This is a genomic window from Ruminococcus sp. (genome assembly GCF_016287535.1).
Classification (GTDB): Bacteria; Bacillota; Clostridia; order Oscillospirales; family Ruminococcaceae; genus Ruminococcus.
Genome location: NZ_JAEFAJ010000018.1, coordinates 1 through 54986 on the forward strand (window position 1 = coordinate 1; position 54986 = coordinate 54986).

The 54986-nt window shown below is 46.0% G+C and carries 52 protein-coding genes and 1 rRNA gene; 26 read left to right on the plus strand and 27 right to left on the minus strand.

Annotation, left to right across the window (positions count from 1 at the left end):
- The 4 genes from rplQ to QZZ36_RS08025 form a co-directional block, all read left to right on the plus strand.
- Positions 1 to 297, plus strand: a 297-nt coding sequence (gene rplQ / locus QZZ36_RS08010) for a 50S ribosomal protein L17 (protein WP_295079659.1), incomplete at its 5' end; no start/stop codon positions are given.
- Between the two features lie 165 nt (positions 298 to 462).
- Positions 463 to 1020, plus strand: coding sequence for a hypothetical protein (locus QZZ36_RS08015; protein WP_295079662.1), 558 nt, complete (start codon positions 463 to 465; stop codon positions 1018 to 1020).
- Between the two features lie 182 nt (positions 1021 to 1202).
- Positions 1203 to 1742: a preprotein translocase subunit YajC gene (gene yajC, locus QZZ36_RS08020; RefSeq protein WP_295079665.1), complete on the plus strand. Its 540-nt coding sequence runs from the start codon at positions 1203 to 1205 to the stop codon at positions 1740 to 1742.
- A gap of 51 nt (positions 1743 to 1793) precedes the next feature.
- Positions 1794 to 2195, plus strand: coding sequence for a TIGR04086 family membrane protein (locus QZZ36_RS08025; RefSeq protein ID WP_295079667.1), 402 nt, complete (start codon positions 1794 to 1796; stop codon positions 2193 to 2195).
- Here the strand turns inward: QZZ36_RS08025 and QZZ36_RS08030 are convergent.
- The 7 genes from QZZ36_RS08030 to QZZ36_RS08060 form a co-directional block, all read right to left on the minus strand.
- A complete protein-coding gene (locus tag QZZ36_RS08030) occupies positions 2189 to 3904 on the minus strand; it encodes a trypsin-like peptidase domain-containing protein (protein ID WP_295079670.1) in 1716 nt (571 codons plus the stop codon). The two genes, QZZ36_RS08025 and QZZ36_RS08030, sit on opposite strands and share 7 nt — an antisense overlap.
- A gap of 3 nt (positions 3905 to 3907) precedes the next feature.
- Entirely contained in the window at positions 3908 to 5374 is a 1467-nt protein-coding gene (locus QZZ36_RS08035; protein WP_295079673.1) for a HAMP domain-containing sensor histidine kinase, read from the minus strand.
- Positions 5375 to 5438: 64 nt separating this feature from the next.
- Complete coding sequence (locus tag QZZ36_RS08040; protein ID WP_295079676.1) at positions 5439 to 6146, minus strand: response regulator transcription factor; 708 nt, start codon at positions 6144 to 6146, stop codon at positions 5439 to 5441.
- A gap of 218 nt (positions 6147 to 6364) precedes the next feature.
- Complete coding sequence (locus QZZ36_RS08045) at positions 6365 to 7048, minus strand: sporulation initiation factor Spo0A C-terminal domain-containing protein (protein WP_295079679.1); 684 nt, start codon at positions 7046 to 7048, stop codon at positions 6365 to 6367.
- A gap of 46 nt (positions 7049 to 7094) precedes the next feature.
- Positions 7095 to 8036, minus strand: coding sequence for a Tim44-like domain-containing protein (locus QZZ36_RS08050; RefSeq protein ID WP_295079682.1), 942 nt, complete (start codon positions 8034 to 8036; stop codon positions 7095 to 7097).
- Between the two features lie 138 nt (positions 8037 to 8174).
- Positions 8175 to 9341, minus strand: coding sequence for a sporulation protein YqfD (locus QZZ36_RS08055; RefSeq protein ID WP_295079685.1), 1167 nt, complete (start codon positions 9339 to 9341; stop codon positions 8175 to 8177).
- Positions 9283 to 9600: a YabP/YqfC family sporulation protein gene (locus tag QZZ36_RS08060; protein WP_295079688.1), complete on the minus strand. Its 318-nt coding sequence runs from the start codon at positions 9598 to 9600 to the stop codon at positions 9283 to 9285. The genes QZZ36_RS08055 and QZZ36_RS08060 overlap by 59 nt, the downstream gene beginning before the upstream one ends.
- A gap of 58 nt (positions 9601 to 9658) precedes the next feature.
- Between QZZ36_RS08060 and QZZ36_RS08065 the strand changes: the two genes are divergently transcribed.
- The 3 genes from QZZ36_RS08065 (at position 9659) to groL (ending at position 12992) form a co-directional block, all read left to right on the plus strand.
- Entirely contained in the window at positions 9659 to 10777 is a 1119-nt protein-coding gene (locus QZZ36_RS08065; RefSeq protein WP_295079690.1) for a hypothetical protein, read from the plus strand.
- 161 nt (positions 10778 to 10938) lie between these two features.
- On the plus strand, positions 10939 to 11211 hold the full coding sequence (locus QZZ36_RS08070; protein ID WP_164163433.1) for a co-chaperone GroES: 273 nt from the start codon (positions 10939 to 10941) through the stop codon (positions 11209 to 11211).
- A 158-nt stretch (positions 11212 to 11369) separates the two neighbouring features.
- Positions 11370 to 12992 (plus strand): chaperonin GroEL, encoded by a 1623-nt coding sequence (groL, locus tag QZZ36_RS08075; protein ID WP_295079695.1) that lies wholly within the window; start codon positions 11370 to 11372, stop codon positions 12990 to 12992.
- Between the two features lie 214 nt (positions 12993 to 13206).
- On the opposite strand, the gene QZZ36_RS08080 is transcribed toward groL, so the two are convergent.
- The 19 genes from QZZ36_RS08080 to QZZ36_RS08170 form a co-directional block, all read right to left on the minus strand.
- Entirely contained in the window at positions 13207 to 13827 is a 621-nt protein-coding gene (locus QZZ36_RS08080) for a hypothetical protein (RefSeq protein ID WP_295079698.1), read from the minus strand.
- Between the two features lie 14 nt (positions 13828 to 13841).
- Complete coding sequence (gene purD, locus QZZ36_RS08085; RefSeq protein ID WP_295079701.1) at positions 13842 to 15128, minus strand: phosphoribosylamine--glycine ligase; 1287 nt, start codon at positions 15126 to 15128, stop codon at positions 13842 to 13844.
- Positions 15129 to 15155: 27 nt separating this feature from the next.
- A complete protein-coding gene (locus QZZ36_RS08090) occupies positions 15156 to 16148 on the minus strand; it encodes a hypothetical protein (RefSeq protein WP_295079704.1) in 993 nt (330 codons plus the stop codon).
- A 45-nt stretch (positions 16149 to 16193) separates the two neighbouring features.
- On the minus strand, positions 16194 to 16709 hold the full coding sequence (locus tag QZZ36_RS08095; RefSeq protein ID WP_295079707.1) for a hypothetical protein: 516 nt from the start codon (positions 16707 to 16709) through the stop codon (positions 16194 to 16196).
- A 161-nt stretch (positions 16710 to 16870) separates the two neighbouring features.
- Positions 16871 to 17443 carry a hypothetical protein gene (locus QZZ36_RS08100; RefSeq protein ID WP_295079710.1) on the minus strand — a complete coding sequence of 191 codons (573 nt, stop codon included), beginning with the start codon at positions 17441 to 17443 and terminating at the stop codon, positions 16871 to 16873.
- 62 nt (positions 17444 to 17505) lie between these two features.
- A complete protein-coding gene (locus QZZ36_RS08105; RefSeq protein ID WP_295079713.1) occupies positions 17506 to 18687 on the minus strand; it encodes a phosphoribosylaminoimidazolecarboxamide formyltransferase in 1182 nt (393 codons plus the stop codon).
- 33 nt (positions 18688 to 18720) lie between these two features.
- Positions 18721 to 19203, minus strand: coding sequence for an HAD family hydrolase (locus QZZ36_RS08110; RefSeq protein WP_295079716.1), 483 nt, complete (start codon positions 19201 to 19203; stop codon positions 18721 to 18723).
- Between the two features lie 26 nt (positions 19204 to 19229).
- Positions 19230 to 19943: an IMP cyclohydrolase gene (locus tag QZZ36_RS08115; protein ID WP_295079719.1), complete on the minus strand. Its 714-nt coding sequence runs from the start codon at positions 19941 to 19943 to the stop codon at positions 19230 to 19232.
- 31 nt (positions 19944 to 19974) lie between these two features.
- Positions 19975 to 20538, minus strand: a complete 564-nt coding sequence (locus QZZ36_RS08120; protein ID WP_295079722.1) for a putative ABC transporter permease — start codon at positions 20536 to 20538, stop codon at positions 19975 to 19977.
- 16 nt (positions 20539 to 20554) lie between these two features.
- The gene (locus QZZ36_RS08125) at positions 20555 to 21175 is read right to left on the minus strand and encodes a putative ABC transporter permease (RefSeq protein WP_295079725.1); all 621 of its coding nucleotides are present in this window, start codon (positions 21173 to 21175) and stop codon (positions 20555 to 20557) included.
- A gap of 3 nt (positions 21176 to 21178) precedes the next feature.
- The gene (purN, locus tag QZZ36_RS08130) at positions 21179 to 21802 is read right to left on the minus strand and encodes a phosphoribosylglycinamide formyltransferase (RefSeq protein ID WP_295079728.1); all 624 of its coding nucleotides are present in this window, start codon (positions 21800 to 21802) and stop codon (positions 21179 to 21181) included.
- Positions 21803 to 21864: 62 nt separating this feature from the next.
- Positions 21865 to 22746, minus strand: coding sequence for an expansin EXLX1 family cellulose-binding protein (locus QZZ36_RS08135; RefSeq protein WP_295079733.1), 882 nt, complete (start codon positions 22744 to 22746; stop codon positions 21865 to 21867).
- A gap of 128 nt (positions 22747 to 22874) precedes the next feature.
- The gene (purM, locus tag QZZ36_RS08140; RefSeq protein WP_295079736.1) at positions 22875 to 23912 is read right to left on the minus strand and encodes a phosphoribosylformylglycinamidine cyclo-ligase; all 1038 of its coding nucleotides are present in this window, start codon (positions 23910 to 23912) and stop codon (positions 22875 to 22877) included.
- Positions 23913 to 24021: 109 nt separating this feature from the next.
- Positions 24022 to 25446, minus strand: coding sequence for an amidophosphoribosyltransferase (locus QZZ36_RS08145; protein WP_295079739.1), 1425 nt, complete (start codon positions 25444 to 25446; stop codon positions 24022 to 24024).
- Positions 25447 to 25449: 3 nt separating this feature from the next.
- Complete coding sequence (gene purC / locus QZZ36_RS08150) at positions 25450 to 26169, minus strand: phosphoribosylaminoimidazolesuccinocarboxamide synthase (RefSeq protein WP_295079742.1); 720 nt, start codon at positions 26167 to 26169, stop codon at positions 25450 to 25452.
- A gap of 96 nt (positions 26170 to 26265) precedes the next feature.
- The gene (locus tag QZZ36_RS08155) at positions 26266 to 26922 is read right to left on the minus strand and encodes a DUF4272 domain-containing protein (RefSeq protein ID WP_295079745.1); all 657 of its coding nucleotides are present in this window, start codon (positions 26920 to 26922) and stop codon (positions 26266 to 26268) included.
- Positions 26923 to 26961: 39 nt separating this feature from the next.
- Complete coding sequence (purE, locus tag QZZ36_RS08160; protein WP_295079748.1) at positions 26962 to 27462, minus strand: 5-(carboxyamino)imidazole ribonucleotide mutase; 501 nt, start codon at positions 27460 to 27462, stop codon at positions 26962 to 26964.
- 96 nt (positions 27463 to 27558) lie between these two features.
- Positions 27559 to 28617, minus strand: a complete 1059-nt coding sequence (locus QZZ36_RS08165) for a WG repeat-containing protein (protein ID WP_295079750.1) — start codon at positions 28615 to 28617, stop codon at positions 27559 to 27561.
- Positions 28618 to 28638: 21 nt separating this feature from the next.
- A complete protein-coding gene (locus QZZ36_RS08170; RefSeq protein ID WP_295079753.1) occupies positions 28639 to 29658 on the minus strand; it encodes a glycosyltransferase family 2 protein in 1020 nt (339 codons plus the stop codon).
- A 555-nt stretch (positions 29659 to 30213) separates the two neighbouring features.
- Here QZZ36_RS08170 and QZZ36_RS08175 point away from each other — a divergent pair.
- The 12 genes from QZZ36_RS08175 to QZZ36_RS08230 all read left to right on the plus strand — a co-directional run bounded on the left by QZZ36_RS08175 (position 30214) and on the right by QZZ36_RS08230 (position 46776).
- Complete coding sequence (locus tag QZZ36_RS08175) at positions 30214 to 32790, plus strand: hypothetical protein (RefSeq protein ID WP_295079756.1); 2577 nt, start codon at positions 30214 to 30216, stop codon at positions 32788 to 32790.
- Between the two features lie 36 nt (positions 32791 to 32826).
- Positions 32827 to 33912 (plus strand): tetratricopeptide repeat protein, encoded by a 1086-nt coding sequence (locus QZZ36_RS08180; protein ID WP_295079759.1) that lies wholly within the window; start codon positions 32827 to 32829, stop codon positions 33910 to 33912.
- Between the two features lie 88 nt (positions 33913 to 34000).
- Positions 34001 to 34153, plus strand: a complete 153-nt coding sequence (locus tag QZZ36_RS08185; RefSeq protein ID WP_295079762.1) for a hypothetical protein — start codon at positions 34001 to 34003, stop codon at positions 34151 to 34153.
- A 344-nt stretch (positions 34154 to 34497) separates the two neighbouring features.
- A complete protein-coding gene (locus QZZ36_RS08190) occupies positions 34498 to 35553 on the plus strand; it encodes a LacI family DNA-binding transcriptional regulator (RefSeq protein ID WP_295079765.1) in 1056 nt (351 codons plus the stop codon).
- Positions 35543 to 36082 carry a DUF5662 family protein gene (locus tag QZZ36_RS08195; RefSeq protein WP_295079768.1) on the plus strand — a complete coding sequence of 180 codons (540 nt, stop codon included), beginning with the start codon at positions 35543 to 35545 and terminating at the stop codon, positions 36080 to 36082. The genes QZZ36_RS08190 and QZZ36_RS08195 overlap by 11 nt, the downstream gene beginning before the upstream one ends.
- 125 nt (positions 36083 to 36207) lie before the next feature.
- Positions 36208 to 38031, plus strand: a complete 1824-nt coding sequence (gene uvrC / locus QZZ36_RS08200) for an excinuclease ABC subunit UvrC (protein WP_295079772.1) — start codon at positions 36208 to 36210, stop codon at positions 38029 to 38031.
- Positions 38032 to 38558: 527 nt separating this feature from the next.
- A complete protein-coding gene (locus QZZ36_RS08205) occupies positions 38559 to 39758 on the plus strand; it encodes a type II secretion system F family protein (protein WP_295079775.1) in 1200 nt (399 codons plus the stop codon).
- A gap of 18 nt (positions 39759 to 39776) precedes the next feature.
- The gene (gene pilM, locus QZZ36_RS08210) at positions 39777 to 41369 is read left to right on the plus strand and encodes a pilus assembly protein PilM (RefSeq protein ID WP_295079778.1); all 1593 of its coding nucleotides are present in this window, start codon (positions 39777 to 39779) and stop codon (positions 41367 to 41369) included.
- On the plus strand, positions 41366 to 42157 hold the full coding sequence (locus QZZ36_RS08215; protein WP_295079781.1) for a hypothetical protein: 792 nt from the start codon (positions 41366 to 41368) through the stop codon (positions 42155 to 42157). The genes pilM and QZZ36_RS08215 overlap by 4 nt, the downstream gene beginning before the upstream one ends.
- 84 nt (positions 42158 to 42241) lie before the next feature.
- On the plus strand, positions 42242 to 45175 hold the full coding sequence (locus QZZ36_RS08220; RefSeq protein ID WP_295079783.1) for a polymer-forming cytoskeletal protein: 2934 nt from the start codon (positions 42242 to 42244) through the stop codon (positions 45173 to 45175).
- An 18-nt stretch (positions 45176 to 45193) separates the two neighbouring features.
- On the plus strand, positions 45194 to 45688 hold the full coding sequence (locus QZZ36_RS08225) for a prepilin-type N-terminal cleavage/methylation domain-containing protein (protein ID WP_295079786.1): 495 nt from the start codon (positions 45194 to 45196) through the stop codon (positions 45686 to 45688).
- A gap of 14 nt (positions 45689 to 45702) precedes the next feature.
- The gene (locus tag QZZ36_RS08230; RefSeq protein ID WP_295079789.1) at positions 45703 to 46776 is read left to right on the plus strand and encodes a type II secretion system protein; all 1074 of its coding nucleotides are present in this window, start codon (positions 45703 to 45705) and stop codon (positions 46774 to 46776) included.
- A gap of 61 nt (positions 46777 to 46837) precedes the next feature.
- On the opposite strand, the gene QZZ36_RS08235 is transcribed toward QZZ36_RS08230, so the two are convergent.
- Positions 46838 to 47710: an A24 family peptidase gene (locus tag QZZ36_RS08235; RefSeq protein ID WP_295079792.1), complete on the minus strand. Its 873-nt coding sequence runs from the start codon at positions 47708 to 47710 to the stop codon at positions 46838 to 46840.
- A 137-nt stretch (positions 47711 to 47847) separates the two neighbouring features.
- Here QZZ36_RS08235 and QZZ36_RS08240 point away from each other — a divergent pair, with 137 nt between their 5' ends.
- The 7 genes from QZZ36_RS08240 to QZZ36_RS08270 form a co-directional block, all read left to right on the plus strand.
- Complete coding sequence (locus tag QZZ36_RS08240; RefSeq protein WP_295079794.1) at positions 47848 to 49530, plus strand: type II/IV secretion system protein; 1683 nt, start codon at positions 47848 to 47850, stop codon at positions 49528 to 49530.
- A 24-nt stretch (positions 49531 to 49554) separates the two neighbouring features.
- Positions 49555 to 50658 (plus strand): type IV pilus twitching motility protein PilT, encoded by a 1104-nt coding sequence (locus QZZ36_RS08245; protein WP_295079798.1) that lies wholly within the window; start codon positions 49555 to 49557, stop codon positions 50656 to 50658.
- A gap of 683 nt (positions 50659 to 51341) precedes the next feature.
- A complete protein-coding gene (locus QZZ36_RS08250; protein WP_295079801.1) occupies positions 51342 to 51854 on the plus strand; it encodes a prepilin-type N-terminal cleavage/methylation domain-containing protein in 513 nt (170 codons plus the stop codon).
- A 284-nt stretch (positions 51855 to 52138) separates the two neighbouring features.
- Entirely contained in the window at positions 52139 to 52660 is a 522-nt protein-coding gene (locus QZZ36_RS08255) for a type II secretion system protein (protein ID WP_295079804.1), read from the plus strand.
- Between the two features lie 268 nt (positions 52661 to 52928).
- Positions 52929 to 53441 (plus strand): type II secretion system protein, encoded by a 513-nt coding sequence (locus QZZ36_RS08260; RefSeq protein ID WP_295079807.1) that lies wholly within the window; start codon positions 52929 to 52931, stop codon positions 53439 to 53441.
- A gap of 187 nt (positions 53442 to 53628) precedes the next feature.
- The gene (locus tag QZZ36_RS08265; RefSeq protein ID WP_295079811.1) at positions 53629 to 54189 is read left to right on the plus strand and encodes a type II secretion system protein; all 561 of its coding nucleotides are present in this window, start codon (positions 53629 to 53631) and stop codon (positions 54187 to 54189) included.
- Positions 54190 to 54637: 448 nt separating this feature from the next.
- Positions 54638 to 54986, plus strand: a 16S ribosomal RNA gene (locus QZZ36_RS08270); the annotation flags it as partial.

Sequence of the window (54986 nt, forward strand, 5' to 3'; positions counted from 1 at the left end):
GCTATGCTCAGAGGCATGGTAACTTTCCTGCTTGAGAACGGTCAGATCGAAACTACCGTAACAAGAGCAAAGGAAGTTCGTGCAGTTGCAGAAAAAATGATCACTATCGGTAAAAATGATGATCTGCACTCCAAGCGTCAGGTATTCTCATACATCACAAAGGAGTCCGTTGCTAAGAAGCTTATCGACGAGATCGCTCCCAAGTATGCAGAGAGAAACGGTGGTTACACACAGATCGTTAAGATCGGTCCCCGCCACGGTGACGCTGCTGAAATGGCTATCATCAAGCTCGTTTGATCGAATAAAATAAGTATAAAGGCCGTTCCCGTCAGGGGACGGCTTTTTATTTATAGCTGATTGTGAATAAATGACAAAAACACAGTTAGAGTGTTTACAAACACACAAATATATGATATAATATAAAAAAGTACTTTAGATTAGATTTTTTAGGTGGGGATATATATGAAAAGAACATTAACAGAGAAAAAGGTGCTAAAGAAGCTCGGAATACCTGATTTTAGACATATGACAAAAGATAAAGTAATTAAGTTCGCTTCCATGTTGCCATATATGGATAGAGAGGTTGCTAAAGCTGCGTTGCAACAGTTTCCAGAATTTAAAGATATGGCTTGTAGCATTATTTTTCAGTTTAAAGAAGCAATGGATAAAACAATTGAACATAACAACAAAAGTCAAGATGAATTTTATTTGACGTGTAATACCATTATAAATACTCTTCAAAAAGAACTCGAAAAGGATAATATCACGTCAGATGAAAGAGAGAAAATTGTAGATAAAATGATAATAGTGGCAAAGATGAAAGGGGAGAAAGATACCGAAAATAAAAAGTTTTTACAAAGAATGGCGCTTGGAGTTGCTGGAATTGCTGCATTTTTTGGCTTGGCGGCCACTTCTTTATTAGGAGGAAGTTCGCAAACAAGTATTAATGAAGATAATATGATTGACGATGAAGAGGATAATGATAATAAAAATAGTGAAGATGATGATATAGATGTATAATATTTATATGCGAGCTGTTCCCGAAAAGGGAACGGCTTTTTCATTTTTAATAAGTTACCCCCGTTATCTGAGAAAGCCCATAAAAAAAGCGGAAAATCGAAGAAAAGTACTTGCAAAACAAAAGGATATGTGTTATAATAACCATTGTATGAAATAAAACCAATCCAGACAGGAGTAATATTATGAAGATAAGAAAGTTAATGAGCATTATTACGGCAGCTGCTTCAACAGCTGCTATGGCAGGATATACCACCCTGACAGCCTTCGCAGAGGAAGCTCAGTCTGCTTCCGACGGAGCAGCTGCACAGCAGCCGGCAACTCCCGGAATGGGCAGCACGCTGTTTATGCTTGTGGCTATGTTCGCCGTTCTTTACTTTGTGGCTATCAGACCGCAGAAAAAGCGTGACAGAGAGCTCAAGGAAATGCAGGAGAGCTTACAGGTAGGCGATGAAGTCGTTACAGGCGGCGGTATCGTTGGTATCATCGTAAGCGTCGGCGAGGATACAGTAGTTATCGAGACCGGCGGCGCAAAGCACAAGCTCAGGATCAAGAACTGGGCTATCACAGAGAATGTAACAGCTGCAGAGCGACTGAAGGAAGCTAAGGCAGCACGTAAAACATCTTCTGCTTCTTCAGAAAGCACTGTTGAATCCGCAGCAGTTGTTGATGACGACGCTGAGGAAAAGAAGTCAAAAAAGAAAAATCAGGACGAGGAAGAATAAAAAAATATATCTCCGCATAGAATTTACAAGAATTCCATGCGGAGGTTTTTTATGCGCAGATACAGACGCAGTATATGGACAAACGGTTCGCTCAGCGCCGTTGCGGCGCTGAGCTGCGGATTCATATGTACGGCGGCGGCAGCGTTCCTGCTCAGTGCCCTGCTGTTCTATGTCATGGGTGATATGAAGCTGGTCAGGGGCTTTGCAGGCACGGCACTCGGCTTCGGCGCGTACACAGGAGCCTACATATACGGCAAGCACCGCCGCCGAAGGGGACTGTTCAGCGGTTCGCTTTGCGGAGTAATAATGTATGCTGTACTGAGTATATGCGGAGCAGTTTTTACCGGAGTTCCTTCAGATATAAAAAAGCTCCTCCTGCTCACCTTAACAGGTGCGGCAGGAGGAGTTGCGGGCGTAAACTCAAAACGCCCGAAAAAACTTATGGATCAGTAATTGCCGGAGGTATCCTCCATCAGCTTGAACTCTATCTCATAGTAGCTTACTTCACCGTTCTTGTCAATGCTTGCGCAGGTTGCGGGGACCTTGTCTCCTGCTTCGTACTGACTGCTTATAGTTTCGTATAGCTCATCGTATGTGGATATGGATTTGCCGTTTATGGCAACGATGAAATCGCCGCTTTTAAGGGCAGTGTTTGCGATATCGCAGTCCTTGTCAAGCGAGTCGATGTATATTCCCTTGAAGTCCTCAGGAAGCTTTTGACCCATGCGCTCCTCGATGGCTTCTTTTTTTGCTTCATTTCCCATATCAAGAAGGTGTATACCGATCCTGAACCTGCCTGAAATGAAGCCGTTCTTTATAAGCTCCTCGATAACGGGAGCAGCTTCGTTTATTGTAATGGCAAAGCCGAGACCCTCAAGGTCGCTGCTGACGTATTTTGAAGAAGTTATGCCTATTACCTGACCGTACATATTAACGAGAGCGCCGCCGGAGTTTCCGGGACTTATCTCTGCGTTTGTCTGTAAGCACTTCATTTCAAAACCGGTCGAATCGCTTCTTATTTTACGGTCAACTGCTGAGATAATGCCGTCAGTGACCGTACCCGAAAGATTAGCCGGATTTCCGATAGCTATTACGGTTTCACCCACGACTGCCTCGTCGGAATCTCCCAGAACAGCAGGGGTAAGGTCAGGAGCATTTACCTTAATAACGGCGATATCGGTCTTGGTATCTCTGCCGATGAGTTTAGCGTCATAGAAGTCGCCGTCTATCGTTTCGATCCTGTGGTAGCCCTCGGCTTCGAGTACATGGGCATTTGTAGCGATATATCCGTCCTCGTTGAGAACGATACCTGAGCCTGTCCCCACAGCTTTTTTAGCCGCATAGCCTGAGTAGTCGGCGTAGGTATATATCTTTACTATAGACGGTTTAACAAGCGCGGCAGCTCCCTCAGGAGTATACTTTCCGTTTCCGTCCTTGAAGTTTTCAAGATCGGTGGCGCCTTCGGGCTTTGATTCCTTATAGAGAATGACCTGATTCTGTCTGCCTATCTTGTTGATAATGTTCTTGCTGTTGATAAGATCGAAGCAGATACCGAATACAGAAATAAAAGCTGACAGAGCAACAAGTATTGCAAACAGCAGGAGTATATGTCTTTCACTTTTAGAGCGTTGCTTTGACTGTATTTCGTTTTCCGCATCCTGACCTGCCTTAGCGCGGTCGAGCTCTTCAAAGCCGATGGGTTCATACATAAAGCGATCGTATACAGGTCTGCGGGGCTGATCGCTGTAGCCGCCCGTCTGCTGCCCGAAGCCGTTGTTCTGCGGCTGATGATAGCCCTGCTGTCCGAAGCCGTTGTTCTGGGGCTGGTGGTAGCCCTGCTGTCCGAAGCCATTGTTCTGCGGCTGATGATAGCCCTGCTGTCCGAAGCCGTTGTTCTGGGGCTGGTGGTAGCCCTGCTGTCCGAAGCCGTTATTCTGGGGCTGGTGGTAGCCCTGTTGTCCGAAGCCGTTATTCTGCGGCTGGCGGTAGTCCTGCTGTCCGTAGCTGTAATCCGGTATCCGGTCGGCATGGACGCCGGTCGTGCCGGCGTTACCGCTGCTTTGAGCGGTATTGTCCGGTTCCTTTTCATGCTTTGGCACATATGGCTCATCCGAGCCTTTATCTTCAGATGTGTCCTGATAGATATTATCCTTATCGTCCATTTATTATCCTTTCTTTTTCGGCTGTTTCTCCGGAAGCTGAATGAGAAACTCCGTATATTCTCCGTACACGCTTTTAACAACTATATGACCGTGATGGAGATGTATTATCTTTCTTGAAATAGCGAGACCGAGACCAAGTCCTGTAGTGTCCTTGCCTCTTGAAGAATCGGTCTTGTAGAAACGGTCGAATACCTGCTGTATCTCATCGTTTTTCAGACCTTCGCCGGTATTCCTTATGCCTATGGTACATGAACCGTTTACGGAACGCTCAAAGCTGAAAGAGAGGATACCTCCCTCGTTCACGAATTTTACGGCATTTTCCACAAGGTTGTATATTACCTGCTGTATGAGGTCGGGATCCACTTCCGCGGTCATACGGTCGCTTCCGAGACCTTCAACGTCAAGGTGCTTGTCCTCTATCTTTTTCTCGAACATGAGAACGGTCTGTATAACGATATCAGTAAGGTTTACGTCGCGGAAATTGGGTCTGAGGGTACCTGTCTCAAAGCGTGACATATTCAGCATTGACGAGATAAGTATACGCAGTCTCTTAATCTCTTTTGAGACCAGTACAAGATACCCGTTCTGTCTTGCCTTGGGGATAGTACCGTCGAGTATGCCGTCAACAAAGCCGCCGATTGTGGTGATAGGAGTTCTCAGCTCGTGGGAAACATTTGCGATGAAGGTCTTGCTCGTTTCCTCGCTCTTGGCAACGTCTGCGGCGACAGTATTTACGAACTCGGCTATCTCCGGAGTGGTATACGGCACATTAGTGGGGATAGTCTCGGAGAAATCGCGTTTTGCGTACTGTTCGCTGACACGTCTGAACTCGTTTTCATATGCCGAGAGTTTCTTGATCCTGCGGTTAAGTACGAATATCTGTATGAAAATGTTAAGCAGGCAGAACATCGTGTAGAATGCCGCCAGTTTTATCGCAAATGAATTCACGTCATTTGAGTTGGTATAGAATTTAGCATACATACGGTCGGGTATGAGTTCGTTCTTACCTGTCAGGAAGAAGCAGGTAGCATAGAGCATATACGGTTCGTTTACGGATATGCTTTTTGTCTCCATCGCTCTGTAGTCCTTCTGAATAAGCCTTTCCCGTTCAGCTTCCGAGATCTTTTCGCTGTTTTTTACGACCTTCTTTGGCTTCTCCTCATAATCCGCGTCTGAGAGGACGCAGTTGCCGTTTTCGTCGTAAATATATATCATCAGGTGATATTTGCTTGAGAATTTCTTATGCAGGTTTTTTATGGTCGTTGAACGGGTATTCATATTTTCCGCATAGCAGTCCTGCATACAGCTTGTGAAAAGGTCGCCTATCTTCTGGAGCTCTTCGAGCCTGTTTGACTTATATACTGACGAACTGATGGTTATAGCGACTATACCCAGTATGATATTTATTGAAAAGATAATTATAACAAGGAATATGAACAGCTTGTCATAAGAGCTCTTTCTGCCTTTCAATAGTATCACCTCAATACAAAATAAGGGGACAAAAGTCCCCTTGATGTTCTGGAGTTATATGAGCTTATTCCTCTTCGTCTGCCTCGAATTTATATCCGACGCCCCATACAGTCTTGAGAGCCCACTTGTCGGAAACTCCCTCAAGCTTTTCACGCAGACGCTTGATATGTACGTCGATGGTACGGGAATCGCCGTAGTATTCAAAGCCCCAGACTTCGTCGAGGAGCTGATCTCTGGTGTATACTCTGTTAGGATTGGAAGCAAGGTAGTAAAGCAGTTCGAGCTCCTTGGGAGGAGTGTCGATATTCTTGCCGTTTACCTTGAGTTCATAGCTGTCCATATTGACAGAGAGTCTGTCATAGTGGACTTCCTTCTGTTCCGGTTCAGCCATACCTGTTCCGACGCGGCGTGTAACTGCGTTGATACGGGCAATGACTTCCTTTGCGTCAAATGGCTTTACGATATAGTCATCGGCGCCGAGCTCAAGACCGATTACCTTGTCAATGGTTTCCCCCTTTGCCGTTATCATGATGATCGGGACGTTGGAGATCTTTCTGATCTCACGGCAGACCTGCCAGCCGTCTTTTCCGGGCAGCATGATGTCGAGCAGCACCATATCCGGGCTTAATGCCTTGAACTTTACAACAGCGTCGTCGCCGTCATGGCAGAGGAGGACGCTGTATCCGTCTTTTTCAAGATAGAGCCTGAGAAGGTCGCAGATGTTTTTATCATCGTCTACTATAAGGACCTTTGGATTTTTTTCGTTAGCCATTTTTAATACCTTCCTTCCGTATTCAACATATACTTCCCCTTATTTTGCGCCATTCGCAAAGAAAGTATTTGACACAATACAGGCATATCCGCCTGCTTATAAGATATTAAGTTAATTATAACTCAGTTTTACAAAAATGTCAATCAAAAATCACTATTTTTTGAATTAGTGTTATAATTTTAAGTTATTTTTTACAAAAAAAGGGTACAAAAAATGTGCTAACGGCGAGTAAACCCATCGCATACTGCACAAATAAGCTCGGTGTTATTTGGTCTATCTGACAGTCTGCCCTCAGTAAGCCGTGATATTGCTCCGTTTTGAGCGGCATGGTCGCCGAGGTTCCGCACAGCTCTTTCAACCTGTGCGGCATTTACCGAGAGCTTTCCGGCAGTTTCTTCGTATATTCCCATGATACCGCCCCACAGTCTTTCTGGTGATTCAAGGCAGAGCACCGAGATATCGGCAAGGCAGCCGAAGCCTTTCAGCTTGCGCGGCATACCTGTTCCTTCGAGGAAGATCTCCATTTGTGAAAGCAGAGTATTCCTGCTGCCGGCGCGGATAAGGATACTTTTGCACAGACTGACTAAAGAGCAGGGCAGTGAAAAGGTAAGAGCGGCGCCTTGCCGTCTGAATTCGTTATGGTCTGAGACGGAAGAGGAGTAAAGCCCTGCAAAAGCGGTCATACCGCTGTCGGCTGCGTCCTTCAGAAGACTGAGTATTTTTTCGTCAGGGAAGAAGGCAAAAACAAGGATACAGGTGTATTTTTTCGCGGACAGCGCCCTGTGTATCGAAGCTATGCTGCCGCGGCAGCAGTCGGCGGCTATTCCCATACTGACAAATCTCCGCAGTATCAGCTTGCCGAGTCCGGGCGAGCAGTCGCATATAAGAAGTCTTTCTTTCATATATCCCCCTAAATATCAAGGCTTCCGCAGTCCGGAAGCCTTGATGTCATTGTCTTGTTCGCTGGGAGAGTGCCTTTATATTGGATACAGCCCAGTCGAATTCGTCTGTTGTGAGTACCGAGCCGCAGTATTCACATACCGCAGACTGGTTCATATTCACGTTTGCGCCGCAGTACGGGCAGACATGGCTCGTCATGCCTGTTGAGCGTGATGTGACTACACCGTTTTTGCGGACAAGCGTCCATTCATATGTCATGAATTTCTCTGCTGTCCTGCTTCCGCGGACGATATTGCCTGTAGCGTCGTCCACTACGTAATCCACTATCCTTGTTTCGAGCTTGACTATCATTTCGTCAAAGCCGGCGTCCTGGATCCAGCCGAGTACCTCTGTTTTCAGTACCGCTATCCTCTCAACCATATTGGTCTGGCGGTTCTGGCGGTATCTGCTGAGCTGATTATCCATCTGCGCGAAGTAGGTATCCGTGAGGTACGGTCTCAGAGGAGACAGGTCCTTGTTCTGCCATGCGTTCTGGAACTGCACGTAGAGATTGGATACCTTGTCCCTGAACTGTTCCTCGCTGAATGAGGGATCAACACTGAGGTATTCTTTTACCGGACGCAGATCTCTTGCAGGCAGCCTCGGATTATATGGCGTATTCAGTATTTGTCTGTTGCGCGGTGAGAAGTATGCTACTAAAAGGACAATAGCTGTGATAATGATAATTATGAATATTATCCCGCAGGCATCGCCGTCATCTGAGTAGCCTCCGCCGCTGTATCCGCCTCCGCTGTCACTGTCCCAGCCGCCGCTGTCCCAGCTGTCGCCTCCGCTGTCCCAGCCACCACTGTCACCGAAATCGGAATCGCCGGAAAAGTCGCCGAAGTCCGCACGCCGCGGTGAAGCGCCGGCAGGGAGAGGCTTTGCAGGAAAAAAGACAAGTCCGAAAACAACTGCCAAAAGTGGCAATAATCTTAATAATCGCTTCATTTTTCACTACCCCCGATCAAATACTGATTACATTATATCACAAACTGTTGAAAAATGCAACAGTTGCAGAAAAATCGGCAGATATACACTTATTCTGTTACATGGTGAGGGACCTGTCCGGTACATACTGTACCAAGGTCACTTTATGAATATTTCCTGCTGCCGGCATATGCTGCCCTCCAGTCTGTAGGAGACATTCAGGGTAAGTGAATCATCGTTTGCCGTAGCTGTTATGTCTCTGCTGATCACACTGATGCCGCTGCCGAGGAAGTTCTTTTCGTAGGTATCCACCCTTTCCATAAGCTTTTCCCTGAGCTCGTCGGCGGTATAGACCTTTTCAGTACGGGCTGTTTCGCTGATCTCAGTCCGTTTTATACTTATCGGCAGCTTTTTCCCGAATAATACGAGGGGATTTTCAGAGTACGCCGAGGAATAGTCCCGGTATTTACTGACGCTGAAATACAATGGGATATCAATGCTGAAAAGCCGGAGGGTACGTTTGGTATCGCTCCTGCCTGTGGGAGAATACTCGTTGCTTCGGAAAGCTGCGGAGAAGCTGACATTTTCGCTGTATATACCGCGTATTTCGCCCATAGCGTGGTATACAGAGATATGTCTGTTTTCTGATTCGTAAACTCCGCTGATAAGGAGAGTACCCTCCTGAACGTAATCGCCGACAGCGTGTACTGCATTGCCGGAGCGTACAAGCACAGAGGTTATTTCGGCGTCATGGCTCGACACGATATTGCAGGGGACTCTTCCTTTTGTTTTTTCCGGCTTTGGAGCTTCCTCGCGTATCTGTACGACGACACGGCTGCCGGTACGGTGCATACCTGCCCACGCGACGCCATCTATCATGAAAGGCAGCCTGCTTTCACAGCTGTGCAGGTCTATTCTGAACAGCGGAGTACCTGTTCTGATATCGAGTTCTGCAAGGGCAGCGAGTATCACCTGATCACTCACAGTTGTATTTCCCTGTATTTCTATAGTTTCGATCACACCTGAGAAGCAGACGGCAGTAAAAACAGCGAGTATCATACCAACAAGCAGACCTATCCTTTTTCTGTAGCGGGAAAGCCTTTCAAAAACGCTGTCATACGCGGCTGTTTTCAGTATGATACCGTACTCCTCGGCGACAAGGCGGAGCTTTTTGATATCGCGGCGCATCACATCTCCGTGAAGGACGTTGCTGCGGCAGTATTGTCCGCGGCACTCTATCCTGTTTTCGTGCATAGCGTTCATGAATTTATTCAGTTCTCTGCCCTGCGCGTCTATTCTCATGCATCTTCTTATCCTCAGACTCATATTTTTTCTTCCTTTCCTCAAATTCTATCTGGTCTATGGAGCCGCGCACCACAAGTCCGCCTGTTCTGAAATCGTAGGCTCTGAGTCCGCTGCCGCGGATATTGACATATATGCCTCCTGACAGGAATCTCATGAACACTTCATTGCATTCCTCTATCCTTCGGCAGTTTTCTATAATCAGCTCATTTCTGCCGGATATATGCATACTTGTATCAAGGTAAAATGATTGCCGTGTCAGCTCCGTGAGCCATTCAAACATAAGTGTCACTCCCGTATATTTTTTCACTTCCAATAATATGATTTATGGGGTGATGATTATGAGAAAATATGCCGCAAGAGCGGCTGCAGCAGTGAAAATATGCATTACAGCAGCAGTCCTTGCCTTCTGCATTTTTGACACTGCGGCAGTTTCCGAAGCTGTGGGGAGCAGTATCCGTCGCTGTATGAATGTCGTCATACCATCGCTGTTTGCGATGATAACGGTCTCCGCTCTGATCGTAACGAGCGGTATAACAGAAATTCTGCCTGACTGGCTCGGCAAGCCCGTCAGGCTGCTGTTCGGTATGGATAAGAATGAGTTCGCGGTATTCATATTCAGTATGTTTGCAGGTTATCCTGTCGGCATGAAAATGCTGTCAGAGGAGAGTGCTTCAGGACGGATACCGAAAAAGCGGGCTGAACTGCTTTCCGGACTGTGCTTCGGAGCGGGTCCTGCGTTCATATACGGCTGCATATCATCTCAGATATTTCGCTCCGGCAATGCAGGAAAACTGATATTGCTTTCAACTGTATCCGCAAATATTATCCTTGCACTTATAATGTCAGTGCCGCTGCGCAGGGCGGCTGCAAAGCAGCCGCCGATCCGACGCAGGGTCAGCATATCTGCGGATATGCTGACCGGCTGCGTACTGCGCAGCGGCAGGGCAATGGCAGATATCTGTATAATGATAGCATTTTTTTCTGTAATGACCGCATTTTTTATACGTACAGGCGTCACGGCAGCAGCAGGGGAGCTTCTTGCGAAGCTCCTGCGCCTCGACCGCAGCTGCGGCGAGGCTGTGGTCGCCGCGCTGACAGATGTCACGAACGTGGAAGGACTTCCACGCGGCGACCTTCTGCTGCTGCCATTTGTAAGCGGAGCTGTATCCTTCGGCGGATTATGTGTGCTGTTCCAGATGTCGGTACTGACAGCCGGGGAGTTGTCATTGAGACCTTTGATAATGCTCAGGTCAGCGGCAGCGGTGCTGAGCTATATGATAAGCAGAATGCTGCTGCCATATTTCATGGCGAAAGAGGTGATCGAAGTATCGACAGCAAGTGTCGGCGGATACGGCTCGGAAACAGCGGTACCGTCGGTAATGCTGATAATTATGACAGTGCTGCTGATGTGGGAATTCGGGGATAAGAACGCAGACCGCTCAGCTTACAGCACATAAAAATTCACTTGAAAAGCTGATATTTGTACATAGCGCCAAAAATTGTGAAAGCTTGCAGAAAAGGCTTGATTTATTGTAAAAAGGTGGTAAAATATAATTAGCACTCGCAGAGAAAGAGTGCTAAACTTGAACTTGTAATTAATTATCAGGAGGTATATATTATGACTATCAAACCTTTACAGGACAGAGTTGTCGTAAAAATGGTAGAAGCAGAGGAGACTACCAAGAGCGGTATTATTCTTTCCGGTTCGGCAAAGGAAAAGCCGGAGGTAGCACAGGTCGTTGAGGTAGGTCCCGGAACATCAGATGTAAAAATGGAAGTAAAGAAGGGTGACAAGGTGCTCATTTCAAAGTATTCAGGCACAAACGTAAAGCTTGAGGGAGAAGAGTACATCATCGTTAAAATGGAAGACATTCTCGCAACAGTAAAATAATGCATAATAAGTTGAGAGTGGAGAATTGAGAGTTGAGAGTTAATGTATCGGCTGCGCTGATTGATTGGAATTTTTTTGATCTTTCCCCGTCAGGGGATACGACAACTCTAAACTCTAAACTCTCAACTGTAAACTATATTATAAAGGAGTAGATAATTATGGCTAAGGATATAAAGTACGGTGAAGACGCAAGAAAGTCACTTCAGGCAGGTATCGACAAGCTTGCTGATACAGTAAGGATAACAATGGGACCCAAGGGCAGAAATGTTGTTCTTGACAAGAAGTTCGGCGCTCCCCTTATCACAAACGACGGTGTTACCATTGCAAAGGATATCGAGCTTGAGGACGCTTTCGAGAACATGGGCGCTCAGCTCGTAAAGGAAGTTGCCACAAAGACAAACGACGCAGCAGGCGACGGTACAACAACAGCTACACTTCTCGCACAGACTATTGTCCGCGAGGGTATGAAGAATATCGCAGCAGGCGCAAATCCGATGGTACTGAAGAAGGGTATCGCAAAGGCAGTTGACGCAGCTGTAAAGGCTATCGTAGACAATTCAAAGGCTGTAACTGGCTCAGAGGATATCGCAAGAGTAGGTACAGTATCATCTGCTGACGAAAATGTCGGAAAGCTCATCGCTGAGGCAATGGAGAAGGTAACCTCTGACGGCGTTATCACCATCGAAGAGAGCAAGACAGCTGAGACCTACAGCGAGGTAGTAGAGGGTATGCAGTTTGACAGAGGCTACATCTCACCCTACATGGTAACAGATACAGACAAGATGGAAGCTGTTTACGATGACGCTTTCATTCTTATCACAGACAAGAAGATATCTTCTATACAGGAAATACTTCCCCTTCTTGAACAGATCGTCAAGATGGGCAAGAAGCTTGTTATCGTTGCTGAGGACGTAGAGGGCGAAGCTCTTACAACTATCATACTCAACAATCTGAGAGGCACATTCAAGGTTGCCGCAGTAAAGGCTCCCGGCTTTGGCGACAGACGTAAGGAAATGCTGAAGGATATCGCAGTGCTCACAGGCGGCGAGGTAATTTCCTCAGAGCTCGGTCTTGAACTCAACGAGACAACTGTTGAGCAGCTCGGTCAGGCAAAGCAGGTAGTTATCCAGAAGGAGAACACTATCATCGTAGACGGCGCAGGCGACAAGAAGGCTATCAAGTCAAGAGTTGCCCAGATCAGAAACGCTATCGAGAAGACAACTTCCGACTTCGACCGTGAGAAGCTTCAGGAGAGACTTGCAAAGCTTGCAGGCGGCGTAGCAGTTATCAAGGTCGGCGCAGCTACAGAGATCGAGATGAAGGAGAAGAAGCTCCGTATCGAGGACGCTCTTGCAGCTACAAAGGCAGCTGTTGAAGAGGGTATCGTAGCAGGCGGTGGTACAGCATTCGTAAACGCAATGCCGGCAGTAAACAAGCTCGTTCCCACACTTGAAGGCGACGAAAAGACAGGCGCAAAGATCATACTCAAGGCGCTTGAGGCACCTGTACGTCAGATCGCAGAGAACGCAGGACTTGAAGGCAGCGTTATAGTAGACAAGATAATCCGTTCACGCAAGGTAGGCTACGGCTTCGACGCATACAACGAGGTTTACACAGATATGATACCCGCAGGTATCGTAGATCCTACAAAGGTAACAAGAAGCGCACTCCAGAACGCAGCTTCCGTAGCTTCAATGGTACTCACAACAGAGAGTCTTGTAGCTGACATCAAGGAAGACACACCTGCTGCACCTGCAATGCCCGCAGGCGGAATGTATTAAGCGGGGAGCCCCCGCTGGCTTGCCACGTTGCCTAATGGGAACGTGACCTGTACATCACTTACAGCACAGTAAGATGCAGGGAACGCCGTCCTCGGCGTTCGGTAAAAGCAATATAAAATTTAAAGGCGAACCCGAATGAACGGGTTCGCCTTTTTATGCTTATTTATTTTTAATTATCCAATGATTTTCGCTGTATGCCTCTGCCAAGAGGATATCAGTCATCCACAAAGGTGCTTTTGAATTCTGCTACACGTGCATTGTCACCGTGGCAGTCTATCTCAATATCTCCGTGTCTCTTCATTTTTATGATCGAGGCGAATAATATGATGAATGCAATAGCATTTGAGATTATACTGAAGTATACTCTTATATGGAAGAGATTGCCAAGCATACCTGCGAAGATTATCAATATGCAAACTATTACAAGTCGTTCCAGTTTTTTGTTATTTGGTTCGAGCTGAAGAAAAGTAAGGCATACAACTCCGGTAATAACAGCGTGCATCACAGCGAGCGGAAGTGAAAACGGATGATAGAAGTCTATCTTTGAAGAATTGAGCTCCATTATCATCATCACAGTTTCAAAGATGACATAGAATGTCCATGCAGCCTTGAAAATACCTCTGAATCTTATGGCAGTTGCGATCAGCCAGTCACCGAACATGAGCAGGGCAAAGCCGACTATTTCAGTGGTATAAGCAATGAAAGCAAGTATACTTGTATGTATGCCATGCGGAGTATAGGTCTTGTAGAAGATATAGCATATAAATCCGAAGGCAATGAAAAGAATATTGCCTATAAGGCTGAGTTTCAGTCCTTTATTCAGTCTTTCATGCATAGGTAAGCAGCTCCTTAGCTGAGAGCCCTGAGCGCTCTCTGTCCGATATCTTTTCTGAAATGAGCTCCTTCAAAGCTTATCCCTGAAACTCCCTCGTAAGCCTTGTCAAGAGCTGCCTGAAGAGTGTCGCCCTTTGCGGTAACGCCGATGACTCTTCCGCCGTTGGTAAGGAATTTACCGTCGGGAGAGAGCTTTGTACCTGCGTGGTATACGAAGCAGCCTTCCACCTGACCTTTGTCATCGAAGCCGTTCATTTCAATTCCCTTGGGATAGCTTTCCGGATAGCCGCCGCTTGCCATGACTACGCAGGCGCAGCTGCCCTTATGCCATTTTATATCCACCTTGTCAAGCTCGTGGTTGTATATAGCCTCGAATATCTCATAGAGGTCAGCGTCCAGCATGGGGAGTACCACCTGAGTTTCCGGGTCACCGAAGCGGCAGTTGTATTCTATCACCTTGGGACCCTTCGGAGTTATCATAAGGCCAAAGTAAAGACAGCCCTCAAAGGTGCGTCCCTCAGAGTTCATGGCGTTCATAGTGGGTATGAATATCTTTTCCATGCATTCTCTGGCGATATCCTCTGTATAATATGGATTCGGCGATACCGTACCCATACCGCCGGTATTCAGACCCTGATCGCCGTCGAGAGCGCGTTTATGATCCATTGAGGATATCATGGGGATCATAGTTTTTCCGTCGGTGAAGCTGAGTACAGATACCTCCGGACCTGTGAGGAATTCCTCAATAACTATCCTTGCGGAGCTCTTTCCGAATTTGAGCTCGTCTATCATCTCATGGACAGCCTTTACAGCTTCCTCCTCGTTCTGAGCGATTATTACGCCCTTGCCGAGAGCGAGACCGTCAGCCTTTATTACAGCCGGATAGCTGTTCTGCTCCTTTAAATAAGCCACAGCCTTTTCGGAATCAGTGAATACCTCATAGAAAGCAGTAGGGATACCATACTTTTTCATGAGCTCCTTTGAAAAAACTTTTGAGCCTTCGATAATAGCCGCATTCGCCTTGGGACCGAAGGTCATGAAGCCCTCTGCCTGCAATGCGTCCACCATACCGAGTACAAGCGGATCGTCGGGAGCTACTACTACCATATCCGGTTTGAGCTCCTTAGCGAGAGCAACGATACCGTCAACGTCAGTTGCCGTAACATTGAAGCATTCAGCATACTTTGATATGCCGCCGTTTCCGGGAGCGCAGTAGAGCTTTCCAACCTGCGGGCTCTCTGCCAGCTTCATTATTATGGCGTGTTCACGGCCGCCTCCGCCGACTACTAATACGTTCTTCATTGGGGTATTCCTCCTGTATGTAAATAGTTATTTGATATCCTTTATAGTTATGCCGTCAAGCATTTCCTTTATGTCATTTTCGTCGTAATCCTTGCGGTATGCAGCAAAAATTCTGTAAAGTCCCGTATCGTTGCTGAAATAGTAATCATCCATACAGATTATATCGGGAGCTTCGCCCTCCAGACTCATGTCCTGCTCATAATATACATTTTCGCATTTATAGCCGAACATTTCCTTTTGATCTCTTGTCAGTACAGCAAATTTCTCTTTTTTTTCTTCTTTATTCTGAAAGACTTTGTCTGCCATTTCAGCTGGAGTCCCTTTATCAGACTCAGATACATCGATATCTATAAAAGGAAAGGAAGTTTTCTTTATATCATCTGCTTCCTCATAGTTTTCATGTAAATGGAAAAGGCATTTTTCATCGTTGATCTTCTTCTCTTCTGTACCGTCGTAGCATTTGTATTTTATGCCTGTATTAACGCTTGCAAAGTCATAATCACAAATGCCGGACTTTGTGGCGATACGGAAATCTGACGTATATACTGCGCTTTTTGCGATATTGTCCATTGCTTTTTTTAATACGCCAGACTTTGAAGGACTGCAGAAACATTTTAAGGTAAGAAAATTAGTATCTGTTCCGAAAATATAGGAAAGACAGGTTTCTTTTTTATCTTTGATGAAGATATCTGATGAGATGAAGTAGCCTTTATACGGGTATCCTTCAAGCTTTTCAAGGTTTTCATCCTCTTCATACGCATAATGAGCCATTAATTCGTTTGACAATTCAGGAGTACAGTTCAGGGTTATGTCTTCTATTTTGATCTCTTCGCCGAGACATTTGAAAGTGAACCTGAGATCGTCCTTCTGATCGGTGAGCTTGAAGCTCTTGGGAACTTTAATGCTGTAGCTGTCTGTGCTGACAGTTACTGACGGTTCGGACAGATACCAGCCAAAGCCTAAGAATCCGGCTCCTGCCAGTGCAATAACTGCCCCTGTGATAATGATAGCTTTTTTCATTTTTGATTACCCCTTTAGTTTTTTACTTATATCATGGCTGCATGATCATTTGTATTTAAGGTGCTTAACGTGTCTGTCCTCGTCAATGCCGAGAGCAGCAGCAGTACATACCAGTACCAGCGCTCCTGTGAGGAGTATACTGAAAAAGAATGTGATATACTCTGTGCGCTGTATCAGCCAGCTCTCTGAAGTATATACTGTCATTGAAGAACGGGAAATAAGCAGAGCCAGTCCGTGTTCGGCTGCAAAGCCCAGTATCCAGAGCGCAGGTGCGGCTTTAAGAGTGCGCTTGCAGCGCTTTGCCGAAAACGCCCAGCCTGTACAGCTGATGATATAGGCGATAAAAGGCAGCCATACCAGTTCTGTAAGACACAGCAGCAGTTTGCATTTTCCTGATATCATCATTTCCGGGTGAGCGTCCTTTATGGAGCTGCCTGCAAGAGCGCCGAACAATGTTCCGGAAAGGATGTATGCGATTACCGAGAACATGAGATAGATACCGCAGAACACTGCGGCTGTTATATATAGCTTCCTCAGTGAAATTGAATGATAACTGCCCATAATATTTTCCCCCTGAATAAAATAATACAATGCAGAACCGTCTGGATATTATTTAATTGTTCAATGTCAGTTTTGCCCTTCAGGGCAGTGACCGTCTGACAGCGGTTATTGATCAAATATTAATTATAGTATAGCATAATGCCGCAGATATTGCAAGATGTTTATTTGGCGTCAGCAAGCTCTATGCTGCTCAGAAGATCTGCTATTTTTCCGTCGATGTATCCGAAGTTGTTGCTTTCCACGTAAGCGCAGATGTATTTGTCGTTATTGTCAGCGATGTATGTTCTGGCGTGAAGATCTTCATTTATGGAATATTCATAGTAATAGAAGTTCCTGTCAGCTGTGGCGAGTGTTCCGGTGGAAACAACGTCAGCATTGTTTATAACGGAAAGGACCTTAGTCTGCGCGTCCTGTCCGGGTGTTTTTTCGTCAGAGCTGAAAAGCGCCACACCGCAGGTGGTGAGCTCCTTGTAGGCTTTCATACGGAAGTCGCAGGTATCATCAGAAGACTCTGTATAAGTCCAGAGAGACGGATCGGCAAAGTAAGAGAAGTCACTGCAGGTCACATTGCCTTTGTTGTAAGTGATATTTTCTTTTTTAAGCGCCAGTTTTTCAGCCTGTACGGAAGCAGAATGTTCACTTGATGGAACATACGGCTTTTGACCTGAACAGCTGCATAAAGCTGCTGAGATTGCAGCAGCGGCAAGTATTGCGGTAATAATCTTCTTGTTCATGGGAATCTCCTTATAATAAGGCTGCGGTCAGGAACAATGACCGCAGCAGACAGATTGTGTTATCAGTGATGGAACAGACGAATGCCTGTAAATGCCATTGCAATGTTATACTTATTGCAGGTCTCGATAACATTGTCGTCGCGGATCGAGCCGCCGGGTTCTGCGATGTATTCAACGCCGGACTTTTTAGCTCTTTCGATGTTGTCTCCGAAGGGGAAGAAAGCGTCGGAGCCGAGGCATACGCCTGTGTTCTTTGCGAGCCATGCTTTCTTTTCCTCACGTGTGAATATGGCAGGCTTTACCTTGAATATCCTCTGCCATTCACCCTCGCGGAGAACGTCCTCGTACTCGTCGCCGATGTATACATCAATAGCGTTGTCGCGGTCTGCGCGGCGGATATCGTCAACGAACTGCAGTCCCATTACCTGAGGTGACTGTCTCAGCCACCAGTTGTCAGCCTTCTGACCTGCAAGACGTGTGCAGTGGATACGTGACTGCTGACCTGCTCCGATACCGATAGCCTGTCCGTCCTTGACATAGCATACAGAATTGGACTGGGTATATTTAAGAGTGATAAGTGAGATAAGGAGGTCATCCTTCTTGTCGTCGGGGATATCCTTGTTGTCTGTAACGATATTTGCGAGAAGCTCGCGGTTTATGTCCAGCTCGTTGCGTCCCTGCTCGAAGGAAACTCCGTAAACCTGCTTAGTCTCGATAGGAGCAGGCTTGTAGCTCTCGTCCATCTTGAGTATGCAGTAGGTGCCCTTTCTCTTTGACTTGAGTATCTCCAGAGCCTCAGGCTCGTAGTCGGGAGCGATAACGCCGTCGGATACCTCACGCTGTATCATTTTAGCGGTGCATACGTCTACCTTGTCCGAGAGGGCGATGAAGTCGCCGTAGGAGGACATTCTGTCAGCTCCTCTTGCTCTTGCGTAGGCGCTTGCAAGTGGAGTGAGCTCACCAAGGTCGTCCACCCAGTATATCTTTTTGAGATCGTCGCTGAGCGGTCTGCCGATAGCAGCTCCTGCGGGAGATACGTGCTTGAAAGAGGTGGCTGCGCACATACCTGTAGCGGCTTTCAGTTCCTTAACGAGCTGCCAGCCGTTGAAGGCGTCAAGCAGGTTTATATATCCGGGCTTTCCGCAGAGCACCTCGATAGGGAGCTCGCTGCCGTCAGCCATATAGACTCTTGAAGGCTTCTGATTGGGGTTACAGCCGTATTTTAACTGCATTTCATTTGACATTGTTAATGTCCTCCTTATATTAATTCATAATTCTTATGCCTTTTGCTCTGCCTGATTGACTTTTCTTATCCTTTCAAGCTCTTTGCGGATATTGTCAGCCCAGTCTGCATCGTCGTTGCTTATACGGTACACACGGAAGCCGTTGGCGATACCGTTTTCGTAGACGGACTTTTCGTCGTCCACATGGAGGTCTATGCGGTAAGCCGCAGGATATTTCGACGGGAAATTCGCCCTGCCCCTTGCCACTTCTTTTTCGTGGCGGACGGCGTTGACTATGCTGTCTATCCTTATGCCGTAATGCTTGAAGATACCGTTGATATAGCGCTCCGTTCTGTTGGAGGTAGTGTATATCCACAGCTCTGTATCGGACTTGTTTATCTCCGTGAGAAGCTTCACAGCGCCCTTTCTCAGCTTGTCCTTGTATAGCTTGTTATACGGGAATTTAAGCTCGGGCTCTGTGGGGACTTCCGCAGGATTTACGAACAGAGTTTCATCAAGATCAAATGATATTTTCATAATGATTAAGCCGAAAGGCGGCGTTATCACTTGTTCTTGTTTACGATACGTGTCTCCTCGGTATTGGAATCAAGGTTCACGTAGCGGACAAAGAGAGATACCTTATTGTCGGCATTGAGATTGTTCCAGAGCATATCAGTGAACTCGTCAATGCTGCCGCTTATGCTAACGAGCTTTGGCTCGCCCTCAAAGCTGGGCAGGGGAGAACCGTCGCCCATATAGGTGTGTATGAAGTGTCCCTCGCCTGCGATGGGGTTATTATAGCTGAAGGTGAATCTCTGACATGAAGAGGGATCACCGTTTGCGCTTTTCAGTATTGACATAGCGTAGTTGAAGCCCTCGCCGCCGAAGCGGAGTATTCCGGAGATACGGGGAGTATAGTTGGGAGCGTCGTCCTCGAACTCTCTTGTGCGGAGAGCCTGCTCAAAGGTGTACTGCTTGTCCATGAGCTCGTAGATAGTGTCGGTCTGGTCGCCGTTTGTAACGATGAGCTTGTTGCCGAGAACTCTTACGGGAGCGTATATGATAAGGTGCGGATCAGTGAGCTTTGAAGGATCGAATGCCTCTGTGCGTATGCCCTTTCCGTCCTCAATGAATACGCGGTTGCGGCTGTTCTCGCTCCTGCCCATGATGAAGTATGCTGTTACGGCGTACTTTCCGCAGTCGGACTTGCCGATGACGATACCTCTTCCGGGGTAAGCGTTTGTGCTGAGTTCCTTTGCAAGATCAAGCTTTTTCATAATAATAACTCCTTTCGGGTAATGTATGATATCAGTATCTTAAAATAAGCGTGAGTATGAAGTCTGTTACAACTATCACCAGCACCGCAAGTGTGATGATGTTGAGAGTCTTGGGTTTCGGCTTTGCAAGAAGCCAGTTGTAGAAGGGCTGAACGAAGTACATGAAAAGTATTCCGCCCATGCCGAACCTCAGAGAAGGGGAAAGCGCTATCCTTGCCTGAAAGTTTATATCATAGTCCGCATAGGTATCCCACGGCCAGCCGCCTGTGAAATATTCAAGGATATACGTGCCTGCCAGCTCCACAGCCGTAGCGACTGCCATGGAGCCGAAGAATATTATGAACGGCCGTGATATCTGTAAAAGAAGTCCGCCTTCCTTTTTCATGAACTTTGAGAAGAACAGCAGGAACAGCAGCGCTCCCACAGCGTATATCGGACAGTAAGGTCCGAACATTATCCCAAGATTTGTGAAACCCCATTTATAGACCACTACTTCGAGAAAGACCTCGTAGCACCAGCCCAGTACAGCATACATCCAGAAACACAGGAACAGCTTCTGAATGGTCTGCTTTTCCAATAATTCCTTTATTTTCATGTTTTTATGCCTCGTATTATGTTATAGCTGCGATGTGATGAATGAATACAGCGGCTTCTGCTAATTTCGGAGTGTAGCCTGTGGCCTTTGTGAATATAAAGTCCGTGAGAACTATAACCAGCACAGCAAGCGTGATGATATTGAGAGTTCTGCGTTTCGGCTTTGCAAGAAGCCAGTCAAAGAATGGCTGTACTAAATACATGAACAGCCAGCCGCCCAGTCCGAAGCGTAAGGACGTACTGAGAGCGATACGAGCCTGAAAGTTGTATTTGTACCGCGCGTATGTCTGCCACGGCCATGAGCCCGTTGTTGCTTCGAGTATGTAGGTAGCTATCAGCTCCACAAGGGTGGCTATTGCCATACAGCCGAGGAAGATAAGCATCGGTTTGACTATATTCAGCCATTTCACGTCCTTTTTCTTCATTAGCCTGCTGAAGCACAGCAGGAACAGAAGTGCTCCCACGCCGTATATGGGACAGTAGGGGCCGAACATATTGCCCCTGTTGTGAAACCCCCATTTATAGACCACTGTTTCGAGGAATACCTCGTAGCACCAGCCCAGTACCGCATACATCCAGAAGCAGAGAAACAGCTTCTGAACGGTCTGTTTTTCAAATAATTCCTTTATCTTTGCCATATGTCACTTTACGTAAGCCTTTCCGTCGCGTATCTCTATCCTGTCCTGACAGAAGAGGGAAACGGCTTCGGGAAGCAGCTTCCACTCGACGTTTTCCATGATACGGCGCTGGAGTATCTCAGGAGTATCATCGTTTTCCACGTTGACTGTGCCCTGAAGTATGATAGCGCCTGCGTCGGCTTTTTCATTTACGAAATGTATGGTCGCGCCGCTGACCTTTACTCCGTAGGCAAGGACAGCCTCATGGACCTTGAGTCCGTAGAAGCCCTCGCCGCAGAAGGAGGGTATGAGCGCAGGGTGGACATTGATTATCTTATAGGCGTATGCCTTTGTCACGCACTGATCAAGGATCGTCATAAATCCTGCCAGCACCACAAGGTCTGCTTTTTCTTCATTGAGAGCTTCAAGTATCGCCTCACTGTAGCTGACGCTGGAGGCGTATTCCCTTCGCGGTATCACTCTTGCGGGGATACCGTTGTTCGCAGCGCGTTCAAGTGCGTAAGCGTCAGGCTTTGAGGAGATCACACAGGTGATCTTTCCGTTTTTTATCTTACCTGATTTTTCGGCGTCGATAAGCGCCTGCAGGTTAGTGCCGCCGCCCGATACGAGCACGACTATATTCTTCATTGATGGTACCTCCTGTTTACTGTATCAAAAGAACGATAGCGCCGGGAGAAAGCTTCACCCTGTTATTCCGGGAACTGAACGTGTCCCTGGATTATCTCCGTATCGTCGTAGGAAAGAGGAATGTCTTTATCTATGACTACCTGACCGTAGATATCCGTTATACGGAAGGTGAAGGGACCCTTGCCCATGTTGCGGGATTCAAAGTAATTGTAGGGACGGCGCGGTATCTCGACAAATTCGCCGTTTTCATCGAGGTATTCCAGCTTAGTGATGGGGTAGCGGTGATTGCGCACCTGTACTCCGCACCAGAACTCCGTGCTGCCCTCCTTGTACTTGAAGGATATAGGAGCATTCTCAGCAGTATCAAGGGGGACTATCTTCCAGCTTACGGGAACTCTGCCCTTCTCCACCGGAGCGATGAGGGGGAAAGCGTCCGTATACAGGTCGAGGTCGCCCTTTTTGCCTTCGGGGAGCTCGTCCGTTACGAGCATATTTATAGTGCCCAGCTCGCCTGTTACCTCAAGATATGCGCCTGCCAGCTGCGCCTCGTTGTAGTCGGCGTGATTCATTGCGACTATCCAGTAGTCGTGGGAAACAGGGTCAAGCATGGCGTGGCCTCCGGTATATCCGCCGCCGTAGAATGTACCCTCGCCGGTATGTACCGTGTCCTTGGGTTCAAGGATACAGCTCTCGTCGATAGGATAGTCCGGTATCTCGAATTCAGCGGGAGTTTTGCCGTTGACGCCCAGCAGGAACTTCTGGAGAGCGTTTATTTCCGCCCTTGATATCTCCGTGTTCTTTCGCGCGGAGATCATATCGAAGCAGTCCACAGTTCCGTCTGAGTTGTAGTCCATGTCGATATTGCCGGCTGCGCCGGTGTATACCGGGTTTGCCGCAAGAATCGCGCAGGCGATCCCGGCAGCCAAGAATTTACGTATTTTCATAAACATCACCGTCTTTGATTAAATTGTTCCAAACCACATATCCCTTTTGAGTCTGATAGCATCAAGGCGTTGTATTCGGATAATTTACGCGGCTGCTGCTATGATGTTCGGTTAAGTATATTGCTGTATCAGCAGATGATAACGCCCTCTTCGGATTCAACGAGCTCGCCGAGCACATAAGCGTCCTCGCCGGCAGCCTTTACAGCTGCTATAGCCTTGTCAGCGTCGTTCCTGTCAACGGATACTACCATGCCGACGCCCATATTGAAGGTGTTGAACATATCTCTCTCCGGGATATCGCCTGTTCTGCGTATGAGATCGAATATGGGGAGCACCTGCACTGCGTTCCTTTCAATCTTTGCTGCAAGGTTCTTAGGGAGAGAACGGGGTATGTTCTCGTAGAAGCCGCCTCCTGTGATATGGGATATGGACTTTACCTTAACAGCGTCAAGCAGGCTCTTTACAGCCTTTACGTATATACGTGTGGGAGTGAGCAGACATTCGCCGAGAGAAGTTCCGAGGTCATTGAAGTGCATTTTGAGGTTCTGCTCGTTTACGTCGAATACTCTTCTTACCAGTGAGAAGCCGTTGGAGTGAACGCCGCTGGACTTGATAGCGATGAGTACGTCGCCAGCCTTCTGTGTATCGGGCTGGAGGATCTTGTCCTTGTCAACAACACCGACTGAGAAGCCTGCAAGGTCGTATTCGTCCTCTGGCATGAGACCGGGGTGCTCGGCGGTCTCGCCGCCTATGAGTGCGCATTCAGCCTGAACGCAGCCCTCAGCAACGCCTGATACTATAGTTGCGATCTTCTCTGGGTAGTTCTTGCCGCAGGCGATATAATCAAGGAAGAACTGGGGCTTTGCGCCGCAGCAGATTATATCGTTCACACACATGGCAACGCAGTCGATACCTACAGTATCGTGCTTGTCCATGATGAAGGCGAGCTTTATCTTTGTTCCGACGCCGTCGGTGCCCGAAACGAGTACAGGCTTGCTGATACCTGTCATATCGAGCTCGAAGAGACCGCCGAAGCCGCCGATGCCAGAGAGAGTGCCCTTTATCATGGTGCGGGCGATATGCTCCTTCATCAGCTCAACTGACTTGTAGCCGGCGGTAACGTCAACGCCTGCCTTCTTGTAGCTTTCGGAAAAACTGTTGTTCATTAATTTACCTCCATGACATAAATGCAGGGGACGACGTCCTCGGCGTCCCGCAAAGAGTATATATTCACGGGCTGCCGAGGACGCCAGCCTCTACATAGGTTACAATAGATTATTCCTTGCCGTTCCAGCAGTATGTGCAGAGACCGCAGGAGTTGAGTCCCACTGCCTTTTCAGTGCCCTCAAGTGTCTGGAATTCAAGTGAGGTAAGGCGGAGCCTCTTGCATATCTCATCTCTGAGCCTGCGTCCTCTTTCTGTTGCGGAATTGCTGTACTCCTCGATATGTCTTACGCCTACGGGACCTTCAAATTCGTCGATTATCTGACGGGCGATAAGCTCCATCTCCGAGGTGCTGCGGGAGAAGTTGAGGTACTTGCAGCCGTACATTATAGGTGGACAGGCAGAGCGCATATGGACTTCCTTTGCGCCGTGCTCATAGAGGAATTCCACTGTTTCCCTCATCTGTGTTCCTCTTACTATACTGTCATCGACGAAGAGGAGCTTTTTGCCGCTGATAAGCTCATGTACTGGTATGAGCTTCATTTTAGCCACCTGATTTCTCATGCTCTGATTTGTTGGCATGAAGCTTCTCGGCCAAGTGGGGGTATACTTTATGAATGGTCTCGCAAAGGGTATGCCACTCTTGTTTGCATAGCCGATAGCGTGGGGAGTTCCGGAATCAGGTACTCCGCATATATAGTCAACATCGGGAAGTCTGCCGTTCTTTATGTCGTTCTCAGCCATTATCTCGCCGTTGCGGGTACGCATTACCTCTACGTTTACGCCCTCGTATACGGCGTTGGGGTATCCGTAGTAGGTCCAGAGGAAGGTGCATATCTTCATCTTTGAGGGATCTCCCTCAGCGATGGTTTTGCACTCGTCAGAGGTGAGCTCAGCTATCTCGCCGGGAGAAAGCTCCTTGTATGTGGTGTAGCCAAGCTTCTGGAAAGCGAAAGACTCTGTCGAAAGGCAGAAGCCGTCGCTTCTCTTGCCTATGATAATAGGAAGTCTGCCGTACTGGTCCCTTGCGGCGATTATGCTTTTCTCAGTCAGAATGATAAGGGACATGGTGCCCTCAATTTTTGACTGTGCATAGCGTATACCGTCAACGAAGGAATCCTTCTGTGCGATAAGAGCGCCGATAAGGTCGCCGGAGTTGATATTTCCGCTGCTCATCGACTCAAAATTAGCGCAGCCTTTTTCAAGAAGCTCGTTAACGAGGGCGTCGGCGTTGCGGATTATACCTACTGAGCATATCGCGTAGATACCGAGCTTTGAGCGGACAAGTATCGGCTGAGGGTCCGTATCGCTGATACAGCCGATACAGAGCTTGCCGCGCATAGTAACAACATCGTCTTCAAATTTGGTACGGAAGGGGGAATTCTCGATACTGTGGATATTTCTCTGGAATCCGTGCTCCTCCGACCAAGAGGTCATACCTCCGCGTCTTGTGCCGAGGTGTGAATGATAGTCAGTTCCGAAAAAAACGTCGGTAACGCAGTCATTTTTTGAAGCTGCTCCAAAAAAACCGCCCATATTTTATTCTCCCATCAGTCTCTTCATGATTTCCTGATATGCTTCTTCAACGCCGCCCATATCTCTGCGGAAGCGGTCCTTGTCCAGCTTCTCGTGGGTGGTCGAATCCCAGAAGCGGCAGGTATCGGGAGAGATCTCGTCAGCGAGGATTATTGTTCCGTCAGCGGACTTGCCAAACTCTATCTTGAAGTCGATAAGGTCGATATTGAGTCCCTTGAAGAACTTTACCATGAACTCATTTACCTTGAAAGCGTACTTCGAGATAGTGTCGATATCCTCCTTTGTTGCGATACCGAGAGCGAGCGCATAGTAGTCGTTGATGAAGGGATCGCCGAGATCGTCGTTCTTGTAGCTGAATTCAAGGATCGGACAGAGGAGCTTTCTGCCTTCTTCAACACCCATTCTCTTTGAGAAGCTGCCGGCAGCAACATTTCTTATGATGACCTCAAGGGGAACGATGGAAACCTTCTTGACGATAGTTTCGCGGTCGCTTATCTCCTCTACAAGATGAGTGGGAACGCCTTCCTTTTCGAGCATTTTGAACATATAATTGGTCATCTTGTTATTGATGACGCCCTTACCAGTGATAGTGCCCTTCTTCTCACCGTTGAACGCTGTAGCGTCGTCCTTGTAGTCAACGATAACGAGGTTAGGATCGTTTGTGGCAAAGACCTTCTTTGCCTTGCCCTCATAGAGCTGTTCCTTCTTTTCGATGTTTGACATTTTAAAATTCCTCCTTGAGAATTGTTTGAATGAATATATATGCAATTCCGCATCATCGCGGAGATTGTAGGCTTTACCGCTTATGCGCCGTGCTGATCATGTATCAAGGGATATCCTGTTCCAGTCGTCGGTATCGGAGATCAGCCATTCGAGACCGCGCCTGCGCTCGGATACAGCGTCTGTATTCAGACCGCCTATGGGGAATTTTTTATCTATCTGTTCATGCTGAACCACTGCCCAGTGATAGCGGTAGTAGAGATCCAGCATATCCATTATCTCTTCAGCGCTCCTGAGACTGCATTTTCCCCTGAATTCCTCATAGCTTCCGCTCTGCGAGACAAAGCGGACAGCCTGAGGACAGTCGCAGATATCCTCCGCGTCGGTTATATCTTCAACAAGTCCGAGAGCCCATACGAGAGTCCAGTATGATTCGTACTCCCATACCACGTCGATAATGTCCTGCTGAACGTAAGAGCCGTCAGTGAGGCGTCTTTCCTTGGCATTGAGGCAGTCTTTCACTCCGAAGTAGTCCATTAGACCGACAAAATAGTTTACTTCCTCGTCGTTCTGCTCGCTTCTTCCGAAGCCTACCTGCGTGGACAGCAGGGCAGCTATGGCGCGTCGGCATATATCGTCTGTACTTCTCAGCTTTATCTGTGAAGCAGGCTCGGTGAGCGGGAGGGACGGATTGATACCGATACCCTTGGCAGCGATTATCCTTTCAGAGTTTGCTTTTCTTTCGGCAGGTGTCATAATTATACCTCCTATCGCCGGAAATGTCGGAGGCAGTTATCAGAGAGCAGCTATCTGCTCCTGAAGGGCCTTGTCCTTTGTGATAACGCCCTCAGCCATCGCTTTCTTTTCCGCAGCGAGCTTTGCGGCAAGCTCCTCATCTGCTATGGCGAGCATCTGTACAGCAAGCACTGCGGCGTTCTTTGCGCCGTCGATACCTACTGTAGCCACCGGTACTCCGGGAGGCATCATAACTGTCGCAAGAAGAGCGTCGATGCCTTCAAGCGCCTTGGACTTCATAGGTATTCCGATGACCGGAAGTGTTGTATGTCCCGCAACTACTCCCGCAAGGTGAGCAGCCATGCCTGCGGCGCATATGATAGCGCCGAAGCCGTTTGCCCTTGCGTTTGAAGCGAATTTGCAGGCTTCTGCCGGAGTCCTGTGTGCGCTCATTACCCTGCACTCGAACTCCACACCGTATTTTTTGAGCTCTGTGAGAGCTGACTTAACAACAGGGAAGTCACTGTCGCTTCCCATGATAACTGCAACTTTTTTTGACATGATGTTTTCTCCTTTGTCTTTTTGTTGAGTGCGGGACAGCTATCCCGCTTTTACTGCCGGAAACGCTGCGTGGGTCTGTGACGCATACAGCCCGTATCACGCTTCGTCCTCCTGTTCATCTTCGTCCTTGTTTTCTTCTTCGGGCTCCGGATAGTCCGGCTTGTCATTTATGAAGCTTCCGGATATGAGATGAAAATCCAGTGATGAAGTACCGGCAAACACGAGCTTTGCTTCATAATCGTCGTGCAGCTGCTTTGAAGTGCCGTCTTCGGTATACTTTACGTCCGTACCGGCGCTGAAGCTCATGACGACGTGCAGTCTGTCATCATTGGACGGAATTATCTTGGTATTTATGTTAGATATGCTTTTCAGAGTGAGGGACAATCCTTCCTCATTGGGGAAAAGCGGCTTTATCTGCATGGACTGTACCAGACCTGTGGAAGAGCTGTCCTTGTTATAGGCAAATTCAAGGTATTTTCTGAAATCGCGCGATATTGCCTCAAGGATCTGTGGATCCAGCTTCAGGAGCATATTGCGCTTGTTTATTTCTATCTGATACGGCAGATTTGACATTATGACGTCGTTCAGCGAAGCCTTGATGAATATGAGGGATTTTTCCGTCACGGAGTAGGTATAGGTTTCATTGTCCGAACCTACGATAAGCAGGCTGCCGTCCGACTTGCATTTCTTCCACGGCTCCCTGAAGCACGGGTTGAAATCCTGATTGTACACAGCGAAGCTGTCATCGGCTGTCTTTGCGAAGTAAAGAAGCCTTGCGGGAAAGCGTTCCGGTTCTATGGAAGAAAAGACGAAGGGAACGGTCACATTTCCTTCATAGTCTATGCAGCCGTACTGCAGCTTTCCGTTGATGCGCTTGGCGGCTATGCAGATATTGCTCTGTGTAAAGCGTATATCCTGCCATTCCGGATTTACGATGACTCTGTTGGAGCTGTCGATTATGCCGAAGAGACCGTCGCCGCCCTTGAATACGCGGTTGCCGTTGTGGTCGGTATCTATTATCCTCTCCACGGCGGGCTGTTCGCTGCTGCTGGCGGAATTCTTTTCTGAATTTGAAAAGAAGCGCGTTATTGCGGCGGCGAGTACGATAATGACAATGAACAGAACGGAAACCACAAGACGCATACGTTTATTCATGGTTCCCGCACCTCCTTAAATTCATTTCTTCTCATTTTCACCGTTAACCGGCTCCTGAGCTGAGCTGCCCTGTGCCGCAGCCTTGCGCTGACGGTAGAGGTCTTCTGTCTCTTTGGTTATATATATCGGACGGTTTTTCGTCTCAAGGTATGTCTTGGAAAGATACTGTCCCAGGATACCGACGCAGAAGAGCTGGAGTCCGCTGAAAAGGAATATCAGGCAGAGCATTGTGGGGTATCCGTCGGGAGCGTCGAGCCAGCCGAAGGCTGACCTGATTATCGTTATCACGATGAGGATAAAAGCTATAAGGCAGGTGATTATTCCCAGCAGTGAAGCTATGGCGAGGGGGGCTGTCGAGAAAGCCATTATTCCTTCAAGAGAATACTTGAAAAGTCCCCAGAACGACCAGGATGAAGTTCCGGCAGGACGCTCGACGTTCTCGTATTCGATATACTTGGTGTTGAAGCCAACCCAGCTGAAGATTCCCTTTGAGAAGCGGTTGTACTCTGACATATCAAGTATCGCGTCCACCATCTGCCTTGTCATGAAGCGGAAGTCCTGAGCGCCGTCAACAATCTCGGTCTGGGAGATCCTGTTCATTATTTTGTAGAACAGCCTTGCGAACCATGAGCGTATTTTTGATTCGCCCTGACGGCTCACGCGGCGGGTGGTGGCGCAGTCATATTCGCCGTTCCTTACATAGCTGTACATCTTCGGCAGAAATGCAGGCGGATGCTGGAGATCTGCGTCCATGACGACCACATAATCGCCCTTTGCGTTTTTCAGACCTGCGTACATACCGGATTCCTTGCCGAAATTCCTTGAAAATGAAATGTATCTTACCCTCTTGTCCCTGTCTGCGAGACCGCGGAGAAGGTCGAGAGTAGTATCCTTTGAACCGTCGTTGATGAACAGGTACTCGAACTCAAGCTCAGGGTATTCCTCTGACATCTGAGCTGATATCTTGGTTATCTCCTCATAGAACATGGGGAGCACCTCCTGCTCGTTGTAACACGGCACAACTACTGAAACGAGTTTCACGTTTTTTCCTCCTTTGAAAGAAGCTGGCGGCAGACGGTTTCCGCTGTCTGCCAATACACTATTAATAATACAACAAAATCAGTGATAATGCAATAGTTAAATCCCCGTTTTAATAATTTTTTACACATAAGTAAAATAATGGCTGTTCAATGAAGCGATTTTGATACATCTGATAGAATAATGTGGAACAGCAAATGAGGGGAAGCAGGCTGAAATCCTGATTTCACGCAATAAACCGTATTATTTTTTACCTAATTAACCTTGAACATCGACAGGAAAAATTGACAAAAAAATCAATAACGATTTGTTATTATCACCGAAAATTTTAAAAATGGTATAATTTTTGCGTTCATTTATTGAGAAAGTGTTGATTTTTTTTGAAATGTCATGTATAATATACTTGTATAGATATTCGCATTAAAAGCTCTGCGGCACAGTTGACTTTATTCTGTGTCTGCAACAATTTTTTTGGAGTGCGACTGCGAGCTGGTAAATCGGCTGCCCGCTGCCGTAAAGCGGAAACTGCAGTTTTGCAGTGGTGGGGAGAGAAGAATTATGGATATAACACTGGTAACGTCTTCGTTCGACAAAGTGGTTCACGGAACCGAAAATGAAAAGAAAACAGGCTGTGGTATCAACCTTATGAAGCCTGAAAACGTGACTCGCTTTCACAGAACGTCCCTCATGACGGATCTTAAAGAGATCACCTGTGAGAAATGCAAGGCGAGTCTCGCGAAGAAGCTTATAAAAGCTGACAGAAAGGAAATGTCGCTCCTTCTCAAAGAAGAGAAAAAGCGCGAAAAAATGGGTATGAACGATGTGGGAATAGTTCCCCTCGGAAATACCACCGCAAGGATCACAAAAGATCCGAATGCGAAACAGAAAGAGGAAGCTGCAAGGAGAAAGGCTCAGGAGGAGCTGAGAAAGGCTCAGGAAGAGCAGCGCAGAGCTGCTGAAGAGGAAGCAAACAGGAACGATCTTAATCAGTTCATGTACAATCCTCAGGCGGAAGCTCCCGTGAACAATGCCGGCGGCAACGGTATGCCGATGGACGATAACCTTGCACAGTTCGCGATAAACCCGCATGATAACCCTCAGCAGGCTCCTGCAGAGGACGATTTCCTTGCGCAGTTCGCGATACAGAAGCCCGGCGAAGCGCCTGCTGCACCTATGCACACAGCAGCTGCTCCTCAGGACGATTTCCTCTCACAGTTCGCTATACCTAATCCGCAGAATGCTGCCGAGCAGCCTGCGCAGTATTACAATCAGCCGCAGAATTATGGTCAGCCACAGAATTACGGTCAGCCTCAGAATATGGGCGGCTACGGCGACATGGGCGGTTATGACGATGCGGGCGGCTATGAGGATATGGGCGGCTATGACGACGCATATCAGCAGCCTTCGGCACCTGAGATAACACATTCTGATGAGGACATAATGAACCTGTTCTCTATCAATCCGGAACATAAGCCGGAAAACAGCTTCCCGCAGCAGACCTACGAACAGCCTGCCTACTCTCAGCCGGTATATGAGCAGCCCGCTTATGAGCAGCCGGCATACGGTCAGCCTGTTTATGAAGAGCCTGTTTACGATGAAGCTGTATACGGTGAGCCAAGTATCTACGACGGCAGCCAGACGCTCTACGACGCCAACGGCAATCCGATAGAAGGTCCGATAACACCGGTATACGGTTATCAGCCTGTTCCGGAGCAGCCGCTGACACAGGGTACAGAGTGGGATTATGTTGCCGATCAGTTCTTCGGCTTCGAGAACGGCGCTCCCGGAAATATCGCAGATCCCACCGAGTATCAGCAGCCTGACGCAATGGCTGAGCTCGCTGTACCGGACATGAACGCTCCCGATTACGCAAATATGGCAGCAGCAGGCAATCTTACCACCTATGCTGCTGACAATACATCGTTTGCCGGCAATCCTTCAGCGCCTTTATACGGCGAGATGGCGGCAGGCGTCCTTCAGCAGATGCACGGAGAGGCTCCTCTTGTTGAGGATATCGCCGCTCCTGCAGTCGATGATCTGCCCTCTGCTGAGAGCCTTGCGGCAGCAGCCCTCGACGGCGCTCCCAAGGTCGATGATATCGTTGCTCCTGAGTCTGTTTCGCTCCCGTCGGCTGAAAGCCTTGCAGCAGCAGCTCTCGAAGGAGTTCCTACGGTAGAGGATATCACTGCTCCCGAATTTGCTACCCTTCCCGCAGTGGAGGACAATTCTGTTCCTGAGCTTGACGATATCCCTGAAGTTCCAGACTTATCAGCACAGGCTCTCGGAAATGTCTCAAAGGCGAGAGATACCGAGCCGGTTGTGTTTGATGATTTATCCGAAGCAACATTTAATGAGCCTGTAAAGGCAGAAGAGGAGTATGATTACTATATGAGCGATTATAATAATAACGCACCCAATGCAGGTGCAGAGACAGATCAGAACCAGCAGGCTCAGCAGCCTCAGATCGTAAAGGTTCCTCAGTTTGCTGGATATGATGCCAATAACCAGCCTGTATACAAATACGTTCAGATGCGCCTTGCAGGATACGATCAGAACGGCAAGCCCGTATTCATCCCGCTTAACGCACAGCCCAGACAGGCAGCGGCTCCTGCACAGCAGACAGCAGCCCAGGCTCAGAGAGCCGCATCAGCTCCTGCACAGCAGCAGGCTCCCGTAAAGTCTACGGTTCCGAGAAAGCCTGTACAGACAACAGGTACTCCTACTGCGAATATTTCCAAGATCGCAGTAAATCCTCACAGCAAGTCCACTTCCCAGGCGTTTATCAACGCTATCGCAAGCTCAAGAGAGTATGCTGACAAGAACCTCATCGAGACACAGGGACTCAAGGCAAACAGCCCCGTTCTTACTTCTGTTGAGGACGTTCTTTCAACAATGGGCGATGATTCCGCAAAGAGAAGACAGATGGCTGCACAGACTCAGCAGAATGTTCCTGTATTCGACGAGTACAAGACTCCTTCAAGAAAGCCTTTCGGCGGCAATACAGCTTCCAGAGCTCCGCAGCAGCAGCAGATGATGGACGCGCGCTACATGACAAAGGCTGAGCTGAAGAACAAGAAGAAGCAGGACAAGATCGACGCTAAGTTCAGAAAGGAAATGTCCAAGAGAGGCTTCTGAGTATTTTCGGGACCCTGTATGGACTGAGGAAAAGCAATGGCAGAAAACAAGATCCTGGAGGAGCTGAGAGCAAAGCTCACAGATTCCGCTGAGGACAATAACAAGTTCCTCCGTGCCGAGGCAGAGCGCTTCGCAGCGGAGAAGAACCTTGAGGGCGTGGACGCTGCAACGCAGCTCCTTATCGAACTGATGCCTGATGATCAGAAGGCAGAAATAGAAAGACTTACTCATATTGACGGAATGCGCCTCGATGAGATGCATGACAGGATCATGGAGCTCATCAGGGAAAAGAATATTACCGAGGCAAAGTCCCTTGCGGAACGCCTTTACAAGAAGATAATCCTTGACTATAAGGACACCGAGACCGCAAAGTTCGTATCGCTGAGGAATCCCTTTGAGGATAATTTCTATCAGCTCAGATACAAGACGGATAAGGTCCTCAACCGCACTCCCTTTGATTTCGGTACATTCATTACTACATACGGCTACCTTCTCGTTGAGATGGGTTCACCTCTCGACGCTATACCGGTACTGGAGAAGGCTATGGAGTATAATCCGCTGGACTGCGGGCCGCGGTTCGAGCTGGCAGAGGTCTACAAGCTGCTCAAAAACAAGAGAATGACTCTCGAAACTACAAGAGAGACTCTTAAAGTGGCTTCATCACCTGTTGCTATCGCAAGATGCTACGCCAATGCTGCTTATGCGCTGACTGATATGGGAGAGTATGACGACGCTTTCGTATTCCTTGCAGCAAGTGTGTTCTTTGCCCCGAATCCTGCCATTCCCTTTGAAATGAAAGACCTTGTCCAGCGAAAAGGCAAGCCGATAAAGCAGCCTAAACGTGAGGACATGATCGAGGTCATGAAGAAGTACAACTTTGAATTCGGTCCTAATCAGGACGTTATCTCGGTAGCTGCTCAGCTTTCGGCAAATTACCTCATGGAAAAGGATATACCGAACGCCCTGAAGGCACTTAAAATGACTTATAACCTCACCCGCGACGAGAAGGTAAAGGAGATAATCCTTACATATGAGCCTGACGCTCCTATGGTCGCTCCGGTGCATGAAAATGCGGACGGCGAGCCTGTGATAACTCAGACGGTGAATAACGATCAGGAATAAAATTACAAAGGCACTTTCGTTTGGAAAGTGCCTTTTTGTATGCATAGTCCGGAGATTTTTGCGGATAATACCACCGGGAGATGATTTTATGAGCAAAAACAGGAAAAATATACCTGTCCCCGACCCGGAAAAGGAAGAATATGAGTGCCCTGCGGCTTCGTGGGGCAACGAGAGCAGCTCCTGCGAGGAGGAATACCTCTGCCTTCCTGAAGACGGCGGCGAAGCCAATGATCATATTTGATTAAATAAAAGCTCTTCATTACGAAGAGCTTTTATTTAATGTCTGCCATGTGAGCATTTCTGAGGAACGGCTTTAAATCCCGACAGGAAGCCGTATTTTTCAGTCGAAGAGATTATTTTTAAAGCCTGTTTACGAATGTTCGTTATTTTTTGCCGGGATAACATTTGGCATTATTGCCAAACAAAATGTGCAAAAATTGACAAAAGTTCCGAAATTTGCGAAAATACTTTATTTATCACTTAAAGCATGATATAATAGTTGAGGTTAATTTAATTCGGTATAAACCGGATTATACAGAAAAACGGCTCCGGGAAAAGTTTCCGGACGCTTAAAATGGGGGCATTATGAAAAACGGTGTAAAAATGCTTGACATTGCTACAAAGCTCGGCGTAAGCGTGGTAACAGTGTCAAACGCTCTTGCCGGAAGGGACGGCGTCAGTGAGCAGATGAGAAAAAAGATCTGCGAGACCGCCGAAAAAATGGGCTACAAGCCTTCCAATACCAAGAGCGAGAAAAGACGTATCGCTTTGCCGAAAACAGGCAAAAACGTGGGAATACTCACTTCTGAACGCTTTGTCGGCGCAAGAGGCACTTTCTACTGGGAGCTTACTGCGAGTATATCAAATCAGCTCTCACAGATAAATGTCTGCACGGTGTACGAGTGCGTTAATTCGGAAAACGAAAAGAACGGCACACTGCCGAATATGGTCATCGACGGAAAGGTGGACGGCGTTATAGTTATCGGACAGGTACACAGAAAGTACATCGAGTGTCTGAGCAAGCTGACTATCCCGCTGATATTCGTTGATTTCTACGATAACAGGTATAAGGTGGACGCTGTACTTTCGGACAACTTCAACGGCGGCTATATGCTGACGGATTACCTTGTGGAAAAGGGTCACAGACAGATAGGATTTTTCGGTACGCTGAATGCTACGAGCAGTATAAACGACCGTTATCTCGGCTATCTTAAATGTATAATGGAAAACGATTTTGAGTACCGGATAGAGTGGATAATCGCTGACAGGGACAAGAGCGGTGTTCTCTTTGAGGATATAGAGTTTCCTGCCGAAATGCCGACAGCTTTCGTGTGCAACTGTGACGAAACAGCTTTCAGGGTAATATCGGCTCTCAAAACTAAGGGTATCCGTGTTCCGGAGGACATAAGCGTTGTAGGATATGACAATTATACAGTGTCAAGTATATGCATTCCGACGATAACTACCGTTGAGGTGGATCTGACAAAAATGGCAGAGGTCTCGGTGGGCATAATGGCAAAAAAACTGTCGGATCCTTCGTATTCAGAGGGAAGACGCATAATAAGCGGACGGCTCATCGAAAAAGAGAGCGTGCTCGATATAAGCGGAAGCTATACTGAGGAGCGTTCAAATGCTTTGTAAAAATTTTTGCGGACATCTTAAAACAGTTCTTCAGCACAGGCATCAGGTGTTCAGGCACTGTGTAAAAGCGGGTATACCCATGAGGGGACTGCTCCATGACCTTTCAAAGTTTTCACCGACAGAGTTTATACCGGGGGTAATTTACTATCAGGGAAACCGCAGCCCCAATGAGCGTGAACGCGAGGTGGACGGGTATTCACGGGCGTGGATGCACCATAAGGGCAGGAACCGCCATCACTTTGAATACTGGACGGATTACAGCCCTGAAACCAAAAGACTTGAACCGGTGAAAATGCCGGATATATACATATTTGAAATGTTCTGCGACAGGGTTGCGGCTTCAAAAATATACAATAAGGAAAAGTATAACGATTCTATGCCGCTGGAATATTTTCTCAGGGCAAAGCCGAAAAGGGTAATAGAAAAGACTACGGCTGAAAAGCTGGAGTTTTTGCTGACTATGCTCCGTGATAAGGGCGAAGCCGCTACGTTCCGCTATATCCGCAGACGGGTCAGAAAGAGCCGTTAGCCGGCAGATACAGCTGCTTTTCCGGCTGTGCTGATTTCCTTATACTACAGAAAACGATAAAAAATACGGGCGCACGGTGTGCGCCCTGTTTTTGGACTTGAAAATATCGGAAAGGAGTAACGGTAATGAATCCGAGATTGCTGTATCTGCGTGAAAAAACCGCGAAGCTGACAGCTTCGCCGGGAGTATATATAATGCGCAAAAAAGACAGCTCTATCATATACATCGGAAAAGCCAAGAACCTGCATAACCGCGTCAGCAGCTATTTCCGCGAAAATCCCGACCATACGCCGAAAGTTGCGGCAATGGTGTCAAATGTATACGATTACGATTTCATTGTTACCGACAGTGAGTTTGAGGCTCTGCTGCTTGAATGCAGTCTCATCAAGCAGCATAAGCCCAGATATAACATCCTCCTGAAAGACGACAAGGGATACCATTATATCCGTATTTCCGATGAGGAATATCCCCGTATAACCAACGAAAAAAACACAAAACAGAGCGGTACGTACCTCGGTCCCTATACCAGCGGTTTTATTACGAAAGAGGCGGTGAACGAGGCGAACCGTGTGTTCATGCTGCCTACCTGCAAGCGGCGTTTTCCTCAGGATTTCGGCAAAAACCGCCCCTGCCTGAATTACCATATCAAGCAGTGCATGGGAGTGTGCAGAGGCAGGATAAGTGCTGAGGACTACCGCAGCGCAGTCAGTCAGGCTGTGGAATTCATCAAGAGCGGAAGCGCAGAGTCGGTGGAAAGAATGACAGCTGAGATGGAACGAGCAGCGGAGGAGCTCGACTTTGAAAAGGCTGCCATGCTTCGCGACCGGATCTCTGCAGTAAAAAAAGCTTCCGAAAAACAGAAAATAATCAACAGCGGCGTCGATTCGGCAGACGTGATCGGCATCGCCGAATTTTATGACGGACTGTATATTTCTGTGCTCATGTATCGTGAGGACAGACTCTTCGACAAGGCTGTCTTTGAGCTGCCGCTGCCTGACGGGGACGAAGATATCCTTGGTCAGTTCATGCTTCAGTTTTACTATAAAAAGCCCGATATACCGAAGAATATCGTGGTTGATCATATTCCCTCCGACAGTGAGCTCCTCGTTGAAATGCTTGAGGAACAGGCTCAGCGGAAGGTGAAGCTCCATGTTCCACAGAAAGGGCGTCAGCTGGAGCTGCTGAGGCTTGCCAAAAATAACAGCGCGGAATATGCCGCTATCAAAAATTCACGTACAGGAAAAGAGGTCCTTGCCCTCGAACAGCTGGGACAAAGTCTCGGTCTCTCAAAGCCGCCGCGGTACATCGAAGCCTACGATATATCGAACCTTTCCTCGGAATCAATGGTAGCAGGAATGGTGGTATTCGAGGACGGCAGACCGCTGAAAAAAGCGTACAAGCGCTTTACTGTAAAAGAGCAGGAGCTCCAGAACGACTACGGCAGTATGCGCGAGGTGCTGAAACGCAGGCTGATGCATATAGTCAGCGGTGAGGGGGACGAATATTTCACAAGGACTCCCGACCTTATACTCCTTGACGGCGGAAAAGGTCACGTAAACGCCGTAGCACCGCTGCTTCGTGAGCTTGGTCTTGATATCCCCCTCTTCGGCATGGTCAAGGACGACAAGCACCGCACGAGAGCTATAGCGACGGGCGGCAGAGAGATACAGATCAACAGCGTGAAAGCCGTTTTCGACCTTGTTACGAGGATACAGGACGAGGTACACAGATTTTCCGTCAGCTTCATGCACTCACGCCACAAGAAAAAAACATACAGCTCGGAGCTCCTTAATGTACGTGGTATAGGCGAAAAGAAGGCTGCCAGACTGTTTATGAAATACAAGACGATCGCAAACCTGAAGAACGCTTCTCCGGAGGAGCTTGCTGCTGCTGCCGGAGTCAGTATCGGAACAGCAAAAGAGCTGTGGGAAGTCATACGTGATATGTGAGCGAAATGGCATACCACGGTGAAAAAGTCTATATTATAATAGTATACGTGATTACTTTTGTGTAATCGGTGTATTATGGTAAAAAAATAAACTTGTCCACAGAATTCAATACGGTTTTTGCCTTTAGGGAAAGGGATTTTAGTGCAAGAACGTACAAAATGACTAAATTACTATAAAGCAAATTGCCGCAGTTCACAATTCTGTAAAAATAAGATAAAAAAAAGGGGTTTTATGTTGCATTTTAAAAGTGAGTGTGATATAATTATTGTGGAAGTTTAACAATGTTTGGTATCGGTGTGTTTATACCATATATTGCGCTGTCTTCATGCTTTGTTTTGCACACTATATAGCCGTTTATTTTTATTCGATATTACTGCCGGTATAAAGATTAGTTAATATTGATAAAAAACGGCGGATTATTTATGTCAAAAAAGCGATTGAAAAGTAACTTTTAAAATGTTATAATTGTTATTATTAAGGCAGTGAGAAACGTTCATCACAAGTTATTAATTTATGGAGGTGGTTTCATGAGGAGTTTTTCTTACGTTGCTCAGGACGCGAAGGGAATGCAGAAAAAAGGCGTCATAACCGCTGAGAATGAGCAGGATTTCTTGCAGAAGGCCAAGGAAAAGGGCCTTTATGTCAAGGATTTTAGGGAAAGCGATTCAAGTGAAGCAAAATCAATCTACAAGTTCGGAACCAAGGAGCTCGCATTCAACTGCAGACAGCTTGCCGCGATGCTTACCTCTGGTCTTACGCTTGTAAAAGCCATCGATATCCTTACCAAAGAGCAGGAGAACGAAAAAGCCAGAGCTATATGGCAGGATGTCTACGAGAACGTACAGAAGGGTGAATCCTTCTCGTCAACTCTCGAAATGCACGCGGGATCCTTCCCGGACTTCCTGATCTCAATGGTCGGCGCAGGTGAGAGCAGCGGTTCGCTGGATATTGTTATGACGCGAATGTCTGACCACTACGCAAAGGAAAACAAACTCAAGAACACCATCAAGAGTGCAATGATCTATCCTATCATCCTTCTGGTTCTCTGTGTGGCAGTTGTTATACTGCTCTTCACATTCATCATGCCTACGTTCATCGACATGTTTGATGACAAGAGCCAGATGCCTTTCTTGACAAAGGTCCTCGCAGCGATAAGCGACTTCCTCAAGTCAAAATGGTATATCCTTGTAGGTATCATAGTTCTCGGCGTAGCGGCGTTCGTATATGCTATGAAGATACCTAAGTTCAGGCTTAAATTTGACCGTATGCTGGTCAAGGGACCAGGCTTCGGTCCCCTTATCACAAAGATCTATACAGGACGATTCTCACGTACACTTTCTTCACTGTACTCAAGCGGCCTTCCGATGGTAGAGTGCCTCGAAAGAGCATCACGTATCCTCGGTAATTCCTATGTCGATCAGAAATTTGAAGAAGTTATCGACGAGGTAAAACAGGGCGAACCCCTTTCCGCAGCTATCACACGTACAGAGATATTCGAGCCTATGTTCTGCTCGGTTATCTACGTTGGTGAGGAGGCAGGTGCCCTCGACTCTATCCTTGAAAAGTCATCAGATTACTATGAAGAGGAATCTGACGCCGCAGTACAGCGTCTCGTTGATATGATACAGCCTATACTCATCATATTCATGGGCGTTATCATCGGACTCGTAGTAATGGGTATCTACCCTGCGCTTTACGGTTCGATCGCAAATATCGAAAACGAATAAGAAAGGTGGAAAGAATAAATGCTTTCATTTGATATTACCGATAGAAATATACGAGTTGTTAAAGGTATCGAGAGCAGCGGCAAGATCAAGATCAGTTCTGCTGCTACAGTAAACGTTGAAGAGGGACTTATCGTCAACGGAAACGTAAGAGACGTACCTGCTGTCGCAACTCTCATAAACAATGTGCTCAAAATGCACAAGATGTACGATAAGGAAGCTATAGTTTCGATCTCGTCCAACCTTACGATCTTCAAGGAAATGACAGTTGCAAAGAGCAACAGAGGTCAGGATCTTCAGAAGGTAGTTAAGATGCAGATGCAGGCTGAGCTCAATCTTGATGATTCATACAGCGTTTCATACATCATCGTAGGCGACGCTGACAACAGCGAGGTAAGCGAGCCTTCATACAAGATCCTTGCTACAGCTTGTCCTTACGAGATCGTAAACAGCTACCGTGAGATGTTCAAGCTTCTGACTATCACACTCAGATCAGTAATGATCGGATGCAACTGTATCACAAAGGTTCTTCTTGCTGATACAAAGATCAGATCAAAGATGCCTCTCCTTGCTGTTCAGATCGACAACAACTTCATCTCACTCAACCTCTATGAGCAGGGACAGCTTTCATTCTCACGTTTTGCATCTATCGATGCTGCCGACTACGGTTACTCGGATGACTATGTATTTGAAGCAGTAAACGAAAATATCTTCCGTATGCTTCAGTTCCACAGAAGCCGCAATACCGGCGAGGCGATCGAGAACGTAATCTTCTACGGAGATACACATGAGTACGTAAGACTTACAGACGAACTTGAAAAGCTCGACCTCAAGACAAGTCTTATAAATGTTCCTCCGCAGATCCACGGACATGAAAATCTTGAATTCTCACTGTATGCAAACGCTATCGGTGCTATGTTCAAGAGAAACAGAGAGATCGAAAAGATCAATCTTCTTGATACAGACTTCAGCTCCGCGGTAAAGAGCAGAATGAAGAACGAGAATGCAGGTAACATTGCACTTATCGCTTCACTCCTCGGCTCGCTTGTTATCGTTGGTGCTGCATGGGGAATCCTCGCACTGAAGAATAACAGCGTAAAGAATGATATTCAGGAGTGTCAGGACTATATCGACTCTGATAAGACGAAGGCTGATCTTGAGCACCGTGAAAGACTTATAAAGCTCAAGGAGACAGTAGACTCTTATTATACCAAGATGTCGAGAGCTCATGATGCATATCTTTCACAGCCTGCATTTACAGGTGAGGTTTACGACAAGATCGAGGATATCCTCAAGAAGACCTGTGAAGATGAAAAGATTGAGTACTTCAAGATGAATAACCCTTCATACGCAGGCGGAACTATTACGTTCTCCGTAACCTGTGATGCTGACAAGGATAAAAAAGCACAGACATTACCGGATAAATTCCTCAGAAACCTTGCTAACGATGAGTATATCGATGCTGTTTCTTACACAGGATATACTGTAAATACCATCAAAAAGGAAGGCGAAGAGGATAAGAGGATGCTCAATTTTGCAGTAATTGCAAAGATGGCTCCGAATGAAAGTGCTTATCATCCTGAAACAAGCTCTAAGGAGGAGAAGAAGAAATGAAACTTACATACAGAGATAAGATAATTGCTGCGATCGTACTTGCATTTGCAGTTTTGCTCCTGGGATTCTTTGCTGCTGTAAGGCCAAAGTATAATGAAATTCAGGACAATAAGACTAAGTTGGCACAAAAACAGACTGAGAAAGCAGATATCGAAAACAAGATCAAAGAGATCCCCGGTCTGCAGGACGGTATAAGGACAACATATAAGGAAACAGGCAAGAAGACAGAGATCTTCGTTGCTGTCGATGATGTTGAGAATCCTGTTGCAGTTGATGAATATCTTCAGAAACTTGCTGAAGACAACAAGGTAAGGATCGATAACCTTCAGGTTAAATCAGCAACAGTCGGAGAGATCCCGTTCTACTTCTACAAGAAGGAAGATGATCTCAAGGACGCAAGAAATGCTGCTGATATAAACGGAAATCTTCAGAAGCAGTTTAACAGCACATATGCTGAATCGATCGCTCTCAGCAGCGCACAGGCTGAAAAGGTGCTTTCAACAGATTACGGCGTACAGATTTACGGTACAAGGAAGAATATCTGGAATTATCTGAATGCAATAAAGAAGTTTGATAAGGCTCTGACAGTCAAGTCAGTATCTATCCCTGATGCTTCATTCGGAAAAAACACCTTAAAGGATAATGGCGTGAACGACTGGGATGGACTTAATTCTGAAGAAGTTGAAACAATGCAGGTTGGTGACAAGACAATCTCAAACGCACAGACAGCTCAGATTGTTATTACACTTTATTCAGTATATGAAATGGATGAGCCCAACGTTGATTAATGACGGGCATATGAGCATGAAACATAAACAACTGATTTCAAACGCTGAGTTATTAAAATTATAACTTGAAAGGCGGTTAGGGAAATGAAAACAGAGAAGAAGAAAACATTGCGCGGTTCTGCCCTGTTTACGGTAGTTGCAGTAATGGCAATACTTATCCTCTTCCTGACAGGTACTCTTGCTCTGGCAACTGCTTCAAACAGCAGAGCACATAAGTCTTATGCGGTTTCTCAGGCGAGCTATACCGCAAGAGCGGCAATAAGAGCGTTCAAGTCAGGTATGGAGCAGGATGCAGATCTTGCAGCCACTGTTGGCGCAATAGGCGAAGGCAGTCTTACAAAGTTTGAACCACAGATAAAGATCAGTGATAAAACCATGGGCAAGATCGGCTACTGGGATTATAGCGATGCTAATCATCCGATTTGGGTCGATGACTGTATCAAACTGGAGCCTGTTGCTGACAAAGTTGACTGGGTATATGATACCGAAAAGAATGAGTGGGTTTCTTGGAACATCGTAAGAGTAACTTCTACCTGCCGTGTAGGTCAGGAAGAAGAAACTGTTGTTGCTTATATAAGCAAGCACGGTGAACCGGGTCAGCAGAAAAAATCCAACAACGAGGTTAAGGGACTTCAGGAAGCCGGCGGTAACAGCTATGCAAACGGCGGCGACATTTACGGTGGTCTCGGTATAGGACTTTCTGATTCAGTTCCGGGCTCTTACGGTGCTCTGAACGACATGGATACACATACAAATCTTACGTTTATAAACGGAGATTTCGATGTTAAAACATCAAGTCTTGATTTCTTTGCTGAAGATAATGAAAATGGTGTTTGGCCCGTTTCTGCAACAGTTGTAATGGGTAATTTCTCAACAACCAACAATGTGGCTTTTAATGTAAATTATACAATGAAATCTTTGTTCACACAGAAGGATATCCCATACCTTTATGTAGACCGGCTTCTTTATTCAAATAGCTCGTCTTCACTCTATCTTGTAAAAGGAAATGGTTCTCCTTTCAATATTTATGCGGGAACAATGTATTATCCAGAGCTTCTTGAAGCTGACGCAGATATCTATCTTATGGATGAACCTGCTACAGATGCTACTCCTGCAGAGGACAGAGAATACTATAATCTTGGTTTTAATCTCAGGGCTGACGGATTCCCGGAGCTTAGAGTTCCTGACAGCATGAAGGATAAGTATCCTGATGGCTGGCCTGATGGTCAGTGGTGGGCTAATCCCGCTACAGAAGAAGATAAAAAAGAGGCTATGAAGGATCCTGCCAATATTGTAGGTACAGAAAACAAAATTGAAACAGGAAAAAATGTCTTTGGTAACACTGCTGACAGAGATGGTAATAAACAGCTTTATAACTGGACCAGAGGTACATTTGAAAGAACAGATGACAGCAAGTTTGATTCCTTCGGCGGAACTATATACTGCAATGGTGATCTTTTGATTACTCAGGCTAAAATACATGGTGATGTAAGAGTAAAAGGAAGATGCACTATCAGAGGAAAAGTTCAGATCGACGGTGATCTTATTGTTGAAAATGCATATGAAAATGCAGGAAAAGCAACAAAAACCTCCGGTCTAAATAATGAGGGAGATCTGCACGTTGACGGAAGGATATATGTAACAGCGGGAGCTGTTCAGGATACTTCCAAGTTAAAGGAAGGTTACTCATTATACTCAGGTCTCTATCCCGGCTACAAGCAGTATGAGAACAAGGAACTTCCTAACTTTGAGGTTGAAGAAAGCGCTTATGAGATAGACACCGACGGACACTATGTATATGACGGTAATGTTTACGACAGTAAGCCTTATATTCAGTGTATGCCTCTGTCAGATGATGATACCGGTGTAACTGTCGGTGCGACAGTTGATCCTAAGATAGTTACAACTTCGGAAACAACAAGATTCAAGGCATTTGCTAACGGACGCATAATCAATGCAGACGGCGTTTATGAGGTAACTACCGAAAAGGAGAGCTACTATACTAAGGATGGTGACCCTTGCGGCAGAGCAGATGCGATAGGTGAATACTATGTTGATCCGTCCGGCACCAGAGTATCAAGATCAGATGCTTATACTGTAAGCTTCTCAGGCTCTGGCAATGTTGATGTAGAGACATATAAGACTCTGCATCCGGAAGGCGTATATCCTGAGGATATGACACGTGAAAAGATCTATGGTACAAAGGAAAAGAATGCTGATCCTTCGACAAAGCTTGTTACAACTCTTATAGACGCAAGAAAGTCACTTGGAATGGATTCATCTGACGGTTACTTTGACGAAAAGATCTATATCCGTGAAAAGCCCACAACAGGTATATTAGACACATTTGACAGTACATGGGATAAAACAAAAAGTATTACTGTAACAAGACCTAAAGAGGGCGTAGGCTGGGTAATACTTGATAATGTAAAATTAAACGCTGGCTGTAGTATAATAGTCAAGGATAATCCGGATGCAATAGCATCTTCATCTGAGCATGTAAGATATAAAGGAGGAATCGTAAGATTCTTCATTATTGGAGATGTAAGATTAGAAAAAGGAAGTATAGGTCCTGAAGATGTACTCAATGGTACAATAAAGAAAATAAACTATAAGGACGATTTCGGTATTGAATACTATACCGGCGGCGCATACAGGACACATGATGATCTTTCAGATCCCAAGAAGGAAGCTGGTGCAGGAACAGAAGGAACACTGTACTTTGTTAATGATGCGGTTTTAGTAGGTTCCGTTAAGGCTCCGTTCCTTGAATTAGGATTTGAGAATGGTAGAAGTTCACCTATAACAGTGGATTATACCAAGGAAGACGGAACAGTTGTAAAGGATTATAAACCTACTATTATCGGAAATGCTCTTGTAAAATTTATAAGCAGCGCAAAGAATGGTATCCCGCTCGCTTATACAAAATCAGGTACAGGCGGTTCATCAGAAGATGATGATGATCTTGCAGTTGATCCCAGCGGAACAGAGTGGAAATTCAAGTATTTTACAACATGATAAAGGAGGAATGTTCTTATGAAAAAGCGTAAAAAGAATCTCAAGGGCATGACTCTCATCGAAATGATCATTTCCATTTTTGTACTCGGACTCTTAACAATGATTCTTGTAATGGTCGGCGAACATATCGACGCTCAGTCGAGAGCTGCCAATAACTTAAAGGACAAGATCGTTAAGGAGGCGCCCTACGCCGCAAACAAAGTAAAAACGTATACAAATAAGGACAAAGCTACTGTTGATCTTAAATCGGAAGATATCACAATAGATATCATTTACGACAAGGATAAGCCAAAGATCGAACTCACTGCAAAGAAGTATGAAACTGTAGATGTTGTCCTTGACGGCAGATCTGCCAAGTCACAGGAAAATATCAAAAACGGTTTTAACAGCGGTCTGAATCTGGATTTCATTGATGATATCATGAATGAGAAAGATCGGAAAAAAGCCGAAGAAGCTGAAAAGGCCAAGGAAGAGGCGGAAGCTGAAGCTCCACCTGCTGAATCCGGTGATTAAGTGGGGTGGCAGTTATGAGGAAAACATTTAAAAAGGGCTTCACCCTTCTTGAGCTCATTGTAGTAATGGCGATCTTCTCGCTTCTTATGGTAGCTGTAATGTCTATGATCGATCCTGTTTCACAGATATTCAAAAGACAGTCAGTAGCCGAAAAAACTTACTCCTATGCACACAATATACAGACATATCTGCAGACTCAGCTTGAGTATGCAGAGTCTATGGTTGTTACAACGGGAGATCAGTTCCAGCCGGATACTGAGGATAAAAAGTATCCCGGTGAGGATATTGACGATGCTGTCAAGAAGTATGCCAAGAATCATTTTGAGTATGATGTTATACCAAAGGATAAGGACAACATACGCTGGATGAAAGGTAAAGTCCATGTACTCAGAATGGTCAACAGCGGAGCTGACAGAGGTCAGATCAAGCACAGTATATATGAATTCAAGTCAAATACTGAGGACAACAAGGGACTTACGGTAAGTCTGGTACAGTCTGAAGCAGACGGTATCAACCCTGCTTTCTTTAAGGCAAATGACGCAAAGTATAACTTCAGTTATGCTTTGGGCGCATCAAAACTTGTTTCAGTTCCGAATCCTGCCGGTGGTGATGCAAATTCTACCTACAAGGCGCTCAAGACTGACTATGACGGAGGCAAGGCACCTGATGTAACAATGGATTTCTTCAATATTTCGATCGTTATCGATAAAGCCGGAAAAAACAATCAGGGTTCTATCGATGTGAGCGATGCGAAGACCGATGATGCAGGCGATCCTTTAAAGGACGCTGATGGAAATCTTATTACCGCTGACTACAGAGCATTCAGAATGCCTGCAGTGCTTCAGGTAGCTTCTATTGAGCTGTCCAATGTTCTCCTTAGTAAGCCGACAGGATATGCTTACCAGAGAACCTTCAAGAAGAACGGTACAGAAGATATTGCGTATACTCCTGATAATTCAGAAGCATACCGCGGTATGGCTTATGAGTCATTCTTACCGGATGATGTAAACTTTGACAACGATATATATTTCATCTATGCTTTGACAGATGAAATGGAACCCGGCGACGAGATAAACGAAGTCGTATAAGTTGTATAAATAAGAAAACAGGCAGCAGTCAATGCTGCTGCCTGTACTTATTTTTCACTCTTTATTCGTGGGGAAGAAGATTAAGATACATCTGCGCTAACTGAGGTCCCCACAAAGCGCCGATCGCGATACCTATCGAAAGGAAAGGACCAAAAGCGAATTTTGAGTCTTTTGTGACCTTCTTTATTATAAGTCCGCCTACAGCGGCGGCAAAAATACCAAAAAATGTTGAAACGATAATAGCTTGTGTTCCAAGTACAGCTCCCGCGGCGAACATCAGAAATGTATCGCCAAGCTCAATTGCCCTGAAGTCTTCACCGAACTTTTTCCTGATGACCGGGCGGCTGACTTCACCGATAATGAAAAACGGTACACTTATTATAAGAGCTCCTATAATGCGGCTCTTCAGTGTAACATCTTCATATTCGGGAGAGTGAAAAAGAGCAAGCGGAACTGCGAGAACAAATATGATACCGACGATTATCATGCTGATCTCCATAGTGTCCCAGTCCATAAAGGCAACTACTATGAGAAGCGACATGAGAACGCAGGTTATTATGGATTTAACATTGATATCCAGAGCATAAAACGTCAGAACATAAAGGATCCCGTTAAGGGATTCAACTATCGGATAGCGGGGGGATATCTTCGCACTACAGCTGTGGCATTTGCCGCGAAGCATGAGCCAGCTGAATACGGGGATAAGGTCTATGGGTCTTATCTTTGCTCCGCAGGTCATGCAGTGGGAAGCTTTTTCCTTGTCTTCCTTGGTCCCGCCGAAGCCGAGTATCGATTCGCCCTTCGGCAGCCTGTAAATCACTACATTAAGGAAACTTCCTATGCAAATGCCGAAAAGAAAAACTATGACGTAAAACATGATCTTGAATGGCAGCTCGGTAAATTCACTGTGGAGCATATCTTCAAAGCCGAACATGATTTTACCCCTCCTTCATTATTAAAAATGTTCATAATATTATTATAACATAAATTATGGAAAATTCAAGTAAAATTTTAGAATGCGGGAGTGTATGACGGTACACTGAGCATTCAGAAAATAAGCGGAGGTTTTTTATGAGAAACGAGAGAATTGGTGACTACTTAGTCAATCAAGGGCTTATCACAAGCGAGCAGCTTCAGCAGGTTCTTGACGCGCAGAGAAATTCCAACGGTTCCAAGAAATTCGGTGACGTTGTTGTTGAGCTGGGCTTCATGTCTGAAGTGAATTTCGCAAAGGCTCTTGCCGGAAATCTGAGAGTTCAGTACGTTGACCTCGATAATATCGAGATCAATTCCGACGCTGTTCAGATGGTTCCAGAGGCGCTTGCAAGGAAGCACACTGTCATTGCTATCAATGTACAGGGCAAACGTCTCACAGTTGCAACGAATGATCCTGTAAACTTTATCGTCCTCGAAGACATCAAGGTTTCAACAGGTATGGACACCGTTCCCGTTCTTGCAACAACATCTGCGATCAACAAGGCGATCGGTAAGTGCTACTCAATGCAGAACGTTGACAGCGTTCTTGAGAACGTAAACGCTATGGGCGGCGACCTCGGTGAAATGTCCGAGGCTGACCTTGAATCCAAGGACAGAGTTGAAAGCGCTCCTATCGTTAAGCTCGCAACTACTATCGTTGAGAACTCCTACAGAGCAGACGCGACCGATATCCATATCGAGCCCTTTGACAAGTACACAAGAATCCGTATCCGTGTAAACGGCGACCTCGTTGAACTCATGAATATTTCCAGTGCTGTTCACAGTGCGCTTACAACACGTTTCAAGCTTATAAGCGGTATGAATATCGCTGAAAAGAGAATCCCTCAGGACGGCCGTTTCACACAGGTCGTTGACGGAACCACTCTTGATGTCCGTGTATCCTCACTTCCTATGGTACACGGTGAAAAGATCGTTATCCGAATCCTTTCAACAGGACAGATCGCGCTCCGTAAGATCACAGACCTCGGTATGTCCGATTATAACTATACACTGTTCGAGTCAATGCTCCGTGTTCCTCACGGCGTTATCCTCGTTACAGGACCTACCGGTTCCGGTAAAACAACTACCCTTTATGCTGCTCTCGGTGAGATCGCTAAGCCTAACGTAAACGTAGTTACTGTTGAGGACCCTGTCGAAAAGGCTATCGACGGTATCAACCAGTGTCAGGTTAACGTAAAGGCAGGAATGACATTCGCCGCTGCTCTTCGTTCTATTCTCCGTCAGGACCCTGACGTAGTAATGATCGGTGAGATGCGTGATACCGAAACAGCCGATATCGGTATCCGTGCCGCTATCACAGGACACCTTGTTCTGTCGACCCTCCATACCAACGACGCTGCTTCGACAGTTGTACGTCTTGTTGATATGGGCGTAGCTCCTTACATGGTTGCTACATCAATCATCGGCGTTATCGCACAGCGACTCCTTAAAGTTCTGTGCCCTGAGTGCAAGAAGCCAAGAATGTCAACTCCCGAAGAGAACGATCTTATGGGTATCGACCATTCTATCCAGATATTTGAGCCCGGCGGATGCCCTGTATGCAATAACACAGGATACAGAGGAAGAACCGCTATCCATGAGATCATTCACTGTACTGCTAAGGTTTCTTCCATCATTGCAGCCAACGGCAGCAAGGAAGATATCGAGAAGGCAGCTAAGGAACAGGGAACAAAGCTTCTCCGTGACAACGCTTCCGAGCTTGTACAGGCCGGCGAAACATCAATCGATGAGCTCGTAAGAACTACATTTACAGTTTAATGGCTTCCAGGGAGGATAATTAATATGGCAATCGAAATACATAGAATACTTGACGAGGTAAGACTCCTCGGCTGTTCTGACCTTCACTTCACAGACAGGATCGCTCCTGTTGTACGTCTGAACGGTACGCTCAGAACTATGCGTACACAGTACCCCGAAATGGACGAGGAGGAAATACTCAACATCGTTCATCAGATGACCAACGACGCTCAGCAGACAAGCATCAACAATCACCACGATACCGACTTCTCGTTCACAACAAGAAGCGGCTACCGTCACCGTGTAAACGTATACTTCCAGAAGGGTAAGCCCGCTATCGCTATCCGTCTTCTGAGAAACGATATACCTACACTTGAGGATCTCGGACTTCCTCCGATACTCGCTGACTTCGCTATGCGTCCCCGTGGACTCGTTCTCGTAACAGGTCCTACCGGTTCAGGTAAGTCAACAACCCTTGCTGCAATGATCGACTTCGTTAACCTTAACAGAAGCGCTCATGTTATTACAGTAGAGGATCCTATCGAGTATGTTCACGATCATAAGAGATGTATGGTAAACCAGAGAGAGATCGGCGATGATGTCGGAAACTTCGCCCTCGCCCTCAGAGCTGCTCTCCGTGAGGACCCCGATGTAATCCTCGTAGGAGAAATGCGTGATTTCGAGACTATCCAGGCTGCTGTAACCGCTGCCGAGACCGGACACCTCGTTATGTCAACACTTCATACCACATCTGCAGCTGATACCATCAACCGTATCATCGACGTTTATCCTGAGCATCAGCAGCAGCAGATCAGAACACAGCTCGCTAACAACCTCGTAGCTGTTATCTCTCAGACACTTATTCCTAAGAAGGACGGTTCAGGCCGTATCGCTTGTATGGAGATCCTTAACGTAACAGACGCTATTTCAGCTATGATACGTGATAATAAGATCCACCTTGTTCAGTCTGCTATCCAGACAGGTAAGCAGCAGGGCATGATGTCACTGGATATGGAGCTTGCAAGACTTGTATCCAGAAATGTCATCAGCGAAGTGGACGCCCTCGAAAAGTGCCTCGACAAGCAGGAATTCTACCGCTTCCTCGCTCAGATGGGCGGCGCAGGAAGAGCATCGGCTCCTCAGGCATAATTCCGGGAGGAATATCAGTGCCGCAGCTGCAATGGCGGTACTATATATAATAAGTATAGAAGCTATCGGGTAAGGACCATTTTCAAAAGGTTCTTACCCGAAAATTTTTCAGGGATGAGAAAAAGGCGGTTTGGACCTTGTGTCAGGGACGCAGATAACGTCTGTACGGAGGTCGTATTTACTCGAAAAATAAGGTGAAAAAATTAAACTAATAGGCCGTGAAAAAAGCCCATTTTTTAAAGCAGATTTATGAATAAAAAAATGTAAAGCCTAAAATAATTATGACCGACGGTAATATTTTTTCAGAATATTACAGAGCAAAAAATATTTTCCGGACAAAAAAATACTTTATAAAGGTCTGTCTGACCCCGAAAAATACCATGAAAAGCGTTATACAAAAAGTATAAACAACTGTGAATATAACAAATACTAAATTAAAGATTTAATTTATTCATAAAAACTTGTGCAACTCGACGAAAACGACAAAAAAAATATGCCTATTTACCGTTCTGATGTAAAAAGTGCCCTCGATTATGGATTTTTTTTTCTGAATCTGTTGACATATTGTGAATAAGGTGATATACTATAATCACAGGGAAGGGAAAGGGAGAAAAAATCCCAGAACCTAAAATCGAGTGGAAGCAAAGCTTTCACAAATCTATTTTTTAAAGGAGGGTTTTCTTATGAAAACTACAAAGAAAGGTTTTACACTTATTGAGCTCATCGTTGTTATCGCTATCATCGGTGTTCTCGCAGCAATCCTCGTTCCTTCAATGCTCGGTTATGTAAAGAAGTCCAAGATTTCTTCAGCTAACTCAGCAGCAAGCTCACTCCAGAAGGCTATCAACACAGCTCTTATCGAAATCGATGAAGAGACTGAGGAAGGTTCTGATATCACAGAGATCGAGCGTACAAGCAAGACTGGTAATGTTACTATCAAGCCTACAAATTCTATCACTGGTAAGTCAGATGTTGGTAAGTATGTATGGGATAAGATCCGTCACTACATGGATAAGGCTAAGAAGTGCACATTCAAGGCTTCTTGTGAAGGCGGCGCTTGCAAGGCTATCGCAGTTTGCATCGATAAGACATACACAGGTACAGTTCCTTCAGGTGTTGTAACAGTTGATTCTTACACAGCATATAAGAACAACTATACATTAGCTCTTACAGAGGCTCTCAAGAAGGTTTCATAATCAGAGTAAAACCTTTTAGAACTGAATAAAAACAAAGGCTCCTCCCAATAGGGAGGGGCTTTTTTTGCCTGTTTTACGTTAGATACTTGTAAATATAGACTTATGATGAAATAAATATTTCTGAATTAAAACCTTAATATTGACAAATTATGAATTTCTTGATATAATATATGCAGAAGCTGAAAAAAATAATGAAGCGCAGCTTCTGAATCGGAGGAAAACATAAGTAGAATGCAGGGAAATATGTTTGACCTTGCATAAGATTCTTAAAGGAGGTTTTTCACATGAAAACTACAAAGAAGGGTTTTACACTTATTGAGCTCATCGTTGTTATTGCTATCATCGGCGTGCTCGCAGCAGTCCTTGTTCCGTCTATGCTCGGATATGTAAAGAAGTCCAAGATATCTTCTGCTAACTCAGCAGCAGCTTCACTTCAGAAAGCTATCAATACAGCACTTATTGAACTTGAAGAGGAAACAGAGCGTGCTTCTGAAATAGGTATGCTTGATCGTAACAGCAAGGCTTCAGGTGCTACAGTTAATATTAAGGACGACAAGGGAACACCTATCACGGATATTATCGATAATGATGATATGTGGGACAAGATCTGTCATTATATGGACAAGGTCAAGAAGTGCAGATTCGTCGCTTACTGTGACGGAGGCGCTTGTACAGCTGTTGGTGTAAGTATCGACAAGACTTATACAGGTACTGTTCCGGGCGGCGTTGTAACTGTTGACACTTATAAAACCTACCAGAACAATTATTCACTGGCTGCTCAGGAAGCTCTTAAAAAGGTTTCGTGATCTTGAATATGGTTTTGAGAATTGAATAGAAGCGGTAAAGGCTCCCTCATTTTTTGAGGGAGCTTTTTATGTCCGTTTTGTATAAATGCACAATTTAAAGCAATAAAATTTGGAACAAAAAATTGCGTTTTTTATTGACAAACTGTGAATTTTATTATATTATATAAGTGGATAAAATTTCATGGGGTTTGCGCTGTTTAGGCGAAAAAACGATATTGGAAAAGTGAAGTGGGAGTGCATCACAAAAATTATACAAGGGGGAATATTTATGAAAAAAATAACACGTAAAGGCTTTACGCTTATTGAACTCATAGTGGTCATTGCGATCATAGGAGTTCTTGCGGCTATCCTTGTTCCGTCAATGCTCGGATATGTCAGAAAGTCCAAGATAACATCTGCAAATTCAGCAGCGAATTCGTTTATGAAGGCGATCAATTCCGCGCTGGTTGAAATTGATGATGAATATGATATGGGTTCTGAAATAACAGAGATAGAGCGTGTGAACAGGGATGATCAGGTGGTAAAGATCGTTCCGTCGTCTGTTGAAACAGCTGTCGGCAAGGACAGAATGTGGAAAAAGATCACTAACTTTATGAACAAGTCCAAAAAGGCAAAATTCAAAGCGATATGTGACAGCGGTGCCTGCAAGGCTATCGCGATATGTATTGATAATACATACACCGGTACTTGTCCGTCAGGCGTGGTGAATATCGACAATTATCAGAATTTCAAGAATAATTATAATTCTGCCCTTACGCTTGCACTTGCAAGAGCAAGCTGAGGTTTGAAAATATGAATATGCGCATTCATATTGTTACGGAAGTGTGTTGAACAAAATGCGCGTTTCATGGACTATATGCACAATAAAGGGTAAAAAAAATTGTTACCGATAAGTCATTTTATTATTGACAAAGTGTGAACTTTTTGATATAATATATATGAAAAAATGTATTGGGAGGTGCATTACGATGAAGACGAACAAGTCCAAAAAGGGCTTTACTCTCATGGAGCTTATCATCGTTCTTGCAATTTTAGGTATATTGCTTACCATAATGATCCCGACTTGGGGATACTTCATAACCAAATCGCGTGAAAGGAACGCAAATTCAAAGGCTAAGATAGTTTTTAATGCTGCTCAGACTGAAATAACAAGGTATGCTGAGAGAGAGCGTACTATGAAGTCTGATGACCGCTTTATTACAGACGGCAAGTTCTATTTTTATTCGCATAACGGAAACGGTGCGAAATGCAATGATAAAGGCGTTTCGTCAGATTCGGATAATACTAAGTTCGCGCAGGATAACAATAAGCTTAGCAGAGCAATAAACAGAATAGCCGGTACAGAAGGTTCTTACAAGATATATGTTGAAAATTATATAGTAAAATCAGTAGTTTACAGCAATTTTGAATCCGGACGTTACAAGGGTACTTACCCTAAAACAACGGATCAGCTTGGTAGCACAGAGCTGACAGGTATCAGGAACGGAAATGTACAGGATTCAAATATGTCAGTAATGATTTTAGACTAAAGGATTCAATGCAGCCGCTTATGCGGCTGCATTATTTTTTTGCAAATTGATTAAAACAGTAAGTTTTCAACATAATAGTTCTTAGAATGTTAAAAACTTTGTGCTTGACACTGTTACCAAAAAGAGGTATAATATATTTACTGTCCGACAAGTGGAGGGCGAGAGCACGAAAAATTTCTTGAAGAAATTTGAAGAAAGTGCTTGACAAAGCTTAAAGATAGTGATATAATATTAAAGCTGTCCCGGAAGGGATAGTGAAAAACAGCATCTTGAAAATTGAACAATGCGAAGGAAAAAAAGTAACGACCCTTGAGATTCCTTTTTGAAGCTGAGAGATCAGTGGAGAGAAGAAAAGGTCAAGAAAAGACTAAAAAATTACGCGAAAGTAATAACGCAAGCGTTATGAACAGGATTAGATAATAGATCCGAAAGGATTTACTATACAACTTTAATAAAGAGTTTGATCCTGGCTCAGGACGAACGCTGGCGGCACGCTTAACACATGCAAGTCGAACGGAGGTATTTTGGTTTACTGAGATACCTTAGTGGCGGACGGGTGAGTAACACGTGAGCAACCTACCTTGTAGAGAGGGATAGCTTCTGGAAACGGATGGTAATACCTCATGACATATACGGAAGGCATCTTTTGTATATCAAAGATTTATCACTATGAGATGGGCTCGCGTCTGATTAGATAGTTGGTGAGGTAACGGCTCACCAAGTCGACGATCAGTAGCCGGACTGAGAGGTTGAACGGCCACATTGGGACTGAGACACGGCCCAGACTCCTACGGGAG

Bases quoted from the DNA above. Each gene is read 5' to 3' on its own strand.
- QZZ36_RS08015 (WP_295079662.1), top strand. From the start codon at position 463: ATGAAAAGAACATTAACAGAGAAAAAGGTGCTAAAGAAGCTCGGAATA.
- yajC (WP_295079665.1), top strand. From the start codon at position 1,203: ATGAAGATAAGAAAGTTAATGAGCATTATTACGGCAGCTGCTTCAACA.
- QZZ36_RS08025 (WP_295079667.1), top strand. From the start codon at position 1,794: ATGCGCAGATACAGACGCAGTATATGGACAAACGGTTCGCTCAGCGCC.
- QZZ36_RS08030 (WP_295079670.1), bottom strand. From the start codon at position 3,904: ATGGACGATAAGGATAATATCTATCAGGACACATCTGAAGATAAAGGC.
- QZZ36_RS08040 (WP_295079676.1), bottom strand. From the start codon at position 6,146: ATGGCTAACGAAAAAAATCCAAAGGTCCTTATAGTAGACGATGATAAA.
- QZZ36_RS08045 (WP_295079679.1), bottom strand. From the start codon at position 7,048: ATGAAAGAAAGACTTCTTATATGCGACTGCTCGCCCGGACTCGGCAAG.
- QZZ36_RS08050 (WP_295079682.1), bottom strand. From the start codon at position 8,036: ATGAAGCGATTATTAAGATTATTGCCACTTTTGGCAGTTGTTTTCGGA.
- QZZ36_RS08055 (WP_295079685.1), bottom strand. From the start codon at position 9,341: ATGAGTCTGAGGATAAGAAGATGCATGAGAATAGACGCGCAGGGCAGA.
- QZZ36_RS08060 (WP_295079688.1), bottom strand. From the start codon at position 9,600: ATGTTTGAATGGCTCACGGAGCTGACACGGCAATCATTTTACCTTGAT.
- QZZ36_RS08065 (WP_295079690.1), top strand. From the start codon at position 9,659: ATGAGAAAATATGCCGCAAGAGCGGCTGCAGCAGTGAAAATATGCATT.
- QZZ36_RS08070 (WP_164163433.1), top strand. From the start codon at position 10,939: ATGACTATCAAACCTTTACAGGACAGAGTTGTCGTAAAAATGGTAGAA.
- groL (WP_295079695.1), top strand. From the start codon at position 11,370: ATGGCTAAGGATATAAAGTACGGTGAAGACGCAAGAAAGTCACTTCAG.
- QZZ36_RS08080 (WP_295079698.1), bottom strand. From the start codon at position 13,827: ATGCATGAAAGACTGAATAAAGGACTGAAACTCAGCCTTATAGGCAAT.
- purD (WP_295079701.1), bottom strand. From the start codon at position 15,128: ATGAAGAACGTATTAGTAGTCGGCGGAGGCGGCCGTGAACACGCCATA.
- QZZ36_RS08090 (WP_295079704.1), bottom strand. From the start codon at position 16,148: ATGAAAAAAGCTATCATTATCACAGGGGCAGTTATTGCACTGGCAGGA.
- QZZ36_RS08095 (WP_295079707.1), bottom strand. From the start codon at position 16,709: ATGGGCAGTTATCATTCAATTTCACTGAGGAAGCTATATATAACAGCC.
- QZZ36_RS08100 (WP_295079710.1), bottom strand. From the start codon at position 17,443: ATGAACAAGAAGATTATTACCGCAATACTTGCCGCTGCTGCAATCTCA.
- QZZ36_RS08105 (WP_295079713.1), bottom strand. From the start codon at position 18,687: ATGTCAAATGAAATGCAGTTAAAATACGGCTGTAACCCCAATCAGAAG.
- QZZ36_RS08110 (WP_295079716.1), bottom strand. From the start codon at position 19,203: ATGAAAATATCATTTGATCTTGATGAAACTCTGTTCGTAAATCCTGCG.
- QZZ36_RS08115 (WP_295079719.1), bottom strand. From the start codon at position 19,943: ATGAAAAAGCTTGATCTTGCAAAGGAACTCAGCACAAACGCTTACCCC.
- QZZ36_RS08120 (WP_295079722.1), bottom strand. From the start codon at position 20,538: ATGAAAATAAAGGAATTATTGGAAAAGCAGACCATTCAGAAGCTGTTC.
- QZZ36_RS08125 (WP_295079725.1), bottom strand. From the start codon at position 21,175: ATGGCAAAGATAAAGGAATTATTTGAAAAACAGACCGTTCAGAAGCTG.
- purN (WP_295079728.1), bottom strand. From the start codon at position 21,802: ATGAAGAATATAGTCGTGCTCGTATCGGGCGGCGGCACTAACCTGCAG.
- QZZ36_RS08135 (WP_295079733.1), bottom strand. From the start codon at position 22,746: ATGAAAATACGTAAATTCTTGGCTGCCGGGATCGCCTGCGCGATTCTT.
- purM (WP_295079736.1), bottom strand. From the start codon at position 23,912: ATGAACAACAGTTTTTCCGAAAGCTACAAGAAGGCAGGCGTTGACGTT.
- QZZ36_RS08145 (WP_295079739.1), bottom strand. From the start codon at position 25,446: ATGGGCGGTTTTTTTGGAGCAGCTTCAAAAAATGACTGCGTTACCGAC.
- purC (WP_295079742.1), bottom strand. From the start codon at position 26,169: ATGTCAAACATCGAAAAGAAGGAACAGCTCTATGAGGGCAAGGCAAAG.
- QZZ36_RS08155 (WP_295079745.1), bottom strand. From the start codon at position 26,922: ATGACACCTGCCGAAAGAAAAGCAAACTCTGAAAGGATAATCGCTGCC.
- purE (WP_295079748.1), bottom strand. From the start codon at position 27,462: ATGTCAAAAAAAGTTGCAGTTATCATGGGAAGCGACAGTGACTTCCCT.
- QZZ36_RS08165 (WP_295079750.1), bottom strand. From the start codon at position 28,617: ATGAATAAACGTATGCGTCTTGTGGTTTCCGTTCTGTTCATTGTCATT.
- QZZ36_RS08175 (WP_295079756.1), top strand. From the start codon at position 30,214: ATGGATATAACACTGGTAACGTCTTCGTTCGACAAAGTGGTTCACGGA.
- QZZ36_RS08180 (WP_295079759.1), top strand. From the start codon at position 32,827: ATGGCAGAAAACAAGATCCTGGAGGAGCTGAGAGCAAAGCTCACAGAT.
- QZZ36_RS08185 (WP_295079762.1), top strand. From the start codon at position 34,001: ATGAGCAAAAACAGGAAAAATATACCTGTCCCCGACCCGGAAAAGGAA.
- QZZ36_RS08190 (WP_295079765.1), top strand. From the start codon at position 34,498: ATGAAAAACGGTGTAAAAATGCTTGACATTGCTACAAAGCTCGGCGTA.
- QZZ36_RS08195 (WP_295079768.1), top strand. From the start codon at position 35,543: ATGCTTTGTAAAAATTTTTGCGGACATCTTAAAACAGTTCTTCAGCAC.
- uvrC (WP_295079772.1), top strand. From the start codon at position 36,208: ATGAATCCGAGATTGCTGTATCTGCGTGAAAAAACCGCGAAGCTGACA.
- QZZ36_RS08205 (WP_295079775.1), top strand. From the start codon at position 38,559: ATGAGGAGTTTTTCTTACGTTGCTCAGGACGCGAAGGGAATGCAGAAA.
- pilM (WP_295079778.1), top strand. From the start codon at position 39,777: ATGCTTTCATTTGATATTACCGATAGAAATATACGAGTTGTTAAAGGT.
- QZZ36_RS08215 (WP_295079781.1), top strand. From the start codon at position 41,366: ATGAAACTTACATACAGAGATAAGATAATTGCTGCGATCGTACTTGCA.
- QZZ36_RS08220 (WP_295079783.1), top strand. From the start codon at position 42,242: ATGAAAACAGAGAAGAAGAAAACATTGCGCGGTTCTGCCCTGTTTACG.
- QZZ36_RS08225 (WP_295079786.1), top strand. From the start codon at position 45,194: ATGAAAAAGCGTAAAAAGAATCTCAAGGGCATGACTCTCATCGAAATG.
- QZZ36_RS08230 (WP_295079789.1), top strand. From the start codon at position 45,703: ATGAGGAAAACATTTAAAAAGGGCTTCACCCTTCTTGAGCTCATTGTA.
- QZZ36_RS08235 (WP_295079792.1), bottom strand. From the start codon at position 47,710: ATGTTCGGCTTTGAAGATATGCTCCACAGTGAATTTACCGAGCTGCCA.
- QZZ36_RS08240 (WP_295079794.1), top strand. From the start codon at position 47,848: ATGAGAAACGAGAGAATTGGTGACTACTTAGTCAATCAAGGGCTTATC.
- QZZ36_RS08245 (WP_295079798.1), top strand. From the start codon at position 49,555: ATGGCAATCGAAATACATAGAATACTTGACGAGGTAAGACTCCTCGGC.
- QZZ36_RS08250 (WP_295079801.1), top strand. From the start codon at position 51,342: ATGAAAACTACAAAGAAAGGTTTTACACTTATTGAGCTCATCGTTGTT.
- QZZ36_RS08255 (WP_295079804.1), top strand. From the start codon at position 52,139: ATGAAAACTACAAAGAAGGGTTTTACACTTATTGAGCTCATCGTTGTT.
- QZZ36_RS08260 (WP_295079807.1), top strand. From the start codon at position 52,929: ATGAAAAAAATAACACGTAAAGGCTTTACGCTTATTGAACTCATAGTG.
- QZZ36_RS08265 (WP_295079811.1), top strand. From the start codon at position 53,629: ATGAAGACGAACAAGTCCAAAAAGGGCTTTACTCTCATGGAGCTTATC.